This is a genomic window from Sphaerisporangium sp. TRM90804 (assembly GCF_029846175.1).
In the GTDB taxonomy this organism is placed as follows: domain Bacteria; phylum Actinomycetota; class Actinomycetes; order Streptosporangiales; family Streptosporangiaceae; genus Sphaerisporangium.
In genome coordinates, this window is the sequence record NZ_JARWAC010000001.1 from 346029 (window position 1) to 401481 (window position 55453).

A 55453-nucleotide genomic window follows, 5' to 3' on the forward strand; every position below is an offset into this window, starting at 1 on the left:
CCGACCCCTACCGGGCCGTTCCCGCGCACGCCGTGCGGCCCCCGCTGTACGACGAGGAGGAGCTGCTGGGCATCGTCCCGGAGGACCTCAAGATCCCGTTCGACCCGCGCGAGGTGATCGCCCGCATCGCCGACGGCAGCGAGTTCGACGAGTTCAAGCCCCTGTACGGCGGCAGCCTGGTCACCGGGTGGGCCACGCTGCACGGGTATCCCGTCGGCGTGCTGGCCAACGCGCGCGGGGTGCTGTTCAGCGAGGAGGCGCAGAAGGCGGCGCAGTTCATCCAGCTCGCCGGCCAGGCGCGCACGCCTCTGGTCTTCCTGCAGAACACCACCGGCTACATGGTCGGCAAGGAGTACGAGCAGGGCGGCATCATCAAACACGGCGCCATGATGATCAACGCGGTGTCCAACTCCACCGTGCCGCACCTGACCGTCGTCATGGGCGCCTCCTACGGCGCGGGGAACTACGGCATGTGCGGGCGGGCGTACGGGCCGCGCTTCCTGTTCACCTGGCCCAGCGCCAAATCGGCGGTCATGGGCCCCGCGCAGCTCGCGGGCGTGCTGTCCATCGTCGGGCGCGCCTCGGCGCAGGCCCGCGGCCAGGTGTACGACGAGGAGGGCGACGCCGCCATGCGGCAGCTGGTCGAGGCCCAGATCGAGTCCGAGTCGCTGCCGTTCTTCCTGTCCGGGCGGCTGTACGACGACGGGGTGATCGACCCGCGCGACACGCGCACCGTCCTCGGCCTGTGCCTGTCGGCGATCGGCAACGCCCCCGACCCCGGGCCGGGCGGCTACGGCGTCTTCCGGATGTGAGGCCGATGATCACGAGACTGCTGGTGGCCAACCGCGGCGAGATCGCGCGCCGCGTCTTGCGCACCTGCCGCGACCTCGGCGTGGAGACGGTGGCGGTCTACTCCGACGCCGACGCCTCCTCGCCGCACGCCGCCGAGGCCGACCACGCCGTGCGGCTGCCCGGCGACCGGCCGGCCGACACCTATCTGGACGCGGCCGCGATCGTGGCGGCGGCCCGCGCGGCGGGGGCGGACGCCGTCCACCCCGGGTACGGGTTCCTTTCGGAGAACGCGGCCTTCGCGCGCGCCGTCCTGGACGCCGGGCTCACGTGGGTCGGCCCGAGCCCCGCGGCCATCGCGGCGATGGGCTCCAAGGTGGAGGCCAAGCGGCTGATGGCCGCCGCCGGGGTCCCGGTGCTGGCCACGATCGCCTGGGACGCCGCAGGGCCGGCCGCGCCGGCGTCCCCGGACGGGCTCATGTTCCCGGTGCTGGTCAAGGCGTCGGCGGGCGGGGGCGGGCGCGGCATGCGCGTCGTGCGGGACGCCGCCGAGCTGGGGCCGGCCGTCGAGACGGCGCGCCGGGAGGCGCTGGCGGCGTTCGGCGACGGCACGGTGTTCGCCGAGCCGCTCCTGGAGGACGCCCGGCACGTCGAGGTGCAGGTGCTCGCCGACGCGCACGGCACGGTCTGGACGCTGGGCGAGCGCGAGTGCTCCATCCAGCGCCGCCACCAGAAGGTGCTGGAGGAGACGCCGTCCCCCGGCGTCACCGCCGCCACACGCGAGGCGCTGTGCCGGGCGGCGGTCCGGGCCGCGGCGGCGATCGGCTACGTGGGGGCCGGGACGGTGGAGTTCCTCGTCAAGGGCGACACGGTGGCGTTCCTTGAGATGAACACACGCCTCCAGGTGGAGCACCCGGTGACCGAGTGCGTGTTCGGGCTCGACCTCGTCCGCCTGCAGTTGGAGATCGCCGAGGGCGCGCGCCTGCCGGCCGAGCCGCCGGCGCCGTCGGGCCACGCCATCGAGGTGCGGCTGTACGCCGAGGACCCGGCCCTCGACTGGCGCCCGCAGAACGGCACCCTGCACCGGTTCGAGGTCCCCGGGGTGGACGACCGGTTCGGCGCCCCAGAGCCCGGAGCCCTCCGGGGCGGGTACGGGCTGCGGCTGGATTCCGGGGTGGAGTCGGGCTCGGAGATCGGGGTGCACTACGACCCGATGCTGGCCAAGGTGGTCGCGTGGGGGCCCGACCGCGCCGGGACGGCGCGGCGGCTGGCCTCCGCCCTGGCCCGCGCCCGCGTCCACGGCGTCACCACCAACCGCGACCTGCTGGTGGCCGTCCTGCGGCACCCGGAGTTCCTCGCCGGCGGCACCGACACCGGCTTCCTCGGCCGGCACGACCTGACCGCCGAGATGGGCGGCCCCGCCGCCGCGGTGTCGGCGCTGGCCGCCGCGGTCGCCGTCGCGGCGGCCAACCGGGAGGCCGCGACGGTGCTGGGCGGGCTGCCCAGCGGGTGGCGCAACGTGCCGTCCGAGCCGCGCCGCACAGCGTTCCAGGGGCCCGGGGGGCGCGTCGAGGTCGCCTACCGGTTCACCCGCGACGGGCTGGTCGCCGAGGGCTTCGACGGCGTCCGCCTGGTGTCCGGGGGCCCCGGCGAGGTCGTGCTGGAGGTGGACGGGGTGACCCGCCGGTTCGCCGTCGCCCGTTACGGCGACCTGCTGCACGTGGACTCGCCCCTGGGCTCGGTCGGGCTGGAGCTGCTCCCTCGGCTGCCGGAGCCGGTGGTCGCGGTCGCCCCCGGGTCCCTGCTGGCGCCCATGCCGGGTACCGTTCTGCGCGTCGACGTCACACCCGGGGCGGCCGTCGCCGCCGGGCAGCCGATCCTCACCCTGGAGGCGATGAAGATGGAGCATCAGATCTCCGCGCCGGCCGCGGGAGTCGTCTCCGCGCTCAACGTGGGCCCGGGCCGCCAGGTCGAGGCGGGGGCCGTCCTCGCCGTCATCGAGGAGCAGGGATGACCACGCTGGTTCACCGCGAGGTGGGCGGCGGGATCGCCACGATCACGCTGGACTCCCCCGCCAACCGGAACGCGCTGTCGGTGCGCCTGCTCGGCGACCTGGAGCGCGAGCTCGTCCACGCCATCGGCGACGACGGCGTCCGGGTGATCGTGCTGACCGGCACCGGGCCGGTGTTCTGCTCCGGCGCCGACCTCAAGGAGCAGGCCCCCGCGCGGCCCGCCCACGACGCCCCGGTGACCGCCTCCTTCCCGGAGATCATGTCGCTGATCTGGGAGAGCCCCAAGCCGGTGATCTGCCGGCTGAACGGCACCGCCCGGGCCGGCGGCCTGGGCCTGGTGGCCGCGTGCGACTTCGCCGTCGCGCCCGACTCGGCGACGTTCGCGTTCAGCGAGGTGCGGGTGGGCGTCGTCCCGGCGATGATCTCGGTGACCGTGCTGCGACGCCTCGACCAGCGCGCCGCCTCCGAGTATCTCCTCACCGGCGAGGTGTTCGGCGCCGCCCGCGCCGCCGAGATCGGCCTGCTGAACCGTGCGGTGCCGGCCGGGGAGCTCGACGCGGCCGTGGCGCACTACGCGCGGATGCTGCTGCTGGGCGGCCCGGAGGCTTTGGCGATCACCAAGCGGCTGGTGCGCACCGTGCCCGGCCTGCCGGTAGACGAGGGCATGCGGCAGATGGCGCGCCTGTCGGCCGAGCGCTTCACCTCGCCCGAGGGCCAGGAGGGCCTGCGCGCCTTCATGGAGAAGCGCCCCGCCGCCTGGGTCCCCGCGCCCGGGGAGGCCGCGCCGGAAGCCGTTCGCGGGGTCCCCGCGCCCGAGCCGGCGCCCGGGGACGCCGCAACCCGGCCGAAGCCCGGGGGCGGCGGCTCGTGACCGCGCCGACCGGTGACGCGCCGTTGCGCGTCGCCAACTGCAGCGGGTTCTACGGCGACCGGCTGTCGGCGGCCAGGGAGATGGTCGAGGGCGGGCCGATCGACGTGCTCACCGGCGACTGGCTGGCCGAGCTGACCATGCTGATCCTCGCGGGCGCCCGCGCCAAGGGCCGTCCCGGGTACGCCGGCACGTTCCTGACCCAGATGGAGCAGGTCCTGGGCACGTGCCTCGATCGCGGCGTCAAGATCGTGTCCAACGCGGGCGGGCTCGACCCCGCCGGGTGCGCGCGGGCCGTGTCCGAGCTGGCCGGCAGGCTCGGGCTCACGGCCCGGGTGGCGCACGTGAGCGGGGACGACCTCACCGGGCGCGACCTCGGCGGCGCGGTGAACCTGGACACCGGCGAGCGGCTGACGGCCGCGCCGCTGACCGCCAACGCCTACCTGGGCGGGCTGCCCATCGCCGTCGCGCTGGAGGCAGGCGCCGACGTGGTGGTGACCGGCAGGGTCACCGACGCCGCGCTGGTGACCGGGCCGGGCATGTGGCGGTTCGGCTGGCGTCCCGGGGACCCGGCCCACCTGGACGCCCTGGCCGGGTCGGTGGTCGCCGGGCACGTCATCGAGTGCGGCTGCCAGGCGACGGGCGGCAACTACGCGTTCTTCGGCGAGGTCCCCGACCTGCCGCACTGCGGGTTCCCGATCGCCGAGCTGCACGCCGACGGCTCCAGCGTGATCACCAAGCATCCGGGCACGGGCGGGCTGGTGTCCGTCGGCACGGTGACCGCGCAGCTGCTGTACGAGATCGGCTCGCCCCGGTACCTGGGGCCGGACGTCACCGCGCGCTTCGACACGATCCGGCTGGCCCAGCAGGGCCCCGACCGCGTCGCGATCACCGGCGTCAGGGGCGAGCCGCCGCCGGAGACCCTCAAGGTCGCCCTCAACCACCTCGGCGGCTACCGCAACACCATGACGCTCGTGCTGACCGGCCTGGACATCGAGGCCAAGGCCCGCCTCGCCGAGGAGGCCGTCTTCGCCCGCGTCCCCCGCGAGGCGTTCGACCAGGTCCACACCGAGCTGGTCGGCACCGGCCCCGGCGCCGCGCTGCTCCGCCTGACCGTCATGGACGCCGACCGCCGCAGGGCCGGGCGGGCCTTCTCCTCCGCCGTCGTCGAGACGGGCCTGGCCGCCTACCCCGGCTTCTACGCCCTGTCTCCCCCGGGTGACGCCTCCCCCTACGGCGTCTACTGGCCCACGACCGTCCCCGCGAGCGACGTCGAGCCCCAGGTCTGGCTGAACGACACCCTGCACTGGCAAGCCCCCACGCCGGCGCCCCGGCCCGCTGACCCTGCGGGAGCCGTCCAGCCCGCCACCCCGGACGCCTCCGTCCCGTCGGGGTCGCCCGGCCCGCCCACCACGCCGCCCGACACCGTCCCAGCCGGGACGGTCACGCCCGACGCCGCCCCGGACGGGACGGCCACGCCGCCGCCCGCCGACTGGGCGGTCACGCGGGAGGTCCCGCTGGGGCTGATCGCGGGAGCCAGATCGGGCGACAAGGGCGGCGACGCCAACCTCGGCGTCTGGGTCCGTACCGAGGAGCAGTACGCCTGGCTGGAACGGTTCCTCACCACCGACCGCCTCGCGGCCCTCCTCCCCGACACCGCCCCACTCACCGTCGAGCGCCACGCCCTGCCCAACCTGCGCGCCCTCAACTTCGTCGTGCACGCCCTCCTGGGCAGAGGCGTCGCCGCCAGCCCTCGCATGGACGCCCAGGCCAAGGCCCTCGGCGAGGAACTACGCGCCCGCCCCGTCCCCATCCCCGTCACCCTGCTCGCCGACGTGGCGGGAGCCTGAGCGTCGCGAGCGCGGACCGCCGCCGGGAACCCACCCGAGCAACCGGACGGGCGCGGGTTAAACGGGTGGACATTCCGGGTGGGCTTTAGCAGGCTCGCGCAGCATGACACGAACCGATGTGCCCGAGACCTGGGACGAGCGGGCCATGCTGGCGACGTTTCTCGACTACGCGCGGGCGACCGCTCACACCAAGTGTGAGGGGTTGTCGGACGAGGACGCCAGGAAGGCTCCGTTGCCGGGGTCTCCGCTGATGACCGTCAGCGGGCTGATCAACCATCTGCGGTGGGTGGAGTACTCGTGGTTCCAGGTGCAGTTCCTCGGCGAGGAGGATCTGGGACCGTGGACGGACGAGGATCCCGACCGCGAGATGCGGATCGCCGTCGACGTGCCGCTGGCCACGCTGCTGCGGGAGTACGAGGAGCAGTGCGCCCGGTACCGCGAGCTGGTGGCGGCGAACGACCTGGACACGCCGGCCAAGCGGACGATCAGGGACGGCCGGCACGTGACGATGCGCTGGATCGTCATGCACCTCATCGAGGAGACCGCCCGGCACAACGGCCACATCGACATCCTGCGCGAGATGGCCGACGGCGTGACAGGTAGCTGACCGCGCGCCCCGACGCGATGTCAGACGAGAATAATGCTCTACAATTGCGCGCAATTGCCGCCATAAGCAGTATTTCGGGGGAAGGACGGCCATGCGTTTGCGGTTCCTCGGCTCGACGTCCGAAGCAGGGGCGTGCCCATCGCTGTACGAGACCGACCGCGGCACGATCGTCGTGCAGGGGCTCGCGCTGACCGACCCCGACGCCCTGGCGGGCCTGCGGCACCTGCTCGACGGGGAGTCGGCGGTGGAGGTGCCGCGCGAGCTGCTCACCGAGATCGCCCGCAGGGTGCTTCCCACTTCCGACCTGGGGCGACACTTGGCTGATCACGATTAGGGAGATCCCTATGGCATGATCGCGCACTCCCGTCTACCCTCATGCGAGTCCGGGTGGCCCCAGCGGAGGTGTGCGTGAGCGGCTTTCAGCAGGGGCGAATCGACCTCGGCGCCCGGCTGCGGCAGCTCCGTGAGAACGCCCAGTTGTCCGGCAAGGATCTGGCCGCGCTCCTGGGCTGGCAGGCGTCCAAGGTGTCGCGCATCGAGAACGCCCGGCAGAGCGCGACCGAGGACGACGTCGTGGTGTGGTGCCAGGCGGTGTTCGCCGGCCCGGAGGTCGTGGACGAGCTTCTCTCCCGCGCGATCGCGCTGCTGGAGCGCCAGGACTCCTGGCGCCAGCGGCACAAGAGCGGGCTGGCCGCGCTCCAGGAGGACGTCCGCGACCTGGAGTCGCGCACCAAGCTGTTCCGCGTCTTCGAGCCGGGCGTGGTGATCGGCCTGCTGCAGACCGCCGAGTACGCCCGCCACATCTTCACCAAGGTGCGCCGCGTCTACGGCGCGGACGACGACGTCGACGCCGCCATCCAGGTGCGCATGCGCAGGCAGGAGATCCTCTACGACCAGGCCAGGCGGTTCCGCTTCCTGCTTCCCGAGGCGGTGCTGCGCTACCGGCTCGCGCCGGACGACGTGATGCGCGGCCAGCTCGACCGCCTTCTGGCGGTCACGACGCTGCCCAACGTGGAGTTCGGCGTGATCCCGTTCACGGCGCAGCTGCCGTCCGCGCTGCTCAACGGCTTCTGGATCTACAACGACAGCATGGTGGGCGTGGCCACCCGCACCAAGGACCTGGTGCTGCGCGACCCCGAGGACGTCGCGTTCTACGCGAGCGCGTTCGAGGACCTTTGTGACGTGGCGGTCTTCGGCGACCAGGCGCGCGAGGTAATCGTGCGCGTCCTGGTCGCCTTCGCGAAACAATCCGCACTTTAAGCCCACAATTGCTTGCCCCTTTCGCCGTGATCATGCAATCCTTTTGCTCTCATAAGCGAAGCTGGAGGTGGGCCTCATGGTGGACACGATGTCCTGCCTGGAGCGCTTCGCCTCCGCGGCCCGCACCCACATGGACCTTTCGGTGCAGGTCCTCGGCGGCACGCCGGCCTGCGTCCGGGCCCGCAACCGCTTCAGCGACACGCTGAAGGAAGTCGTCACCATCACCCCCGAAGGCGCCTTCATCACCTCGTGGGGCTACCGCCTGGGCACCGCCGACAACGTCGACAACGCCGCCGCCCGCCTGGCGTACCTGCTCGCCGCGATGCCCTCCTGAACGACCCCCGGCCGCCCGCGTCCGGCCACCACCCCGAGACGTTCGCGTCCGGCCACGCCCCCAGGACGCCCGACGCCGACGCGCCCGACCTCGATACGCCCGACGACGGGACACCGCCGCGGTCGCACGCGGCTAAAGTGAGCCGGTGCTCATGATGTGGATCGGCGAGTCACCGCTGTCACCGCTGCCGCCGACGGCGGGACGGACGCGCGCATGACCTCGTCGGAGCCGACGGCGATGCGGGCCGACGCCCGGCGCAACCGGGCGCGCATCCTGGAGGCCGCCGCCGCGGTCTTCGCCGAGCACGGGCCCTCGGCGTCCACCGAGGAGGTCGCCGCCCGGGCCGGGGTGGCGATCGGCACGGTGTTCCGCCACTTCCCCACCAAGGGCGACCTGCTGGCCGCCATCATGAAAGACCTGCTCGCGCGGCTGACGGCCGAGGCCGAGACGCTGGCGAAGGACGGCGACCCGGCGACGGCGCTGTTCGCGTTCTTCGAGCGGATGGTGCGGGAGGCCGCCGACAAGCGCACCGTCGCCGGCGCGCTGTCGGACGGCGGCGGCGAGTTCGGCGTCGCCGCGCCCGTCCAGGCGCTCGGCGAGCCGATCGGCGCGCTGCTGGCGGGCGCCCAGCGGGCGGGCGCCGTGCGCGAGGACGTGCGTCTGGACGAGGTGCTGGCCCTGCTCACCGGCCTGTGCCAGGGCGCCCTGCACGCCGGCTGGGACACCGGCCTGCGCGGGCGCACGCTGGCCATCGTCTTCGCCGGGCTGCGCCCGTAGGACGTCGCCGGACGTGGGCCTAGCCGGCCGCGGGAAAGGCGGAGCGGGGCAGGCCGACCTCGTGGGAGGCGGCGACGCGGGCGTGTTCCAGCAGGCGCGCGCGGGACAGCACCAACGGGTGCAGGGTGTAGCGGATGATCAGGCCGTCGAGCATGCCGTCGAGGCGTTCGGCGGCGCCGCGGGGGTCGTCGCAGGTGAACTCGCCGGTGTCCACCCCGGCCTGGATGGCCTGCTCGACCGCGCCGATCCACGCGGTCTCCAGCTCCAGCAGGATCTTCTGGACGACCGCCTCGCGCAGCCCGGCGGCGAAGGCGTCGATCCACAGGATCCAGCTCTGGTCGGTGCGCGACCTCGGGATGTAGTACCGCAGGACGCGGTCGAGGCGCTCGACGGCCGGGCCGGAGCCGCGCACCAGCTCGCCGAGGCGGGTGACCTCGTCGTCGATGGTGACGCGGAGCATCGCGGTGATCAGGTCGTCCTTGGTGGCGAAGTGATAGTGGATCAGCCCGCCGCTGACGTTGGTCGCCTTGGCGATGTCGGCGACCCTGGTGCTGGAGATGCCGCGTTCGAGCACCACGCGCCGGGCCGCGTCCAGCAGCTCCGCCCGGCGCTGGTCGGCCTGGTCGGCACGGCTTCCGCGAGCCCCCTCCGCACTGCGCACGGCGGGAATCCTACCGGAGCGCCGGTCTGGCCCCGCCGCCTCTTCTCCGTCACCCCTGCCCACGCCCCCGGGCCCTGCGAGCCGGTCGCCGCGGTCGCCGGAGACGGCCGGGGAGGGCGGCGTCACTTGCCGAGGGCGCCCTGGAGGTCCATGACGTGGTCCTGCGTCTGCTGGAGCAGCGGCCGCAGCGCCTCGGCGACGTCGGGCAGGCCCAGCTCGTTCGCCTGGGCGACCCGCTCGCGGTAGCGCTCCAGCTGGGTGGTCTCCAGGTCGAGGTCCAGCGCGAGCGCCTCCGCCCCGTCCGGCACGTTGGGGATCTCCGGAACCGTCACCGTCGGCACGCCGCCGAGGAAGGCGATCTGCTCGGCAAGCGTCGTCGCGTGTGTCAACTCCTGGCCCAGGTGCTCCTTCAGCTCCTCGATGATGTTCTGGTACTCCGGTCCCTTCACCGTCGCCACGTGCTGCGTGTACTGGACGATCGAGCGGTACTCGCTCTGGAGGTCCTCGTTGAGCAGTGTGACGAATCCCTGCTGGTCCACGCTTGATCATCCCTTTCTCAGGTCGGGATCCTCCCCTACCCCGTATCGCCACGACGATGCGACGCGCCCACGCGCCGGGGTGGGACGACCACCGCACCGGGCACCCGCTTGGCGTCGAAACGGTGCGGGCGACAGTCGCCGAGGGCGGGTCGCTAAAGGGGTGGATCCTGACAAGTCAGGACAGAGCGGTGAACGTGCCTGCCTTGACGCCGGCGACGAAGGAGCGCCATTCGGAAGGGCCGGAAAGCAGCTTGGGGCCATCCGGGACCTTGCTGTCCCGGACCGCGACAATGCCGGGCAGGTTGCTGGCGACCTCGACGCACTGGCCGCCAGTGCCGCCGGAGAACGACGACTTCCGCCACACAGCGCAACTCAGGTCCATTCCCGCCTCGCTTCTTCGATCACTTTGAGGGACACACGTTCAGGATAGGCCCAAAGACGTATCGCCTCATATCGGTTACGAATCGCCGTGACCATACGGTAGTCGGTGGTGAACTCGCCTTCAGCCGAAGATTCCGCGTGTATTGCACGCGGCTGACCGTCCTTGAGTTCGGCGATCATGAATGCGCCGAGCAAGCCGATAAGACAGTGCGGGTCGACGACCTGGACGGAGATGTTGGGCCGCTCCATGACCTCAAGCAAGTAGTCGAACTGCTCCCTCATCACCCCTGGCCCGCCGACCTGACGACGCAGCACACCCTCGTCGATGAGCGCCACGAGCAGGGGAGGATCATCCCGGTCGAGGATGCCCTGCCGCTGTGCACGGGCCTCGATGCGTGCCTCGATCTCCTCCGGAGCGATCTGGGGCTCCTGGTGGAAGATGTGCCGAGCGTAGGACGGGGTCTGGAGGAGGCCGGGGACCAGAAGAGGATCCCAGGACCACAGGACGCGGGCGGCCGGTTCGATCTCGTCGGCCCAGTCCATGAACCATGCCGGGCCGCTGGGGCGGGCGACGATGTGCTTGCGCAGGTCGGTGAAGAAGGTGCCCTCGCCCGAGCCGAAGAGTTTGTCCAGCCTCTCGGCGTCGGACACCGACGGGGTGCGGGTGGCGGCCTCCAGACGGCTCACCTGGGTCTGCGTGCAGCCCAGCCGTGCGGCCACGGCCGCCTGGGACAGTTGGGCGGCCTCCCGAAGGCGGCGCATCTCGGTGCCGAAACGCGCGCGGGGGGATTCCGGGCCCGGGAAAGGCTCGACGCTCAACGCGTTACTCCAAAAAAGAGGTGAAAGCGGACTTTCCGGTTTGAGGACAATGACGGGGGGTGGTCTATCTAAACCGGCCCCTGTCATCGCAGGTCATCTACTGGGGTGCCGATCGGGCCCTGAATTCGCTGGCCACGAGGGCAATCTAAGCACACGCCTTCTTTGTTCGGCAGGGCAAAGAAAGCACTTCATCGCTCGTGAATCAGCGAGGGGACGAGTTATGTGTGATTGGAACGGCGCTCTTTCGTGCCCCGGCGGCCCGTACAGAAGAGGCGCCTACAGCGGCCTGGTGGCGGCGATGGCCGGCGCGACGGGTGTGAACGCGTCGGGGGTGATCGCGTGAGAGCGGGCGAGCAGGTCATCCGGCACGGAGGCGAGATACCCGGCTCCGCCCCGTGGGTCGGGGACTTCCCCGGCGGGATCGCGTCCGTACCGGCCGCCCGGGCGTGGGCGCGGGGGCTGCTGGCCGCACGAGTCGCCCCACCGGTGCTGGACGACGTCCTGCTCATGTTGAGCGAGCTCGTCACCAACGCGGTGACGTACTCGGCCTCCGGGAGCACGGCCGACGGCCGGGTGACGGTGTGCGTGGCCGTCTCCCCCCGGCTGGTTCACGTGGAGGTGACCGACGCAGGATCGACCACGAGCGCACCCGCCGCGCGGGCGGTGGCGGCCGACAGCGAGGGCGGACGGGGGCTGTGGCTGGTCAACATGATCGCGACCGCCTGGGGATCCTGCCACGACGGTCACACGGGCAGAACGGTCTGGTTCCAGTCGGCGTTGTAGTTCGGCGGGCATCGGGCGCGACGGTGCTCATCTGGGGCGGGCCGGGTCCGTTGGGCTGGACTTTGTCTAGGGTGGGCTTGTGCCTGCCACGATCAATGCCACGAGAACACGCTCCGCGCTGCGCACGTCGGCGCGCATCTCCCTGGAGATGCTGCTCGTCCTGGTGATGAGCGCGGTGACGCTGTGGATCCTGGGCCAGATGTGGTCCATCGTCTGGCCGCTCGTCATCGCCCTGCTCCTGACCACACTGACCTGGCCTCTGGCCCGTTTCCTGCGCCGGCACGGCTGGCCCGCCGCCTTGGCCGCCACGGCGGTGACCGTCCTGTTCCTCCTGGTCGCGGCCGGCACCGTGGTGCTGATCGCCGTCCCGGTGGCGTCCCAGTCCGGCGAGCTGGCCGCCGGCGTGGTCAGCGGCATCCAGCAGCTGCGCGACTGGGCCGCCGGGCCGCCGCTGAACTTCGGCGCCGACCAGGTCAGCAGCGCACTCGACGACGGGGTCGCCCGCATCCAGTCCAGCGTCGGCAGCATCGTCAACGCCACCCTCACCGGCGTGGGCACCGTGATCAACGGCCTGGTCACCACCGTCCTGGCGCTCTTCCTCATGTTCTTCTTCCTCAAGGACGGCCCGCGGTTCCTGCCCTGGCTGACCCGCCAGCTCCCCGGCCGCCTCGCCACGGACGTGCAGATCGTGGGCGCACGTAGCTGGGACACCCTCGGCTCGTTCGTCCGCTCCCAGGCCTTCGTGGGCCTGCTCGACGCCGTCTTCATCGGCATCGGCCTGTGGATCGTGGGCGTGCCGCTGGTTCTCCCCCTGGCCGTCCTGACCTTCGTGTCGGCGTTCATCCCCATCATCGGAGCCCTGTTCGCCGGTTTCGTCGCGATCCTCATCACGCTGGTGTCCAACGGCCCGACGGACGCGCTGATCGTGCTCGCCATCATCATCGCCGTGCAGCAGCTTGAGGGAAACGTGTTCCAGCCCATGGTGCAGAGCCGCGGCCTCGGCCTGCACGCGGCGGTGATCCTGCTCGCGGTGACGCTCGGCGGCAGCCTGTCAGGCATCGTGGGCAGCCTGCTCGCCGTACCGATCGCCGCCTTGATCGCCGTGGTGTGGAACTACCTCCGCGAACAGCTCAGCGACCCACCCCAGGAGCCGGAGAACGGCCTGCCGGAACCCGACAAGCCCGACACCGAGGTGACCGTCGCCGCGCGGAAGCCGACCTGACGCCCAGCTCGGCGGGACCTTTCCGGAGCTGGACCGCGAGGCGGCTCGCCCGGGTGAGGGACGGTGAAGAGGGTCACGTGGCGGTGAGCACGGCCATGGCGGCGTTGTGGCCGGGGATGCCGCTGACGCCGCCGCCGCGGCGGGCGCCGGCGCCGCAGAGCAGGACGCGTTCGTGCGGGGTCTCCACGCCCCAGCGGCCGGTATCGGCGGGATCCTCGGCGAACGGCCACGTCAGGTCGCGGTGGAAGATGTGGCCGCCGGGCAGGCCGGCCTCGTTCTCCAGGTCGACGGGGGTCTTGACCTCCAGGCACAGGTCACCGGCGGGGGTGCGCATCAGGCAGTCCTCGATCGGCTCGGCGAGCACCGCGTCCAGCGACGCCATGGTGGCGGCCAGGGCCTCGCGACGCGCGGCCTCGGGGTCGGCGCGGAACAGGCGGGCGGGCATGTGCAGGCCGAACAGGGTCATGGTGTGCGCTCCCGAGCGGCGCAGCTCGTCGCCGAGGATCGTCGGGTCGGTGAGCGAGTGGCAGTACACCTCGGACGGCGGCAGCTCGGGGATCCGGCTGGCCGCCGCCTGCTCGTAGGCGCGGGCGAGCTGGTCGCGGCCCTCGTTGACGTGGAAGGTGCCGCTGAACGCCTCTGCCGGGTCGACGGCCGCGTCCTTGAGCCGGGGCAGCCGGGACAGCACCATGTTGACCTTGAGCTGGGCGCCCTCGGGGGTCTCGCCGCGCTCGCCGAGCAGGCGGTCCAGCACGGCGGGCGGGGTGGTGACCAGCACCCGTCCGGCGGTGACGGTGTGCTCGGCGCCGCCGGCGTCGCGGAACGCGACCTCGCCGCCGGGGTCGACCGACAACGCCTCCATGCCCGCCCGGATCTCGGCCCCGGCGCGCAGGGCGGCGTCGGCGAGCGCGCCGCTGACCGCGCCCATGCCGCCCACCGGGACCTTCCAGTCCCCCGTGCCGTCGCCGACGACGTGGTAGAGCAGGCAGCGGTTGGCGAGCAGGTCCTTGGCGGGGTCGGCGAAGGTGCCGATGAGGGCGTCGGTGAGCACCACGCCGCGGACGGTGTCGTCGGCGAAGCGCTCGTCCACCACCTCGCCGATCGGGCGTTCGAACAGGTCGCGCCAGGCCTCGGCGTCGGCCACCACCTCCTCGCGCAGCGAGGCGCGGTCGCGCAGCGGCTCCAGCAGCGACGGCGCCACACGTTCGGCGACCCGCGCCGTCATCGCGTAGAACCGGCGCCAGGCGGCGTGGTCGGCGTCCCCGCCGGTCACGGTCGCGAAGGAGGCGGCCGTGCGCGCCGGGTCGCCGTCGTCGACCAGCAGGCCCGTGCCGCCGGCCGGGGTGTAGGAGGCGAAGCGGCGGCGCACCAGGCGCAGGTCCAGCCCGAGGTCGGTGACGACCTTGGCGGGCAGCAGGCTGACCAGGTAGGAGTAGCGCGACAGGCGCGCGTCCACGCCGGGGAACGCCTGGGCCGACACCGAGAGGCCGCCGAGGTGTGGCAGCCGTTCGAGCACCAGCACCCAGCGCCCGGCCCGCGCCAGGTAGGCGGCGGCGACCAGGCCGTTGTGCCCGGCACCCACGATCACGACGTCGTAATGGGAACGGCGCATGACAAAGCCTCCTAACCCGGACAGTACGGTGAGACCGCACACCAGGGGAACAAACTTCCTGGAGCGTACAGAGGGAAGGGACACGGAGCGAGCATGCAGACGACCGGCGCCGGCGGCGGGAGCATCCAGACATCGACGGAGGTCGCCGAGGCCCTCGCCAACGGGACGCCGGTGGTCGCGCTGGAGTCCACGATCATCTCCCACGGCCTGCCGCAGCCGCGCAACCTCGCGGTGGCCGTCGAGCTGGAGGGGCTGGTCCGCGAGGCGGGCGCAGTGCCGGCGACGATCGCCGTGCTCGACGGGGTGCCCCGCGTCGGGCTGGACAAGGGGATGCTGGAACGCGTCGCCACCGAGCCGGGCCTGCGCAAGCTGGGCTTCCGCGACCTGCCCGCCGCCGCCGCCCTCGGGGCGAGCGGGGCCACCACCGTCTCGGCCACCGCCTTCCTTGCGGCGCGCGCGGGCATCCGGGTGTTCGCCACCGGCGGCCTGGGCGGGGTGCACCGCGGGTGGGTGGACGACCAGGACGAGTCGGCCGACCTGGACACGCTCGCCCGCACCAGGATCACCATCGTGTGCGCGGGGGTGAAGTCCATCCTGGACGTGCCCGCCACGCTCCAGCGGCTGGAGACCCGGGGGGTCACCGTCGCCGGGTACCGCACCGGCACCTTCCCCGGCTTCTACCTGCACTCCTCGGGCCTGCCGGTCGACTGGCGGCTGGAGGAGCCCGCCGAGGCCGCCGCCGTCATGCGCGCCCAGGACGCGCTCGGCGGCCCGGAGACCGCGCTGATCGTCGCCAACCCCGTCCCGCCCGGCGAGCAGCTCGACCCCGACCTGCACGACCGCGTCCTGGCCGAGGCCCTGGCCGCCGCCCAGCGGCAGGGCGTCACCGGCCAGGCGATCACCCCCTTCCTGCTCGACTACCTGGTGCGCGGCACCGAGGGCGCCTCCCTGGAGGCCAACCTCGCCGCCGTCCGCGGCAACACCCGCCTGGCCGCCCGCATCGCCACCGCCTGGTCCCCCGCGCACACCGGCCCCGATGCCTGACGCCCTCTCCCACCGCGGCACCGCCACCACCGGCTACGGCGAACTCCCGCCGACACCCGCCCGCCCGGGAGCACCGAAGGCGCGGAGCCACTCGAACAGGCCCAAGGCACCCGCCCGGCACGGCGCCCCGAAAACGCCGAGGAGGGCAGGGCGGGCGCCCGGCACGGCCGTCCCCGCCGCCGGCCACCCCGCCACCCCCTCTTTCGGCGCCGGTACGGCCGGTGCCCGGGGCGGCGAAGGCGGCGCCGTGTACGGCTGGCCGGGCGGGTCGCCGTCGTGGGCGGTGGGCTAGTGGGCGGGCTGCTGGTGGTCGGGGACGTCGTCACCGACGTGGTGGCGCGGCACGGAGCGCCGGTCGCGGCGGGGACGGACACCGAGGCCGACATCGTCGTGCGGCCGGGCGGGTCGGGCGCCAACACCGCCGCCTGGGCCGCGCACCTGGGCACCGACACGCGGCTGCTGGCCCGGGCGGGCTTCGACACCGGCGCCTGGCACGTCACCGAGCTGACGCGGGCGGGCGTCCGGCCGCACGTGCGCGTGGACGACGACCACCCGACCGCCGTCGTGATCGCGATGGTGGACCCCAGCGGGGAGCGGACCTTCCTCACCAACCGGGGCGCCGGCGGGCGCATCGGCCCGGACGACTGGGACGACACCCTGCTCGACGGCGTGACCCGACTGCACGTCTCGGGGTACACGCTGTTCGCCCCGCCCGGGCTGGAGCTGGTCAGGGTGGCGATCGCCGCCGCGCTGAGCAGGGGCGTGAGCGTGAGCGTGGACCCGGCGTCCACGGGGTTCCTGCGCGGGTTCGGCGTCGAGCGGTTCCTCGCCGAGACCTCGGCGGCGGCGGTCGTCGTCCCCAACCGCGACGAGGCGCTGCTGCTCACCGGCGAGGGCGACGCGGAGGCGGCCGCCGCCGCGCTGAGCGACCGCTACCCGCTGGCGGCGGTGAAGCTCGGCGACGGCGGCGCGCTGCTGGCGCACGGCGGCCGGGTGCTGCACCGGGCACCTGCCGTCACGGCCGTGAGCGTCGACTCGACGGGCGCGGGCGACGCCTTCGCGGCCGGGTTCCTGACCGGCCTGATTTCAGGAAGTTCCACGGCATCGGCCCTGGAAGCGGGCTGTTCGGCGGGCGCCGAGGCCGTCACCCGCCTCGGCGGGCGCCCGATCTTTTCGGCTAGGAGCTATGTTCTCCCTTGATGACGCCAATTGATAGCGTGAAGCGTAAGCTGCACCACTAGCAACATGCGTCACACTCGGGAGGATGCGGTCAGCCGATGGACGCCGATTCGATGATCTGCCTGAGTGACGTGGTTCCGGTCCTGCGCTGGAGCCGTCCCCAGCAGATCGCTGAGGTGCTCGCCGACCCCCGGCTGCCGTCCGGCTGGTGGGCCTCGGTCGCGCTCAGCCGCGCCCTCGGCACGACCGGGGTCGAGTGGCTGTGCGACCGCCTCTCCCGGCTGGCCGTCAGCCGATGGGACCATCTGACGCTGACCGACGTGCTCCCCGCCCTGCAGCTCCACCGGGCCGATCCCGCGCTGGCCGGCTGGCCCGAGCCCGCGCGGTCGGCGGTGTCGGGAATGGGCGGGTGGCAGCGCCTGCGCAGGCTCACGGCGGCCGACCTCCGGGGGCCGGCGGGCACCACGCCGCCCGAGGTCATCGTCACCGCCGTCTTCCGCGAGATCCTCGGCCGCATCCCGGCCATCGCGCCGCAGGTCCCGGGCCCGCAGCCTCCCGCGGTCGCGGGCCGCGCCCCGGGCGGGCAGCAGCCGGCCGGCGCCGCTGCCTCGGCACCGGGCGGCGGGCCGCACGTCCCCGGCGCCGCGCCGCCGCCTCCGGCCGTCGCCGCCCGGCTTCCCGCACTCGCGGGGCCGCAGGCGCCCGCCCCGCCGGTCCCCGCACAGCCTTCCGGGCCGCTCCCCGCGCGGCCGTCCGCGGCCACGCCGACCGGGGCCTTCCCGGCGCAGCCCTCCGCGGGCACGCACACCGGCCCGTACCAGGCCCAGCCGGTCGCGGGCTCGCACACCGGCCCGTACCCGGCGCAGCCCTCCGCATTCCCGCGACAGGGGGGGCCGCACAGCGGGCCGTACCCGGCGCAGCCCGGAACCGGTGAACGGCAGCCGCACGCCGCCAAGCACACCGGCCCCTATCCCCGCCCCACCGCCGTCCCGGCCCTGCCCGCCGCCGCGCCGCCCCCCGCCGCGCCTCCCCCGCCGGTCTCCGACAACCCGCTCGTGCGGCTGGTCGACGCGGTCTTCCGCGAGTGGACCCCCATGGAGCGGGCGGTGGCCATCGAGCGGCTGTTCGCGGCCGAGCCGGTCAGCCTGCGCACCCTCGCCCACGAGCTGCACGTCGACCGCGACGTGCTGTCGGCGGCCCAGCGGGCGGCCGAGGAGCGCGTGCTCAACTGGCTGCGCTCGCCGGAGTCCACCGCCGTCACCGGGCACCTGTTCCGGCTCACCGAGTGGCTCGGCGTGGCCGCCACCGAGGAGCAGCTCATCGGCGCCGACGACGCGCACCCCATCCAGGTGCCCTCCCTGGGCACGCCGCTGTGGCGGGTGCTGGTAGCGCTGATGCACGACCGCCGCCTGCAGGACGGCTGGCTGGTCGTGGGCGACCTGTCGCGCCTGCGCGAGCGCACCGCGCAGCTGCTGGGCGGCCGGGCCACCGGCGAGGACGCCGTGGAGCTGCTGGCCCAGGTCGGCATCCGCGCGCACTCGGCGCAGGCGTGGATCGACGCCCTCCCCAAGCCCATGGGCATGCCTCCGGAGCCGTCCCGCTCGACGGACACCAACGGCTTCACCCCGCTGCCCCGCCGTACGCCCGGCGCCAACGGCCACCAGGTGCGCGGCGGCCTGCCGGTGCCGTCGGTCGCCGACAACCTGCCGGACGCCCAGACGGCCCTCGCCGCGCTGACGGCCCTGTCGGGGCCGCCCCGTCCGCACCTGGTGCCCGAGCCGCGCGCCGCCGGCCACCGGCCGCCGCTGCCGGGCCCGGCGTCCGACCCGCGCCGCTGGCAGCGCATCGACGTGACCAGCGAGCACCTGCGCGGCGAGCCCGTGCCGGTGCCCGAGGGGTACGCCACGCAGCTCGGCATGCGCCCCGGGACGCTGCTGTCGGTCACCGGCCCCGGCGAGAACGCCGTGGTGCTGGTCTGGCGCGACCGCCAGCCGGTCTTCGACTCCCTGCAGCCGGTGCTGATGCGCCTGAACGCCCGCCCGGGCGACTCGGTCTACGTCACCGTGGACGGCTACCGCCTGGACGCCCAGCTCACGTCGTGAAACCCCGGCCCTGAGACCCGGCCGGCGCCTCATCAGGCACCTGCGCCGGGGGACGGCTCACGCCGTGCGGAGCGCGCCGGGCCCTGGGCGAGGCCCCGGCTCGGCGGCCCTCAGCGCCCGTCGTGGCGGGCCCTCAGGTCTCGTCCTGGCTCTTGAGCACCTTGCGGTAGTACGTGCCCGACGACTCGTAGGCCAGGGCCTGGTAGAACTCCGGCGCGCGCCGGGTGGCCAGGGCGACGTACCCGGCGTCGCGCGAGCGGGCCCACGTCTCGAACTCCTCCAGCAGCGACCGGCCCAGGCCGCGCCGGCGGAACCCGTGCTGCGTCATGGCCTCCTCGACCCACGCCACGTGCCCGTTCGCGAACAGCGTGAGGTGCACGTACCCCAGCAGGTAGCCCCGCACGACCCCGTCCACGACGGCGACCAGCACCAGCGCGTCCGGGTTCCCCAGCAGGGTGGGGAACGCCGCGTCGAAGTCGGCCCGGCGCGGCCGGAACGACAGCGCGAACTCGCGGGCCAGCCCGAAGATCTCCTCGGCGTCCGTCTTCTCTGCCCTGCGCACCAGGAGATCATCAGTTGTCATGAAAGGGACTCTAGGGAGTAGACCCCCCGTGCGTCCATTCGGGCCCCCATCAGGCCGGGAACCGGCCGCGAGCGGGCCGACTCAGGCGGGCAGGCCGAGCTGGCGGGCTATCAGCATGCGCTGCACCTCGCTGGTGCCCTCGCCGATCTCCAGGATCTTCGCGTCGCGGTAGAAGCGGCCGACCGGGTACTCGTTCATGAAGCCGTAGCCGCCGAAGATCTGGGTGGCGTCGCGGGCGTTGTCCATCGCCGCGTTGGAGGCGACCAGCTTGGCTATCGCGGCCTCCTTCTTGACGGGCTCCCCCGCGAGCATCTTCTCGGCCGCGTGGTAGTACGCCAGGCGGGCGGTGTGGGTGCGCGCCTCCATGTCGGCGATCTTGAACTGGATGGCCTGGTAGCGGCCGATGGCCTGGCCGAACGCGTGCCGCTCCCCGACGTACTTCAGGCACTCGTCCACGCAGCCCTGGGCCAGGCCCACCGACAGGGCGGCGATGGCGACGCGGCCCTCGTCGAGGGTCTGCAGGAACTGGGCGTACCCCCGGCCGCGCTCGCCCAGCAGGGCGGACTCCGGGACGCGGCAGTCGCTGAACGACAGCTCGCGGGTGTCCGAGGCCGACCAGCCGACCTTCGAGTACTTCTTGGAGACGGTGAAGCCGGGGGTCCCGGCGGGGACGATGACCGTGCTGATCTCGGGCGCGGTGCCGCCGTCGCGGCTCTGGCGGCGGCCAGTGATGGCCGCGACGGCGACGAAGCCGGTGATGTCGGTGCCCGAGTTGGTGATGAACGCCTTGGAGCCGTTGACGACCCACTCGCCGCCGTCGAGCGTCGCGGTGGTGCGCATGCCGCCGGGCACGTCGGAGCCGCCGCCGGGCTCGGTCAGGCCGAACGCGCCGAGCGTCTGGCCCGAGGCCAGGCGGGGCAGCCAGCGCTCCTTCTGCTCGGCCGAGCCGTACCGGTACAGCGGCATCGCGCCGAGGGAGACCGCCGCCTCCAGGGTGATCGCCACCGAGGAGTCGACGCGGGCCAGCTCCTCCAGGGCCAGGCAGAGCGCGAAGTAGTCGCCGCCCATGCCGCCGTGCTCCTCGGGGATCGGCAGGCCGAACAGGCCCATCCGTCCCATCCTCGCGACGATGTCGTAGGGGAACTCGCAGCGCTCGTAGTAGTCGCCGATGACGGGAGCGACCACGTCCCTGGCGAACTCCTCGACGCTCTTGCGCAGGGCCTCGTAGTCGTCCTCAAGCCGGTGCATCGTCTGACTCCTCCTTCTGTGCCATCGCCTGGACCACGCGGGACGGGCTCGGACGGCCCAGCTCTCCGGCGAGCCACACGCTGGTGGCGACCAGCGCCTCCAAGTCGATCCCGGTGCGCACGCCGAGGCCCGACAACATCCAGACCAGGTCCTCGGTGGCGAGGTTGCCGGTGGCGCTCTCGGCGTACGGGCAGCCGCCGATGCCGCCGGCCGAGGCGTCCACCACGGTGACGCCCGCCCGCAGCGCGGCCAGGGTGTTGACCAGAGCCTGGCCGTAGGTGTCGTGGAAGTGCACCGCGAGCCGCTCGGGCCCGACGCCGGCGCCCGCGAAGGCGGCGAGCAGGGCGGAGACGTGCCCGGGCGTGCCGACGCCGATGGTGTCGCCGAGCGACAGCTCCGAGCAGCCGAGGTCGAGCAGCCGCGCGCCGTTCCGCACGACCTGCTCGATCGGCACCGGCCCCTCCCACGGGTCTCCGAAGCACATCGACAGGTACGCGCGCACCCGCAGCCCGGCCGCGCGGGCCCGCTCGACGACCGGGGCGAACATGGCGATCGACTCGTCCACGCCGCGGTTGAGGTTGCGCCGGGCGAAGGTCTCGGTGGCGCTGCCGAAGATCGCGATGTCGGTGACGCCGTGCTCCAGGGCCCGGTCCAGGCCGCGCTCGTTGGGGACGAGCACGGGGTAGCGGACACCCGGCGCGGGCGTGAGGCGGCCGAGCAGCTCCCCGGCGTCGGCGAGCTGCGGCACCCAGGAGGGGTGGACGAAGCTGGTCGCCTCGATCGTGGTCAGGCCGGCCTCGGCGAGGCGGGTGAGGAAGCGCGCCTTCACCTCCACCGGGACGACGACCGCCTCGTTCTGCAGCCCGTCGCGGGGGCCGACCTCGTAGACGGTCACCCGCTCGGGCAGCCCGTCCGCGGACACTCGCATGGGGGCGCGCATCACGCCTCCTCTCGCTCGGCGGGCTCGTCGCCGTCCCCGGCCGCGGGGTCGTCGCGGACGACGGCCAGCACCGCGTCCATGTCGACCGGCTGACCGGCGCGCACCGGCAGCTCGGCCACGACGCCGGCCGCGGGGGCGGTGACGGTGTGCTCCATCTTCATCGCCTCGACGACCAGCAGCGGCTGGCCCTCGGCGACACGGTCGCCCGCGGCCACCTTGACCAGCAGCACGGTGCCCGGCATCGGGCTGCGGACCACGCCGTCGCCGGCGCGGCCCGCGCCCGGGCGGTCGTCCGGGTCGCCGGCGACGTGCGGGGTGATCGCCCACGAGCGGCCGTCGCGGCCCAGCCACACCGTCTCGCCGTCCCTGGCGCAGGCGAAGCGGGAGGTCACCCCGTCGAGGGTGACCCGCGCCTCGCCTTCCGGTCCGCGGCCGAGCAGCGCCGTGACGGGCGGGCCGCCGTCGACGGCGACCTCGGCGCCCGAGCGGGGCAGGCCGCGGACCGCGACCTCGGCGGTCTCGCCGCGCGCGGCCAGCAGCCACCGCGTCCAGGCGGGCTCGCCGAGCCGCCAGCCGTCGGGAACGTCCCAGGGGTCGTCGCCGGCGGCGGCGGCCAGGCCGTCCTGCAGCACCAGGCCCGCCGCCGCCCGGACGCCGACCGGCAGCGCCTCGGCGCCGTAGGCGGCCTCCAGCAGCGCGTCGAGGCGGCGCTCGATCAGGCCGGTGCCGAGGGCGCCCGCGGCCACGGCGGGGTCGGCGAGCAGGGCGCGCAGGAAGGCGATGTTCGTGGTGACGCCCAGGACGGTGGTGTCGCGCAGCGCCGCGTCCAGCCGCCGCAGCGCGCCGGCCCGGTCGGGGGCCCACGCGATCACCTTGGAGAGCATGGGGTCGTAGTCGCTGCCGACGACCGCGCCCTCCTGGAGCGCGGAGTCGACCCGGACGCCGTCGTGCCCCTCGGGCTCGCGCAGCGCGATCACCCGGCCGCCGGTGGGCAGGAAGTCCCGGCGCGGGTCCTCGGCGTAGACGCGGGCCTCTACGGCGTGGCCGCGCGTGACGATCTCGTCCTGGGTCACCGGCAGCGGCTCGCCCGCCGCGACCCGGAGCTGGAGCTCCACCAGGTCGAGCCCGGTGACCAGCTCGGTGACCGGGTGCTCCACCTGGAGGCGGGTGTTCATCTCGATGAAGTAGCCGGGGTGGCCGGGCTGGTCGCCGGGGACGATGAACTCGACGGTGCCCGCCCCGACGTACCCGACCGACCGGGCGGCCTTGATCGCGGCGTCCGCCATGCGGCGCCGCGTCGGCTCGTCCAGCAGCGGGGAGGGCGCCTCCTCGACGACCTTCTGGTGGCGGCGCTGGAGGCTGCACTCGCGCTCGCCCAGGTGGACGACGGCGCCGTGCGCGTCGGCCATCACCTGGATCTCGATGTGCCGGGGGTCGCCGACGAGCTTCTCGACCAGCAGCGTGCCGTCCCCGAACGCGGCGGCGGCGGTGCGGCGGGCCGACTCCAGGGCCGCGGGCAGCTCCTCGGGCGAGCGCACCACCAGCATGCCCTTGCCGCCGCCGCCGGCCGACGGCTTGACCAGCACGGGGAAGCCGATCGAGCGGGCCGTCTCGGCCAGGTCGTCGCCGGGCTCGGCCCCACCGGGGACGACGGGCACGCCGGCGTCGGCCACCGTCGCCTTGGCGCGGATCTTGTCGCCCATGGCCTCGACGGCCTCGGGCGGCGGGCCGACGAACACCACGCCGGCCGCGGCGCAGCGGCGCGCGAACGCGGTGTTCTCCGCCAGGAACCCGTAGCCGGGGTGCACCGCCTGGGCGCCGGTGGCGGTGGTCGCGGCGACCACCTGGTCGATGTCGAGGTAACCGCCGGGCAGGCGCACGGCGAGGTCGGCCTCGCGGGCGTGCCGGGCCCCGGCGTCGGCGTCGCTGTACACGGCGACGGACCGGATGCCGAGGCGGCGCAGGGTCCTGATCACGCGGAGCGCGATCTCACCCCGGTTGGCGACGAGAACGGTGTCGAACATGGTCACATCCGGAAGACGCCGTAGCCGATGGGGTCGAGCGGGGCGTTGGCCGCCGCCGAGAGGGCCAGCCCGAGGACGGTGCGGGTGTCGAGGGGGTCGATCACGCCGTCGTCCCACAGCCTGGCCGTGGAGTAGTACGGGTTTCCCTGCTCCTCGTAGCGCTCGCGGATGGCCCGCTTGAACTCCTCCTCGTCGCCGGCGCCCGCGGGACGCACGGTGGCGAGCACGTTGGCGGCCTGCTCGCCGCCCATGACCGAGACGCGGGCGTTGGGCCACATCCACAGGAAGCGCGGGGAGTAGGCGCGGCCGGCCATGGCGTAGTTGCCCGCGCCGAAGGACCCGCCGATGACCACCGTGAACTTGGGCACCCGCGCGCAGGAGACGGCGGTAACCATCTTGGCGCCGTGCTTGGCGATGCCGCCGGCCTCGTAGGCGCGGCCGACCATGAAGCCGCTGATGTTCTGCAGGAAGACCAGCGGGATCCTCCGCTGGTCGCACAGCTCGATGAAGTGGGCGCCCTTGAGCGCCGACTCGGCGAACAGGATGCCGTTGTTGGCGACGATCCCCACCGGGTGCCCGTGCAGGTGGGCGAACCCGGTGACCAGCGTGGGGCCGTACTCGGCCTTGAACTCCAGGAACCGGCTGCCGTCCACCAGGCGGCCGATGACCTCGCGCACGTCGTAGGGCGTGCGGGTGTCGGCGGGCACGATGCCGTACAGGTCGCGCGGGTCGTGCAGCGGCTCCTCCGGCCGCGCCCGCTCCCACGGGCTCGGCGCGCGGGGGGCCAGGGTCGCGACGATGCCGCGGACGATGGACAGCGCGTGGGCGTCGTCCTCGGCGAGGTGGTCGGTGACCCCGCTGACGCGGGCGTGCAGCTCGCCGCCGCCCAGCTCCTCGGCGGTGACCTCCTCGCCGGTGGCGGCCTTCACCAGGGGCGGGCCGCCGAGGAAGATCGTGCCCTGGTCGCGCACGATCACGGCCTCGTCGCTCATGGCCGGCACGTAGGCGCCTCCGGCGGTGCACGAGCCGAGCACCGCGGCGATCTGCGGGACGCCGCGCCGCGACATGGTGGCCTGGTTGTAGAAGATGCGCCCGAAGTGCTCCCGGTCGGGGAAGACCTCGTCCTGCAGGGGGAGGAAGGCGCCCCCGGAGTCGACCAGGTAGACGCACGGCAGGTGGTTGTGGAGGGCGACCTCCTGGGCGCGCAGGTGCTTCTTGACCGTCATGGGGTAGTAGGTGCCGCCCTTGACGGTCGCGTCGTTGGCGACGACCACGCACTCCCGGCCGGCGACCCGGCCGACCCCGGTGATGATCCCGGCCGCGGGGGCGTCGTCGCCGTACAGGCCGGTGGCGGCCAGCGGGGACAGCTCCAGGAAGCGCGAGCCGGGGTCGAGCAGGGTGGCGACGCGGTCGCGCGGCAGCAGCTTGCCGCGTTCGACGTGGCGCGCGCGGGCGCGCTCGGAGCCGCCGAGGGCCGCCGCCGCCAGCCGCTCGCGCAGCTCGGCGGACAGGCGCTCGTTGGCCTCGGCGTTGACCTTGAACCGCTCGCCGTCGGCGCCGGCGGTCGTCCGCAGCACTGGGACCATCGTGCGCACCTTTCGTTAACGCGCGCTAACTCCGACCTGGATGTTAGTCACCGTTAACTGATTCGTCTAATATTGCCGGTCATGACCGTTGTGCGGAGTCCTACCCGCGTTCCGAGCCCCCGCCGCAGGGAGATCCTGGACGCGGCGGCGCGGCTGTTCGCGGCCCGGGGCTTCCACGGGGTCTCCATCGAGGAGATCGGCGGCGCGGTGGGCATCTCGGGGCCCGCGCTCTACCGGCACTTCAGCGGCAAGGAGTCGCTGCTCACCGAGATGCTGTTGGACGTCAGCGACCGCCTGCTCACCGCGGCGATCGAACGGGTCACCGCGGCCTCCGACGGCGCGGAGGCGCTGGACGCGCTGGTCGCGGGGCAGATCGACTTCGCGCTCGACCACCCGGCGCTGATCACCGTGCACGACCGGGAGCTGGGGAACGTTCCCACGGCCGACCGGCGGCGGATCCGGCGGCTGCAGCGGCTGTACGTCGAGGAGTGGGTCACCGTGCTGAGCGAGCTGTACCCGGCGGCGCCGCCGCCGAGGCTGCGCGCCGCCACCCACGCCGTCTTCGGGCTGCTCAACTCCACCCCGCACAGCGCCGGGGAGCTGCCGCGGGACGCGATGGCCGCCCTGCTGCACCACATGGCCCGCGCCTCGCTGGCCGCCCTCGTTAACGATCGTTAACCGGCGCCGCCCGCCCGTGCCGACCGGCCCGCGGCGTTCCCCGATCTACCGGAAGCGGGTTGATCAGGCGGACTATCTCGATATATCGTTGAGGTATCTCGATAGTAACGAGCGACTTCGCCACCCCGGGGCCAGGGGTGGCCGGGACGCCGCCGGAGGACATGATGGAGCTGGGCGTGCCGCGGGCCCGGCGCGCCGGTCCGCCGTCCCGGCAGGCGGCGGGGAGGAGACGAAGTGACGACGAACGACAAGCCCGCCGTCGCCGTACGGGGTCTGAGGAAGACCTACGGCGAGGTGGAGGCCGTCAAGGGCATCGACTTCGAGGTGCGCCCGGGCGAGGTGTTCGGGTTCCTCGGGCCCAACGGCGCGGGAAAGACCACCACGATCGGCATGCTGTGCACGCTGGTGCGCCCCACCGGCGGGGCCGCCGAGGTCGCCGGGCACGACGTCGTGCGCGAGCGCGACGAGGTCCGGCGCAACATCGGCCTGGTGTTCCAAGACCCGACCCTCGACGGCTACCTGTCGGCCGAGCAGAACCTGCGCTTCCACGCCGAGCTGTACGGCGTGCCCAGGGACGTGGTCGCCGGGCGCATCCGGCAGGTCATGGAGATGGTCGCCCTCTGGGACCGCAAAGACGCCAAGGTGCTCACCTTCTCCGGCGGCATGAAGCGCCGCCTGGAGATCGCCAGGGGCCTGCTGCACTCCCCGCGGGTGCTGTTCCTCGACGAGCCCACGGTCGGCCTCGACCCCCAGACGCGCTCGGCGATCTGGGGCTACATCAACCGGCTGCGGCGCACCGAGGACATCACCATCTTCATGACCACCCACTACATGGAGGAGGCGGAGTACTGCGACCGCATCGCGATCATCGATCACGGCGAGATCGTGGTCGTCGACTCCCCCGAGGCCCTCAAGGCCAGCGTCGGCAAGGACCGCGTGCGCATCGAGACCGGGGACGACCAGGCGGCCATCGCGGCGCTCGGCGAGCGCTTCGGCATCGTCGACGCAGCCGTACGCGGGGGCGTGGTGACGTTCGCCGTCGACGCGGGAGAAGCCTTCGTCCCGCGCTTGTTCGCCGAGCTCGGCGTGCCGATCCGCTCGGTCAGCGTGTCCCGGCCGTCCCTCGACGACGTGTTCATGAACTACACCGGCTCCACCATCCGCGACGCCGAGGCCGAGGGCGGCCCGTCGGCGTGGATGCGCGCCATGGCGAGGAGGTGACGATGACGACGGACGTCACCACGCCCGGGGTGGCCCGGGTGCGGGTGCCCGGGCGCAGCCTCCGGCACGACCTGCGGGCGATCAAGATCGTGCTGCACCGCGAGATGCTGCGGTTCGTCAACGACCGCACCCGCCTGCTGTCCACGATGGTCCAGCCGGTGCTGTGGCTGTTCGTGATGGGCACCGGCCTGGGCGCGCTGTTCGCCGGCCCGGGGCAGGGCGTCGACTTCCGCACGTTCATGTACCCCGGCGTGATCGCCATGACGGTGATCACCACCGCCATGTTCTCCGCCGGCTCGATCGTGTGGGACCGCGAGTTCGGGTTCCTGCGCGAGATGCTCGTCGCCCCGGTCAGCCGCTCGTCCATCGTGATCGGCAAGTGCCTGGGCGGCGGCATCGTCGCCACCGCGCAGGGCGTGGTCATCCTGGCCCTGGCCGGGCTGGTCGACGTGCCCTACTCCCCCACGCTGTTCCTCACCCTGCTGGGGCAGATGTTCCTGGCGTCGTTCACCATCACCGCGTTCGGCGTGAGCCTGGCGGCGCGCATGCGCAACATGCAGACCTTCTTCGGGGTCATGCAGATGGCCGTCATGCCGATGATCTTCCTGTCCGGAGCGCTGTTCCCGCTGGCCGGGCTGCCCGGGTGGCTGGCACTGCTCACCCGGATCAACCCGCTCACCTACGCCGTCGACCCGATGCGGCACGCCGTCTTCTCCCACCTGGACGTCGCCCCGCACATCGCCCAGCGGCTCAACCCCGGCGTCCACTGGTTCGGCTGGCACGTTCCGGTCGGGGTGGAGCTCCTCATCGTCGCCCTCATGGGAGCGGCCCTGCTGGGCGTCGCGATCGCCCAGTTCCGCCGTCCCGACTAGCCTCCCGCCACGGCCGCGCACAACCTCTCCTACGGAGAGTAAAAGTGTCTGCGCAAGCGCCGGGACGCGGCGCGGTTCGTGGCGACATAATCGGCCTTGTGGCCCGCGACACAGTTGAGACGCACTTCATCGAGTCGGTTGCCGCACTCTCGCCCGGCACCCGCAGCGACCCCGGCCTGCCCATACGCCCGGGCACCACTCTGACGGGCGCCCGATGCCGCGACCTGTTCGAGATCCAGCTCGCCAGCCGGCTGCTCGACATCGCCGCCCGCTGGCTGCGCGAGCAGGGCGAGGGCTTCTACACGATCGGCTCGGCCGGGCACGAGGGCAACGCCGCGGTGGCCGCCGCGGTCCGCGCGACCGACCCGGCGCTGCTGCACTACCGCTCCGGGGCGTTCTACCTGGCGCGGTCGGTCCAGGCCGGGCGGCTCGCCGAGGAGGGGCTGCGCGACGTGCTGCTCGGCCTGGCCGCCGCCGCCGAGGAGCCCATCGCGGGCGGGCGCCACAAGGTCTTCGGCCACCCCGACCTCGCGATCATCCCCTCCACCTCCACGGTCGCCAGCCACCTGCCCCGGGCGGTCGGCGTCGCCTTCGCCATCGAGCGGGCCCGCAAGCTCGGCGTGCCCGGCTCGCCCTTCCCCGCCGGCTCGATCGTGGTGTGCGGCTTCGGCGACGCCTCGGCCAACCACGCCAGCGCGCTGACCGCGTTCAACACCGCGGCCTACTGCGCCTACCAGGGGCTGCCGGTGCCGATCCTGTTCGTCTGCGAGGACAACGGCATCGGCATCAGCGTGCGCACCCCGCCCGGGTGGGTCGAGGCGTCCGCCCACCCGCTGATCCCGCGCTTCCGCGCCGACGGCTGCGACCTGCCCGAGGCGTACGACGTCGCCCGCGAGGCGGCCGAGCACGTGCGCGCCCGCAGGTCGCCCGCGTTCCTGCACCTGCGCACCGTCCGGCTGATGGGGCACGCGGGGTCCGACGTCGAGTCGGCGTACCGCACGCCGCGCGAGATCGCCGCCGACCTCGAACGCGACCCCCTGCTCGCCACGGCCGGGCTGCTCGTCCGGGCCGGGTTGGCCGACCCCGACGAGCTGCTGGCCCGCTACGAGACGATCCGCGAGCACGTGCTGAAGCTGGCGCTGGAGTCGACCCGGCGGCCCCGGCTGAGCTCGGCCCGCCAGGTCATGGCGCCGCTGGCCCCCCGCCGCCCCGCCCACGTCGCGGCCCAGGCCGCCGCCCGGGCCGCCGACCGCGCCGCGCTCTTCGGCGACCAGTCGCCTCCCGACCGCGAGGGCCCGCTCACCCTCTCCCAGGCGATCAACCGCACGCTCACCGACATCATGGGCGCGCACCCCGAGGTGATCCTGTTCGGGGAGGACGTCGCCCGCAAGGGCGGGGTGTACGGCGTCACGCGCGGCCTGCTGAGACGCTTCGGGGCCGGGCGGGTGTTCGACACCCTGCTCGACGAGCAGGCGCTGCTCGGGCTCGCCCTGGGGTCCGCCGGCGCGGGGCTGCTGCCCGTCGCGGAGATCCAGTACCTCGCCTACCTGCACAACGCGCTCGACCAGATCCGCGGCGAGGCCGCCACCCTGCGGTTCTTCTCCCAGGGCGCCTACCGCAACCCGATGGTCGTGCGCGTGGCCGCCTACGCCTACCAGAAGGGCTTCGGCGGCCACTTCCACAACGACAACTCCGTGGCCGCGCTGCGCGACATCCCCGGCCTGGTCGTGGCCTCCCCCGCCCGGCCCGACGACGCCGCCGCGATGCTGCGCACCTGCGTCGCCGCCGCCAAGGCCGACGGCGACGTCTGCGTGTACCTGGAGCCGATCGCGCTCTACGGCACCCGCGACCTGATGGACGAAGGCGACAACGGCTGGCTCACGCCGTACGTCCCGCCGTCGCGGTGGGCCGAGACACACGTGCCCATCGGCAAGGGCCGCGCGTACGGCGACGGCCGCGACCTCACCATCGTCACGTTCGGCAACGGCCTGCGCATGAGCCTGCGGGCGGCGATCCGGCTGACCGCCGAGGGGTACGGCTGCCGCGTGCTCGACCTGCGCTGGCTGTCGCCGCTGCCCGTGGACGACCTGCTGCGCGCCGCCGACCTCACCGGCAGGGTGCTGGTGGCCGACGAGACCCGCGGCTCGGGCGGGGTGTCGGAGGGCGTCGTCACCGCGCTCGCCGACGGCGGCTTCGCGGGGCGGGTCGCCCGCGTCACCTCCAGGGACAGCTTCGTGCCGCTGGGCGACGCCGCCGCGCACGTGCTGCTCTCGGAGGCCGACATCGAGGAGGCGGCCCGCAAGATGCTGGCCTGAGCCGTCCGCGCGCCCGGCGGCTGGACGCTAGACGCGGCGGCCGGTGACGGCCAGGGTGCGCGTCTGCGGGTCGGCGTCCTGCGGCACGGGCACGGGCGGGCCGAAGATGTCGCTGCCCGCGTACGGGGCCAGGCTGTCGTACGCCGCCGCCATCAGCCCGGCGTCCACCCGTTCGTCCACGCCGAGCGCCCGTGCGAGGTCCCAGGCGTGGACGGCGAGGTCGGCGGCCATCTCCATGCAGTAGCGGCGGGCCGGCGTCCGGCCGTACGACAGCGTGACCTCGCGGTCGAGCGCGCCCGGAGCGGCGAAGGCGGCGTGCGCGGCCGTGGCGGCCTCCGTCCAGCTCGCGACGGGGTCCTCTCCGAGCCGGTCGCCGTCGAACCGGTCACCCACCTCCTCCACCGTGGCGCCCTCGAGCAGCGACGGGACCCAGAGCTGCTCGACCAGCAGGTGGTTCACCAGGGCGCGCACGTCCCAGTCGGCGCACGGCGTCGGCGCCTTCCACTGCTCGGCGCCGACCATGGCCACGCGCAGGCCGAACTCGTCCATCGCGATGGCGTGCAGTTCGAGTGTTCGATCCTCCATACCGCCCCACCTACCCGCGAACGCCGGATCGTCCCCTCCGGGAGGTCACAGCCAGTCGCGCCGCTTGAAGACCAGGTACAGCGTGCCGCAGACCATGGCCATGAGCGCCACGGCGAACGGGTAGCCGAACACCCACGACAGCTCGGGCATGTGCGTGAAGTTCATGCCGTAGATGGTGCCGACGAGGGTGGGCGCGAACAGGATGGCCGCCCAGGAGGAGATCTTCTTGACCTCCTCGCTCTGCGCGTAGCTGGCCTGGGTGACGTTCTTCATCTCCTCGTTCTGCGCCTGGCTCACCAGCGTGGAGTTGACGATGAGGATGTCCTGCAGCATCTGGCGCAGGTTGTCCACCCGCTCGACCACCGTGATCGCGTGGTCGGCGACGTCGCGCAGGTAGCGCTGCAGCTCGCCGTCCACGCCGTACTTGGGCGAGCCGGCGATCAGGCCGTTGAGCATGTCCAGCAGCGGCCGGGTGGCCCGCTGGAACTCGATGACCTCGCGCGAGAGCGCGTAGATGCGGCGCGGCGCCGCCGGGTCGCCGCCGAAGACCTGGACCTCGATCTCGTCGATGTCCTTCTGCAGGCCCGCGACGACGGGCGCGTAGCCGTCGACCACCGCGTCCAGGATGGCGTACAGGACGGCCTGCGGGCCCTGGCGCAGCAGGTGCGGGTCGCCCTCCATCCTGCGGCGGACCTTGCCGAGGTCGGGGGCCTCGCTGTGGCGCACGGTCAGCACGAAGTCCTGTCCCAGGAACACGTGGAGCTCGCCGAACTCCACCTTCTCCGGCGAGTCGAGATACTGCGCGGCCCGCAGCACCAGGAACAGCGTCTCGCCGTACCGGTCGGCCTTGGGGCGCTGGTGCGCGACGATGGCGTCCTCGACGGCGAGCTCGTGCAGGCCGAACTCCTCGGCGACGTTGAGCATCTCCGCCTCGGCCGGGCGGTACAGGCCGATCCACGCCATCCGGCCCGGCTGCGAGCGCAGGCTCGCCACCGCCTCGGGCAGCGACGGCGGGCTGTCGACGCGCCGGCCGTCCACATAGACGGCGTTGTCGATCACGCTGCGCTGCTGCGCCGGGACGTCGGCCGTCTTCGACCGGGGGTCCATGGACTGCTCGGGCGCGACCTCGTCGTGGCCGTGGCCGGCGCGTCCCGGTGACCGCATCAGATCTTTCAGCCCACGCGTTCGACGCTCTGGCACGGCACCCCTCCCGAGACACTGCGGACGGCCGCGGACCCGCGCCCGGCGGGGCCCACCCGTGTCAGACCCTAGCCTGATATGGGAGAAATGCTGCGTAGGTACTGGTCGAGCCTGCGGCGGGCCTGCTCGCGCACGCGGCGGCGAAGCGCCGGCGTCTTGGCGAACAGCAGGCCGATCGGCCGGCCGTACGCCATCGTGGACCACCGGCGGAAGTCGAACTCGTCGTGGTGGCGGACGATCAGGCCGTCCTCGAACCGGAACAGGACGTCGGCGTTGCTGACCACCCGCCTGCCCGTCGGCGGGTAGACGTAGCGCATCGTGCGGTGGGCGGTGGCCGAGTGGTCGTCGGCCGTGATGTCGCGGGCCGTCACCTCCACGCCGCCGCCGTCGAGCAGCATGCGCCACATGGCCATGACCCGGTCGCGCCCCTCCACCTCGGTGAGGACGGCGTCGCCGAAGCTCACGTCCGGGTGGTAGCACCGGCCCATGACCTCGGTGTCCGCCTGCGCGAAGGCATCGTAGAACCGCCGGATCAGCCGCAGGTGATCGGCACGGCGCGGCGTGCGGTAGTTCGACATATTCCCAGCTTAGAGGCCCAGAAGCCGCCTTCCGTTATCCCAGCAGACCGCCCGCAGCCAATCGTCGCGGAGGTCCAGCCGGGTCAGGGCGTGCAGTTGGTGGGCGTAGGGGTACGGGATGGTCGGAAAGTCCGAGCCGAGCACGATCTTGCCTGCTAGACCGAGGTCGCGCAAGCGCGGGCGATGACGCGCGGGGAACGGCGCCGTCCGCTCGGCGAAGTCGGTGAAGGCCATGGTCGTGTCGAGGCGGACGTTGGCGTACCGTTCGGCCAGGTCCAGGAACTCCTCGTACTCGGGCATGCCGAGGTGGGCGACGACCACCGCGAGCCCCGGATGCCGCGCGAGGACGTCCCCGATGGGCCCCGGGCCGGTGCACCGGCCCGGCACCGGCATCGACGAGGCGTGCACCACCACCGGCACGCCCGCCTCGGCCAGCAGCCCCCACACCGGTTCGAGGTCCTCGTGCCGGGGGTCGAAGGCGCCCACCTGGAGGTGCACCTTGAACACGCGCGCGCCCCGCTCCAGGGCCGCCCGCACGTCGTCCAGCACGCCGGGCTCGGGGAAGAACGTCGCCGACGGCACGCAGCCGGGGGTGGCGTCCGCGAAGTCGAGCGTCCAGTCGTTGAGGCTGCGCGCCATGCCCGGCCGGTGCGCGTAGGCCAGCGCGGTGAACCACCGCACCCCCATCGCCCGCAACCGCGCCACCCGCTCCTCCCGGGGCAGCCGGTAGCGGATCTCCCACCCCTGCCCCACCAACGGCCCGCCGTTGTCGAAGTGGTGCCACACCCGGCGCTCCATCCGCTCGGGCAGGAAGTGCACATGCACGTCCACCACCCCCGGCACCCCCAGCGCCCGGCACCACCCGGCCACCGCCCCGTCCTCCACTGGCCCCCCGCCCTCGCCACCAGGCCCCATCACGCCTCCCACCACCCGAGCCCCGCCCACACCCACCCTCAGCCGCCCCCGGACCGCCACCACGCACGACCACCGCCCCGCCCGCCACCGCCCCGGCCCGTATCGCCAAACCCCATCACGCCACCACCACCCGCCCCCGCCCACACCCCCACAACCACCCTCAGCCGCCCCCGAACCGCCACCACGCACGACCACGCGGCCCTGCCGCCGCGCACACCCCACGCGGCCCGCCACCCTCATCCCTGAAGGCCACCGCGCCAACCAGTTCCACCGTCCCGCAAAGCCCCGGCCCTGTCATGTCACCGTCCCCCACGGCCACCCCCGACGGCCACCGCCTCGGGCGGCCTGGACACCCGCCGGCCGCTTTTCGAACGATGTTCTGGGGCGGGTGGAACACCGCACCCCGCCGGCCGTGCGAGGCTATGTCCCGCGCGTCATCACCCCACGTACGCGTACTTCGACGGGAGGTGCCCCCTGGAGACGCTCCGGGATCTCTGGACACGACTGACGGCCGTCCAGCCGGAACCGCCGCTGTGGATCACGATGCTGGCCGCGCTCGCCGCGCTGCTCGTCGTCGCCTACCCCACCTCGTGGCACCTGGCCCGAGGGCTGATCACGGTCGCGCACGAGGGCGGGCACGCGCTGGTGGCGCTGCTCACCCGGCGCAAGCTCCAGGGCATCCGCCTGCACTCCGACACCTCCGGCGTCACGCTCACCCGTGGCAGGCCCACCGGCCCCGGGATGATCTTCACGGCCGCCGCCGGGTACGTCGCCCCCTCGCTGATCGGTCTCGGCGCCGCCTGGCTGACCGCCGCCGGGTACATCACCATCCTGCTGTGGACGGTGCTCCTCCTGCTCGCGGGCATGCTGCTGATGATCCGCAACATGTTCGGCGTCGTGTCGCTGCTGGCGATCGGCGGCGCCGTGTTCGCCCTGTCCTGGTACGCGCCCCAGGAGATACAGGCCGCGGGCGCGCACGCCGCGGCCTGGTTCCTCCTGCTCGGCGGCATCCGCCCCATCCTGGAACTGCGCGGCAAGCGGCGTCGCGGCAGGGCTCCGGACTCCGACGCCGACCAGCTCGCCCGCCTCACCCACCTGCCCGGAAGCTTCTACGTGGCGTTCTTCCTCCTGGTGTCCGCCACCGCCCTCGTCGCCGGCGCCTACCTGCTCGCCCCCATCGACCTGCCGCCCCTTTCCCTGCCCGGCTGAGGCAGGGCGAGCCCGGCACCGTAAGCCGGACGGCACGCCGCCGGCGCCGTTCACCGTCCTGCACCGCGGCGTGGATCGGGATGGAGCCGATCTCGTCCTGGACGGCGAACTCAGCCCCAGGACCACCTGCCTGTCACCGGCGGCGCCGCAGGACACGTCACCCCCCTTGCTGGGCACGGTGGAGGCCGGGCCGCTCACGGTCGAGACCGTCGCCGCTCACGGTGGAGGCGCTGTAATCCACCCCGGCGCGCAGCTCGCCCACCAGCCCCACCCGCTCCGCGGACCGGCAACAGAGGCCCCGGCGGGCAGTGCCCCCCGGCCGCGCCCGGGGGGCACTGCGCAAGCGCGACGGCGGGGTCCACCATCGTCACCGGCGCGCCCGGGCGCGTGGCATCAGCCCAAGGGGGCCGTGAAGTCGGGGACCGTCACGGACAGGGTGGAGCCGAAGCGGTTCTTCACCACCTTGAGCTGGGCGGGGATGCGGGCGCGCAGCTCGCCGACGTGGCTGACGATGCCGACGGCCCGGCCGCCGTCCCGCAGCTCGTCCAGGATGTCCAGGACGCCGTCCAGCGTGTCCTCGTCGAGGGTGCCGAAACCCTCGTCGATGAAGAGCGTGCCGAGCTCGACCCCGCCGGCCTCGGCGGTCACCACGTCGGCGAGCGCGAGGGCCAGGGCGAGGGACGTCATGAACGCCTCGCCGCCGGAGAGCGTGGCGGGGTCGCGGTCCATCCCGGTCCAGCCGTCGAGCACCCGCAACCCGAGGCCGCCGCCGGAGCGCTTGCGGTCGGCCGCGGACTTGCGTTTGTCGTACAGCAGCAGGTAGCGGCCTCCGGACATGTGGTCGAGCCGGTGGTTGGCGGCGTCGACCACCTGGCGCAGCCGCTCGCCGAGCACGTACGACGACAGGCGCATGTGCGCGGTGTTGTCCCCGGAGGTGCCGCCGGCCAGCTCGGCGAGGCGCCTGGCCAGGTGGTGGCGCTCCTCGGCCGGCCGCCAGCGCTCCAGGGTGTCGTCCAGGTCTTCGGCCAGCGCGGCGAGCTGCCCCTGCCGGGCGGCGGCCTGGTCGCGGGCGGAGGAACGCGCGCCGTGCTCGCGCTCGGCGGCCTCGTGCGCCTGTTCCAGCGCGGCGAGATCGGGCGGGGGGACGGCGGCGACGGCGGCCAGGGCGGGATCGGCCAGCAGCTTGGCCACGGCGGCCCGCTCGGCGTCCAGTTCCCGCAGCCGCGCGGCCATGGCCTCACGGTCGGCGACCGGCCGCGCGGCCGCCCGGGCGTCCGCCACGCCGGGGAAGCCGGCGTCGGTGGCCGCGGACTCCGCACGGGCCAGCGCCGCCGCCCGCTCGGCGGCCGCGGCGTGGGCGGCCCGCCCCGACTCGGCGGCGTCCCGAAGCAGCTCCGCCTCGTCGGTGAGCCGTTCCAGGCGTGCCGCCAGCGTGGCGTCCTCGCCCCTGGCGGCGTCGAGCACGGCGGCGAGCCGCTCGGCGTCCTCCGACAGCCCCTGGGCCCTCGCGCGCTCGGAGGCGATCTCCACGCCGACCCGCGTGGAGATCTCCGTCAGCTCGGCCATCTCGGTCTCGACCCGCGCCGTCGCCTCGGCGAACTCGGTCTCCCGGCCCGCCAGCTCCCGCACCTCGGCCAGAACCTCCTCAGCCTCCCCCCAAGCCGCCTCGGCCCACTCGACGGTGGGCTCCGAACCCGACCACCCCGCCGGACCGACCTCGCCCCCACCACCACCGGCACCCCGCTCCGCGGAAGCCACCCCAGCCTCGGCATCGCCCCCCGAGGCCGACAGCGCCGCCAGACCGTCCTGAGTCGCGCCTCCACCGGCACCCGCCTCTTCCCAGCCGGTCACGGTGTCGTCGGCAGATCCCTTCGGGAAGGCGGGGCCTTGCTCGACTCGGGTGCGGGTCTCCCCGGCGCCTCCGGCCGGGATGGGCCCCGTGCCCTCGGCCAGACCCTCTGTGCCGGGCCCGGTGGGGCCGGTGTTGTGGTCGGTGATGCCGGTGACCGGGCCTGTGACGTCGGCGCCTGGACCCGCGGTGTCCGCCTCTGCGCCCGCGCCGGCCGCCTCGGCGCGGGTCTCGGCCGCCAGGGAGGCGTACTCGCTCCAGTGGCCGCGGCGGGCCGCCTCGCGGGCCTCCTCGTGGGCGTCGTCGGCGTCGGCGACGCGGGTGGCGGCCTCTACGGCGTCGGCCAGGAGGGCGGTCTCGCGCGTGAGGCGGTCGCGACGGACGGCCACGCTGGTGTCGGTGCCGCGGGCGGCGTCGAGGGTGGCGGTGAGGCGCTCCAGATCGGCCCGCAGCCCGGCCCGCTCGGTGTCCTGGCGGGCGATCGTGAGGGCCAGTTCGCGGGCGTCCGCGGTGGCGGCCTCGACCTCGTTCTGGACGCGCCGGGCCTCCTCCGCGAGGGCGGGCTCCTCGGCCGCGACCTCCCGCAGGCGGGCCAGCTCCGCGACGGCGGCGTCGTGCACGGCGGCCGCCGCCTCGACGGTCAGACCTCCGGCCCGGGACGTGGCCTCCCGCAGCCCGGACGTCAGGATGGCGACCCGGCCCTCGGCGGCCTGGCGAGCGTCCTGTGCGGCGTCGTACCGGGCCTGCACCTCATGCTCGTCGTCGACGGTGGGCGCGGGCTCCTCGGGGGTGGCGGGCGCCGGGTGCTCGGCGGAGCCGCACACCGCGCACGGCTCGCCCGGCGCGAGCCGGCGGGCCAGCTCGGCCGCCATGCCGTCGATGCGGGCCTGCCTGAGCGCGTGCAGACGATCACGCAACTCCTGCGCCTCGTCGGTGGCCAGCCGCCGCCGCTCCTCGGCGGCGTCCAGCTCCGCCAGCAGATCGTCACGGCGCCGCGCCTCGGCGAGAACTCCCTCCGCGGCGTGGCAGGCGGCCTCGGCCGACCGCACCCCCCCGGCCGCCGCCCTGGCCTCGGACAGGCGGGCGTCGAGATCACGAAGGCGGGCGGGCAGCTCGGCTGCGGCGTCCGCGAGGGCCGCCTCGCGCTCGGCCAGCCGCGCCAGGCTCTCTTCGGCCGCGGCCAGCCCGGCGCCGACCTCCGAGAACCGCGCCTCATCGTCCCGGCGCAGCTCCAGCCCGGCGAGCTCGTCCCCATGAGCCCGCTCCACCGCCACCAGCCGAACCCGCACGTCATACGCCGCCGCCCCGAGCCCGCGCCCGGCCTCCCCCGGCCCCTCCCCGACCGCGGGCAGCGAAAGGACAATGCCGTCAGAAGCGAACTCATCGCCACCGCCCGAGGCGTCAGAGCCGGGAGCCTGCGAGGCGGCCCGCGCCGGCCGCTGGTCATCCGCGAGGTCGCCGGCCGTGGGCGGAAGGTGGGAGAAGCTCTGAGAAGCGGGGGCGCCCGGACCGTCCGGAGCGCCGGCCCCGGGGGGCTGAGAGGCGGCCTGCCCCATGCCCCGCACTTCTCGGAGATCGCCGACCGCCGACGGCGGGAGGTCAGCACCCTGCGAAGCGAGATCGCCCCCACCGCCCGAGGCGTCAGCGCCGGAAGCCTGCGAGGCGGCCCGCCCCGTCCCCCGGTTCTGCGTGAGGTCGCCGGTCGTGGGGAGAAGGTGGGAGACGCCCAGGGCCTGGGCGACGTGGGCGAGGCCGCCGGGGGTGTCGGGGGCGGGTGTGCGCCACACGGCGGTCAGGAGGGGGGCCGGGAGGGCCGTCAGGGCGTGCCTCAGGTGCTCCGCGGCGGTGGCGAGGGTGGCGGCGAGCAGGTCGCGGTGGCGGACGGCGTCGAGATCGCTGCGGGCGGTCGCGACGGCGGTTCGCGCGGCGGGGAGACGGGACGCGGCCAGGCGCGCCTGGCCGAGCCGTTCGGCGGTCTCCCTGCGCAGGGCGGGCAGGACGGCCAGCCGCTGAGCGGCCTCGGCTCCCTCGGCCGCCAGGGCGGTGAGCCGCCGGCCCACCTCGGCGTGCTGCTCGCGGACGAGCGCGAGGCGCGCCTCCTCGGGCTGGAGCTGCGCGAGGCGCGCGATCTCGTCGCGGCGGCCGCGTTCGAGCTCCGCGAGAGCGTCGGGGCCGTGCCGGCCGTCGCCCGCCGAGCGGAGGGAGGCGGGCAGCAGGGGAAGGGCGCGGGCGATCGCGTCGACGGCCAGCCCTTCGGCCTTGGCTGCGGCCTCCGCGCGCTGCTCGGCCTGGTGGGCCAGGGGCAGGACACGGTCGGCGCGCGCGGCCTCCGCGAGGATGGTCTCCAGGTCGGACCGCTCGTCGGCGCGCCTGTCGAGCTCGTCGCGCCGCGCCTCGGCCTCCGCCCGGGCCCGCTGGAGCTTCGCCAGCTCGCGCCCGCTCTCGAGCCCGGCCCGCGCGGACGCCAGCGCGCCCTCGGCGACCGCGCAGGCCCGGCCACGCTGGGCGAGAACCTCCCCGGCGTACGACACGAGCGTTCGCGCCCACGCCCGCGGATCATCCTGCGGGTCGAGCCCGGCGAGCGGATGGACCCGAAGGCCGGCCGTGGCGGCCGAATCAGGCCGCGCACCGGCCCCGGCCGGAGAACCGGGCTCGGCCGGAGAACCGGGCTCGATGTCGGCCTTGACGACCGAATCGTGCTCGCCGGCGGCTCCCGCGACCGAATCAGGCTGCGAGCCGGGGTCGGTGAACAGGTCAGACTGCGAACCGTGGCCGGTGAGGGGGGCGGGCTGTGCGGCGAGCCCCGCGGGCGTGACGGGCTGCGGGGGGTGGTCGGCGCTGGGTTCGAGGAGGGACGGGCCGGCCGCGCCGCGCATGTGGTCGACGACGGAGTCGACTCGCTGGCGGAGTTCCTGGCGCTCCTGGCCGGTGCGGGTGCGGTGGTCGGCGAGCCAGTGCTCGACCTCGCTGAACACCTTGACGGAGAAGAGCTTCTCCAGCAGCTTGCGGCGATCTTCGCCGTCGGCGCGCAGGAAGCGGGCGAAGTCGCCCTGGGGAAGCATCGCCACCTGGCAGAACTGGTCGGCGTTCATGCCCAGGAGGCCGCCGATGAGCTCCCCCGCCTCGTCGGCGCGGGTGGACAGGAACCGCGACTCCCCCGAGGGGAGCAGCTCCTCAAGGACGGTCTTCGCCTTCTCCTCGACGAAACCCTCGCCGCGCAGCTTGGGGCGGTGCCAGACCGGCGAGCGGGCGATGCGCAGACGACGGCCCCGCAGGGTCGCCTCCAGGACGACCGAGGGCCCGCGGTCGGCGGGCGCGTGGTCGCAGCGCAGACGGCGGGCGCTGTTGCGCTGACCCGGGACCTGGCCGTACAGGGCGTAGCACACGGCGTCGAGCACGGTGGTCTTCCCCGCGCCGGTGGGCCCGTGGACGAGGAACAGGCCCGCCTCGCCCAGCGCGTCGAAGTCGACCTCCTCGCTGCCCGGGAAGGAGCCGAAGGCCGTCAACCGCAGACGGTGCAGCCTCATCGCACTCCCCTCCCGAAAGCCGCACATAGCGGCCACCCCTCCAGGACCGCCCGTCCCAGACGCGCCACCGGCGCGGCGCGCCGAAGGCGCCTCCCGGGGGACGCGCCTTCCACGGACGTCAGCACAGTGCCACGCCGGACTCCCTGTCCAAGGGCCACCACCCCCACGGGCGTAACCGGCGCGGGGTGTCGAAGGCTCCTTTGGGGAGCCGTGCGTTGGGGGCGGGTCTCGGGGGTGGTGGGTCGCGGGCGCCTTGTCGGGGCGGGGCGGTCGGGGACTCGGGGCATTCAGACCAGGGTCTCCTTGAGGCGGCACGCCTCGACGGCCTCGCGCAGCAGGCGGGTCTCGGCGTCGTCGGCGGGCTCGCCGCGGACCTCGCGGACGAAGTCGAGCGCGACCTCGATCTCGGGGCGGCCCGCGAGCCGGGGTGCCCGGGCCTGCGCCGGGACGCCGCCCTCGGGCTCGAACGCCAGGCTGAGGGTGTGCGGGAACCTCTGGCGCAGTTGCTCCATGGCCCCCTTCGGCCGGACGGCGTCGGTGAGCGTGACCTGCAGCCAGTGGTCTTCGTAGCGGGCCCACCGGGGCGAGGCCAGCAGGTCGGCGAGAGGACCGCTGACGCGCCCGACCGGGCGCGGCACCGGCGCGGGCACGAACGCGGCGCTCTCGAAGCCGCCCGCGCCGATCTCGGCGATCCAGGAGCCCTTCACGTGCCCGGCCTCGGAGAAGGAGTAGGCGAGCGGAGAGCCGGAGTAGCGCACCGAGGGCGCCATCTCCTGGCGGCCGTGCAGGTGGCCGAGCGCGACGTAGTCGACGCCGGCGAACGCCGAGGCCGGGACATGGGCGACGCCGCCCACGCTGATGTCGCGCTCGCTGTCGCTGGCCTCGCCGCCGGTCACGAAGGCGTGGGCGAGCACCACCGACCGGGCGCCGCCGCGCCCGGCGAGATCGGCCCGCACGAGCGCCATGGCGTGCTCGATCGCCGCGGTGTGGCTGCGCTCGGACAGCTCCCACGACGTGCGCACGACCTCGGGCTCCAGGTAGGGGATGCCGTAGAAGGCGACGTCGTCGATCACGACCGGCTGCCCGACACGGGCGGGGTCGGTGCGCAGGTGCACCCCGGCGGCGTCGATGAGGCCCGAGCCGAACCCGAGCCGGCGCGCGGAGTCGTGGTTGCCGCTGATGAGCACGACGCGGACGCCTTCGGCGACGAGACGGCCCAGCGCCTCGTTGCACAGCGACACGGCGTCGACCGAGGGGAGCGCGCGATCGTAGACGTCACCGGCGACGACGACCACGTCGACCCGCTCGGAACGCACGGTCTCGACGAGGTGGTCGACGTAGTCGGCCTGGGCCTGGAGCAGGCTCTCGCGGTGGAAGGCCCGGCCCAGATGCCAGTCACTGGTGTGCAGCACACGCATGTCGCAGGAAGCTAACAGGTCCCACCGACAAAAGCGGTACCTCGCGCCCCATCGTTCCTCCCGCGTGACTTAACCTGATGATCGGACGTCATATTGAGGTGGAATGCCCTCTGCGCATGGAGCGCGTCCATTCTCCAGGAGGTGGCGGTGAACGGGCGGGGCCGGCTGAGCGTGGCGACCGGGCTGATGCTGATGACCCTGGCGACCGTGGGCTCCCTGCTGTCGCCCCCCGCTTTCGACCCGCCCCGGCTCAGCCACGACCAGAGTTTCGAGCACCTGCCGCCTCAGCCCGCCGCCGAGATGCGGCCGGTGCGCCACGACGCCCCCATCGTCAGCCAGGAGATCACCGTCGCGGTACAGGGCGAGAGGCTGCCCGCGACGGTCAGGGCGCCCCGCACCCCCGGGCGCCACCCGGCGATGGTGTTCGTGCAGGGCTCGGGCAACGGCTCACGCGGCGAGTTCACCACGCAGGCCACGTGGCTGGCCAGGGCGGGGGTGGTGACGCTCACCTACGACAAGCGCACGGTCGGCTACGACTTCCGCCACCGCGACTTCGGCCTGCTCGCCGACGACGCGCTGCGCATGATCGAGACCCTGCAGCGGCGCTCCGACGTCGACCCGGTGCGCACCGGGCTGTGGGGGGTGAGCGAGGGGAGCTGGGTCATCCCGATCGCGGCCGCCCGCAGCCTCGACGTCGGCTACGCGGTGCTGGTCTCCTCCCCCAACGTCACGCCGATGCGCCAGGTGGCGTGGGCGCTGAACGAGCAGCTCGAACGCCTGCACGCCCCCACCGGGGTGCGCGAGCTGCTGACCAAGGCCATGGGCGGGGTGGGCTTCGACTTCCTGCGCTACGACAGCGCCCCCGCGCTGCGTCAGGTCAGACAGCCCGTGCTGGCGCTGTACGGCACCACCGACCCGTCCATCCCGTTCGTGGAGAGCACACAGATGCTCACCTCCGCCCTGGACGCCGCGGGCAACTCCGACTACACGATCAGGTTCCTCGACGGCGCCGACCACGCCATGCGCGTCAACGGCGGCGCGTTCGCCCGCGGTTACCTCGACTCGCTGGCCAACTGGATCCTCGGCCTGCCGGGCACCGCGCGACCGCCGTCGGGCGCGCAGATCGCGGGCGCCACGCCGGTGCAGCGGTACGAGACCGCCGACGTTCCGGCCGCCCCCTGGTACACCGGGACGGCGATCCTCGGCCTCGCACTCACCATCACCACGGTCGCGTACGTGGCGGCGCCGGTCACCGAGCGGATGCTGCGGCTGCGCGGGCGCGACCTCGGCGCCCCGGCGGCGCAGCTCTGGCCGGCCATCCGCCGCCGCCTGTCACGCATGCTGCTGACCGGTGTCGGCCTGCTCGCCGCCGTGATGGCGTTCATCATGCTCATCGTGCTGTTCTCGGTGAACCAGGCCGGCGCGTGGCCGGCGGTGCTGGCGGGCTGGCTGGTGGTCCGGGTCCTCGCCATCCTCATACTGGTGCAGGAGATCACCGCCTCCGTGGCGGTCTACCACGCCATCCGGGACGGCTGGGAGCCCACGCGCCCGCAGCGGGTGGCCGTCGCGGGGGTCCTGGGCACCACCGGGCTGCTCCTCGTCACGGGCGCCTACTACGGCCTGTTCGGCATCCCCTGGTGATGCCGCGGCGGCTTCGCCGATTCCGGGTTGGACATATCTCTCGAAGTCGTAGCCTGTTCGGTATTCGTTCACGTGCCGGCCGTCTGGCGGGAATAGGGTTCCCCCTCGGCCAAGGGAAGAATGGGACGGCATTGCGGGACGGGAACAAGCCACGGGGGGCGGCCGCGGTCATCGGCTGGACCGCTTTGTCAGCCATCGCACCAGGCGCAGCGCATCTACGGGCGGGACGCCGCAGGACGGGTCTGGCGATCCTGGCGGCCTACCTCGTGGTCGTCGCGGCGCTGCTCGTCGTCGCGCTCACCGCGGACGCCGGCATGGCCGGCCGTCTGCTCGACCCGTCGTGGCTGCGCGCCATCACCGCCGCGGCGGGGCTCGCGGCCGTCGCGTGGTTCGCGCTGCTGGTGCGCTCGTACGTGATCATGCGGCCGGGACGGCTGTCGCAGCGTGGCCAGATCGTCTCGGGCGTGCTCGCCGGGACGCTGGCGGTCGCGGTGACGATGCCGTTCGCCGTGGTCGCCCAGTACGTCATGGTGTCGCAGGACACCCTCGACAGCGTCTTCGACACGCCCTCCGTCACGGCGGCGGCCGGCCAGAACCAGGGGCCGAAGTCCACCGACCCGTGGGAGGGCAAGAAGCGCGTCAACGTCCTGCTCCTAGGCGGCGACTGGCAGCCCGACCGGGTCGGCGTGCGCACCGACAGCATCAACCTCGCCAGCGTGGACGTGCGCACGGGCAACACGGTGCTGCTCAGCCTGCCGCGCAACCTGGAGAACGTGCGCTTCCCCCCCGAGAGCCCGCTGCGCCGCCACTTCCCCAACGGGTTCCGCCTGCCGGCCAACCCCGACGGCTCCCGCGAGGACCTGCTCTTCTCGGTCTGGGAGTACGCCGAGACCCATCCGGAGCTGTTCGGCGGGCGCAAGGGCATGGGGCCGGAGACGCTGAAGCAGACGATCGGGTACACGCTCGGCGTCAAGGTCGACTGGTACGCCCTGGTCAACATGTGGGGGCTCGCCAGGATCATCGACGCCCTGGGGGGGCTGACGCTGACCGTCCCGACCGACGTCGTGTTCGGCAAGTACAACGAAGGGCTGGTCAAGGCCGGCACCCGCAAGCTGCGCGGCGCGGACGCCATGTGGTTCGCCCGCTCGCGCACCAACAGCGACGACTACACCCGCATGGGCCGCCAGCGGTGCGTGCTCGACGCGCTGCTCCAGCAGGCCGACCCGGCCACCGTGCTGCTGCGGTTCAACCAGCTCATCAAGGCGTCCAAGGGCATGTTCCGCACCGACATCCCCCGGCCGATGCTTGAGCACCTCGTGCCGCTGGCCCTGAAGGTGCAGAACGCCCAGGTCACCAGCGTGCAGTTCGTGCCGCCGGTGATCAACACCGGCTACCCCGACTGGGCGAAGATCCGCAGGCTGGCGGTGCGGGCGATCCGCGACTCGGCCGCGTCACCGGCCAAGGGAACCGGCCAGGCGGGCGGCCCGACCGCGTCCCCCGGAACGGGCGCCACGCCCGCCCCGCGCGCCTCGGCCGGCGCGACGCCGAAGGCCTCCGCGACCGGGGAGCGCGGGCGCACGCCGTCGCAGGCCACCCCGACCCCCGGGGCGGCCAAACGGCTGGGAGACGGCTGCTCCTGACCCGCCGGGCGGCGACGGCCCGGCACCCCATCGGCATATCACGTTTTGATAACGGTGCCGCATCGGTCACATGAAGTAGCCGGTCGACTACGGTAATTCTTCTCCTGTGTCTGCCCCCCGCGACGCGGCCGCGCCGAGAGCGACCCTCGCCGACGCGTCCGGCGCGTCCTCATCCGCGCTCCGGGTGGCCTTTTCCGCGCGTCGCTCCGGCCGCCCTCGTCCGGCGGGCCCTTCCCGAGCCCTCCGGCGACCACGACGGCACCTCCGGCGACGCCGACCATCCCGACAAGGAGAGCGCAGTGTCCAACGCGGAAGCCGGTTCGGGCATCACCGTCACGGGGATCGACGACAGGTACGGCGCGCTGTGCCAGGGGTTCAACCAGCGATGGACGGCCCGCCCCGACTACATCAAGATCGTACGTTCGACCGCCGACGTCATCGGCGCCCTGGAAGAGGCGCTGAACAGCGGCCGCACGCGCGTGGCCGTCCGCTCGGGCGGCCACTGCTACGAGAACTTCGCCGCCGCGCCCGACGTGCGGGTGATCATCGACATGGGCCGGATGGACCGCGTCCACCACGACCCCGCCATGGGGGCGTACTGCGTGGAGGCCGGCTCCACCAACTGGCACATCTCCACCCAGCTCTACCGCGAGACCGGCCGCACCCTGCCCGCGGGGTCGTGCTACTCGGTGGGGGCCGGCGGCCACATCAGCGGCGGCGGGTACGGGCTGCTCTCCCGCCGGCACGGCCTCACCGTCGACTACCTGCACGCCGTGGAGGTCGTGGTCGTCCGCCGCGACCCGCACGGCGACTACCGGGCCGAGGCCGTCGTCGCCCGCAGGGACGCCGGCGGCGACCTGCACGACCTGTGGTGGGCGCACACCGGCGGCGGGGGCGGCAACTTCGGCGTCGTCACCCGCTACTGGTTCAAAGACCTGCCGCGGCCGCCCATCAACGTCTGGCTGAGCGCGGTCGCCTGGGAGTGGGAGGGCATGACCTACGACCGCTTCGCCCGGCTCGTCGGCAACTTCGGGGAGTTCTGCGCCGAGCACGGCGCCCCGGGCAGCCAGTACGCCGGCCTGTTCGCCATCCTGAAGCTCACCCACCGGGCGGCCGGCAAGATCGGCCTGATCACGCAGGTGGAGGCCAGCAACCCGGCGGCCGGGCGCGACCGGCTCGACGCCTTCCTGGCGCGGGTCGAGGAGGGCGTCGGCCTGCCCAGGGCCACCCTCGACGTGGGCACCGGCGAGCATCCCGAGATGCCCGGCATGCACGACGAGCCGCGCCTGATGCCCTGGGTCCAGGCCACCCAGACGCTCAACGGCTCCGGCGACAACCGGCGCGGCAAGCACAAATCGGCGTACCTGCGCAAACCCTTCCCCGGCTCCCACATCCAGGCGATGTGGAACTTCCTGTCGGGCACCCCCGACTCCGGCGACTACGACACCACCGCCTACGCCAACCCCGAGGCGCTGGTGCAGGTGGACACCTACGGCTGCCGGATCAACGCCGTCAGCCCGCACGAGACGGCCGTGGCGCAGCGCGACTCCGTCATGAAGCTGCAGTACCAGACGTACTGGACCGACCCGGCCGAGGACGCCGTGCACGAGCGCTGGATCCGCGAGCTGTACAGCAGGGCGTACGCCGAGACCGGCGGCGTGCCCGTCCCGGCCGCCCCCAACGACCCCGGCGCCGTGACCGACGGCTGCTACGTCAACTACCCCGACCGCGACCTGGGCGAGGAGGAGTGGAACCGCTCCGGCGTGCCGTGGTACCGCCTGTACTACGGCGACAACTACGACCGGCTGCTGCGCGCCAAACAGCGGTGGGACCCGCACGACGTCTTCCGCCACGCCCAGTCGATCAGGTAGCGGGGGCGGCCCCGCGCCGTCACTCCCCCGCCGTCACCCGGCGCGACGGACCGGTGAGGCGGAAGGAGCCGTGGGCCAGGCGGCGCACACGCTCCTCGTCGACGAGGTGCCCGAGGCCGGGCTGGGTCAGCGGAACGGCCACCACGCCGCCCGACGCGCCGACCGGCGGCGTGACGATCTGGGCGTTGCGCGGAGGCTCGTTGACGTCGCTGGGCAGCGTGCAGCCCGGCAGGCTGGCCACCGCGACGGTCGCCGCGCGGGCCAGGCCGGTGCCCCGCCCGCCGGCCGCGGTGATGTCCCACCCCGCGCCGGCCGCCCGGTCGTGCGCGCGGCGCACGGCGCGCAGCGACCCGAACCGGGACGGGCGCAGCAGCAGCGCGTTGCCGGCGCGTTCGGCGACGGCCCGCTCGACGGCGTCCACCGAGTGCACCTCCACCGCGACGGCGGCCGAAACCCGTTCACGCAGCCGCGCGTGCAGCTCCAGGTCGGGCGAGTTGCCAGGGCCGCCGAAGGGGCGCTCGATCGCGGTGACGCCGTAGCCGTCCAGCGCCTCAAGAGCGGAGGTCTCGGTGTAGGCGCCGCGGCCGTCGACGGCCAGGGCGAGCGCGGGGTACGCCGAGCGCACCGCCCGCACGGGCTCGACGTCCCAGCCGGGGTGGATGTCCAGGGTGACGTGGGCGTACCCCGCGCAGACGTGCCGGTTGACCCGGGCCACCATGGCCTCGAGCGACCGCTCGGCCGCCAGCCGCACGGTCGCGATCAGGGAGGTGCGGGTGCCGCCCAGCGCGTGCGCGAGGGGCACCCCCTGCATGCGGCCCCACAGGTCCCAGCAGGCGAGGTCGACGGCCGCGCCGCCGGGAACGTCGCCTAGATCATCGGGGTGGTTCCAGTCGACGCCGAGAAGGGCGGGGCCGAGGGATTCCTCCAGCGTCGCCCAGGTTTTCGCACTCGGATCGTGCTCGGCGGCGCCGCCCTCGGGGACGTCGCCGCGGTCGGGCGACTGGACGGCCTCGCCCCATCCGGTCATGCCGCCGTAGTCGGTCAGTTTGATCAGAATGGTCTCCGGGCGCCGGCCGTAGGGCAGCACGAGCCGGAAGACTTCAAGCTCGCGGACGCGTGGCATTGAACCCCCTCGACGGAACACCTGCCCTTCCATGGTGCCCGTTGCGCCGAACCACTCCAAACCCGGCCGGTCAGCGCAGGGCTCGGCCGGCCGCGAGCACGCCGAGGAACGCCTGCCCGACGATCAGAGCGAAGCACGGGACGAAACCCCACGCGGCGGTCTGGTAGGCGGCGAACACCGCACCGGCCGCCGCGATGGCCACCACCGAGAAGACCTGCTCGCCGATCTGCAGGGACGAGCTGTTCTTGCCCTCCTCGCCCGGTCTCGACAGCTTCAGGGTCAGCACGGACAGAGTCGGGTAGACCAGGCCGATGCCGAACCCGGCGACCATCCAGGCGACCAGCCCGACGGGGACGGGCACGGCGTCGACCACGAGCAGGCCCGTGCCGGCGATGCCCGCGGTCAGCAGGAACGCCCCGCCGCGCAGCAGCAGGCGCTGGTCGTACGGCCTGCGGCTCTGGATCCAGGACGCCAGCGACCAGCTCAGCGCGGACGCGGTGAGGAACAGGCCGGCCATCGTCGGGCTGAGCCCGCGCTCGCGGATGAGCATCAGCGGGACGAACACGTCGGCGGCGAAGGACGCCCCGCCCACCAGCCCGCGCACGAGCACGACCGCCGGCAGGCCCCGCGCCGCCAGCAGGGTGCCGGAGGGCAGCAGGCGGGGCAGCGCGAAGGCGAGGACGACCAGCCCGACCACGAGCAGCGGAAGCCCGATGCCTCCTCCGCTGCCGCCGTACTGCATCAGCGCGGCTCCGGCGGCCACCACCACGCCCCACGTCAGCAAAGCGCCGAACCCCTGCCCCCCGCCCACCGCGGAACCGCCGTCCCCCACCGCGCCGGCCGACGCCCCGTCGTGCGCCCCGACACCGCCCTGCGCCGTCACACCCGGTGCCGCCGAACCAGCCGATTCCACAGGACCAGCCGATGCCACCGGACCAGCCGATGCCACCGGACCGCCCGATGCCGCGGCACCGCCCGGTGCCGTCGCGACGTGGGCCGGCACCGGGCCGCCAGGTGCCGCCACGCCGTTCGGCACCCCGCCGGGCGCCGCCACACCACCTGGTGCCGTGGAGCCGTCTGGTACCGCGGGGCCCTCGATCGTCGTCGTGCCACCGTACGTCTCCGGCGCGTCGCCGCCCCTGCGCGGCGCGACGGCGCCCGCCGGGGCCGCCGGGGCCGCGCCGCCGGTCCCCGGTACGGGGGCGGCGGGCGTGGTGGTGCGGGCGGTGAGGCCGCGCCATAGCAGGAGCGCGGCCGGGGCGACGAGCAGAGGGGTGCCGAGGAAGATCCAGCGCCATCCGATGTGCTCGACGACCGTGCCGGTGACGGCGGGGCCCACGATCGAGGGCAGGACCCACGCCGTCGCCAGCAGCGAGAACACCTTGGGATGGGTCTCCGGCGGGTACACCTGGGCGACCAGGACGTACAGCGCCACCGAGAACAGGCCGCCGCCGATGCCCTGGACGAACCTTCCGGCGATCAGCACGTGCATCGTCGGCGCGAACCCGGCGATGAGCAGGCCCACGGCGAACGCCCCGGCCCCGGTCCACAGCGGCGCCACCGGCCCCCGGGCGTCGCCCCACCGGCCGCCGGCCACCGTGGCGATCACCCCGGCGGCCATCGACGCGCTGAACGCCAGGCCGTACAGCGGCAGCCCGCCGAGAGCGCGGGCCGCCGCCGGCATGGCGGTCGCGACGGCGAGGTACTCGAACGCCACGAGGGCGACGAGGGCGACGATGCCCGCGCTCAGCGCCCGGTAGGGGCGGCTGAACACGCCCGGCGGAGCGGCCGCGACGGAGGTCTGGGTCATTGCTGAAGACACCTGGTCGAAGATAGGGCGTGGCGCCGGCCCGTCGCATCGGGCCCGGCCTGGGTATTTGGTCCTACGACGCCCGGATGCCGAGCGTGCGTTCGGCCCACTGGCCGATGTCGCGGCGTTCCACCGCCGCGGCCATCAGGGCGGGAAAGGCGTCGGGGGTGCAGGCGAAGGCCGGCACCCCCAGGGCGGCCAGGGCCTCGGCGTTGTCCCGGTCGTAGTGGGGCTGGCCCTCGTCGGAGAGGGCGAGCAGGACGATGACCTGCACGCCGGCGGCCGTCATGGCGGCCACCCTGCGCAGCATCTCCTCGCGGACCCCGCCCTCGTAAAGGTCGCTGATCAGGATGAAGATGGAGTCGGCCGGGCGGGTGATCAGCCCCTGGCAGTAGGCGATGGCCCGGTTGATGTCGGTGCCGCCGCCGAGCTGGGTGCCGAACAGCAGCTCCACCGGGTCGTGGAGCTGGTCGGTGAGGTCGACGACGCTGGTGTCGAAGACCACCAGGCTGGTGCGCAGCGACCGCATCGAGGCCAGCACGGCCCCGAACACGCTGGAGTACACCACGGAGGCCGCCATGGAGCCGCTCTGGTCGATGCAGAGCGTCACCTCGCGCACCACGGCCCGCTCCCTGCGGGCGTAGCCCACCAGCCGGGACGGGACGACGGTGTTGCGTTCGGGCAGGTAGTTCTTCAGGTTTGCCCGGATCGTGCGATCCCAGTCGATGTCGGACACCCGCCGCGGGCGGTGGGTGCGGGCCGACCGGTCGAGGGCGCCCGCGACGGCGGTCCTGGTGCGCTGGGCGAGCCGGCGTTCCAGGTCTTCCACGACCTTCCGCACCACCTCGCGCGCGGACCGCCGCGCCGTCTCGGGCATCACCTTGTTGAGCGACAGCAGGGTGCCGACGAGGTGGACGTCTGGCTCGACGGCCTCCAGCATCTCGGGTTCGAGCAGCAGGCGGGTGAGGTTGAGCCGCTCGATGGCGTCCTTCTGCATGACCTGCACGACCGTGGAGGGGAAGTACGACCGGATGTCCCCGAGCCACCGCGCCACCCGGGGCGCCGACGCGCCCAGGCCCGCGCTCCGCGAGGAGTCGCCCCCGTTCCCGCCGCCGCGCCCGCTGTCGTAGAGCGCGGCCAGCGCCGCGTCCATGCGCATGTCCTCGTCGCTCAGCCCGCCCCCCACGCCCCCGGACCCGCCGGCCCCACCGCCCGACCCCTCCGCGTCACCACCCAGCACCAACCGCCACCGCCGCGCACGCTCCTCCATCACCCCTCCACCTCCACAACAGAACGCCTCACGATCCCCCTCAGCCCGCCCCCGGCCCCGGCACCCGAGCCGAAGCACAAGCCGCCCAGCATCAACCACCACCGCCGCACACGCTGCTCCATCACCGCCGCCCCTCCGCAACCACGGCAGAACACCGCACGATCCCCCCGCAGCCCGCCCTCCACGCCGCCGGCTCCACCAGCCCCACCGCCCGACCCCGCGGCCCCGCCGCCCAGCACCAACGGCGACCGGGGCTCACGCTCCTCCCCGACCAGCACAGGACGCCCCACGATCTCCCCCTCAGCCCTCGCCACCGACTCCACCACCCCCACCAACCGACCCCCCGCCCCCGCCGCCCAGCACCGACCGCGACCGGGGCTCACGCTCCTCCCCGACCAGCACAGGACGCCCCACGATCTCCCCCTCAGCCCTCGCCACCGACCCCGCGCCCCCGCCGCCCAGCACCGACCGCGACCGGGGCTCACGCTCCTCCCCGACCAGCACAGGACGCCTCAGGTGCCGGCCCTTGCCGGTCATCGGGTGTCGCCGAGGATGGTCAGTACGGTGGCGACGGCCGGGGCGGCGCGGGCGGCGTCGGGCTCGGGGACGCTGGGCCGGCCGGACTCGGCCGAGGTGACACGCGCGCCGATGGCGCGGCGCTCCGGGGCGGGGAACGCGCCGAAGGTGCGGCGCAGCAGCGGCAGCACGTCGATGAACGCCTCGGGGCCCAGGCCCGTGAGCCAGGTGTCGATCAGGCCGAGCAGGGCGGCGTCGTGGACCAGCAGCAGGCCGCTGCCGGACAGGAACCCCTCGACCCAGGCCGCCGCCCGCACGGCCGGAGTGCCCGCCGACATCGACCGCGACATGCGGCGAGCGGCCTCCTCGGCGGGGATGGCGCCCGCGTCGAGCAGGATGCGGGCGAGCCTGCCGCCGATGAGGCCGTGCAGGTCGCGCCGCTCGGCCACACCGCGCAATGCCGCGAGCCAGGCGTCCCTTCCGGACTCCAGCAGCCCCACAGCGGTGTGCACGGCGTCGACGTGGCCGAGCAGGTCGCGGGCGGAGTCGTCGTCGAGGCCGGTGGCGGCCACCGGCAGGCCCGCGCAGATGCGGCTCAGCAGCGAGTCGACGATGACCGACAGGCCGCCCGCCGGGGTGCCGCGGACGTCGCCGTACCGCTGGGCGCGCACCAGCGCGGGCAGCGCCGCCATGAGGTGCGTGACGTCGCTGTCGAGGGCCGCCCGGGTGGAGATCGACGACAGAACGTACGGCAGCGCCTCGGGAAGGTCGGCCAGCAGGCACCGCTCGGCCACGCCGGTCAGCTCGGCCAGCGTCGCCGGCCGGGCGGCGGACGGCGCGGGCCCGGCGTGCCGGGTGGTCCGCGCGGAGCCGAGGTCGACCAGCTCGCGCACGCGGGAGGTGGCGGCGGCCGGCACGGTGGTGCCGTACGCGCTCGCCTCGATGAGCTCGATGTCGAACTCCGGGCGCCAGGCGAGCGTCCAGGACTCGCGGAAGGTGCCCTTGCCCCGGGCCTCCCGCGGCGTGCCCCAGGCGACGCCCAGCAGGCCGAGGCGGTGCAGCAGGCGGCTGCGCTCGAGGTCGAGCGGTTTGCGCAGGTCGAGGTCGAGATCGCGCTCAAGCGCCTCGGCGGGCATCTTCAGGCGGCGCCGGCGTTCGCGCAGGTCGCGTTGCAGGGGCATCATCGGGGTGCTGTCGGGGACGCTTCCGAGCCGCTCCCCCACCACCATGCGCCGCTGGATCAGCTCCACCGGCAGCTCGTCGCCCTCGCACAGCACGGCGCGGACCGCCTCGGTGACCTCGCTCAGCCCCGCCAGCGGGCGCCCGCGCACCACCGCCAGGCTGTGCGCCAGCCGTACGGCCTCGATGACGTGGGCGGAGGACACCGGCAGGTCCTCCTCGCGCAGCACGGCGGCGGCACCCGCGAGCCACCGCTCGATCGGGCGGTCGGGGGCGGCGAACAGGTGGTCGTACCAGCCGGGCGAGGTGACGCCCGCGCCGTAGCCGCTCCAGGAGGCCAGCCGCCCGTACGTCCACGGCACCCAGGTCATCTCGACCTTGACCCGGGCGAGCCCCTTCAGCAGGCGCTCGTCGGAGGCGGCCGGGCCGATGGCGCGCAGGGCCGGGACGTGCCAGGCCCCGCACACCACGGCGACGCGCCGGTAGCCCTCCTTCAGGGCGCCGCGCACGGTCTTGCGCATGTACGCCTCGCGGCGTGCCTCACGCCCTCGGGGCGTGTAGCCCTCGCGGGCGGCCTCCATCGCCTCGGCGATCACCTCGAACGGCGCGTCGCCGCGGTGCTCGACGGCGTCCTCCCACCAGCGCTCGGGATCGTCGTACCCCGCCGCCCGGGCCAGCTCGCCGATCGGGTCGGCGTGAGAGGCGGGCACCTCCTCGGCCTCCAGGCGATCCCCCGCAGCACGACGATCCCGCGCGGGATCGTCGTCACCGACCGGGCCACCGCCCGCGACAGGATGGCCCTGCCCGGCGGTGCCCTCGCCCATGACAGGGCGCCCCTGCGAGCCAGGCCCGTCATCTCCGTCAGGACGGGCCTGCGCCACCATCCCGTCGCCTGCGATCGGACGGTCTTGCCCGGCGGTGCCCTCGCCCGTGACAGGGCGCCCCTGGGGACCGGGACCATCACCCCCGCCGGGGCGGGCCTGCACTACCGCCCCGTCGCCTGCGACGGGGCGGTCCCGCCCAGCGGGGCCCTCGCCCGCGACAAGGAGGCCCTGGGGGCCAAGGCCATCACCCCCGTCAGGGCGGGCCTGCACTACCGCCCCATCGCTTCCGACGGTGCGGTCCTGCTCGGGCGGGCTTCCGCTCGCGGCGGGACGGTCCTGCTCGGCCGGGCTTCCGTTCGCGACGGGGCGGGCCTGCTCGGCCGGGCCGTCGCCGGGGACGGGGCGACCCTGCGGGACGGGGCCGTCGTGCGCGGGCGGGCCGGTGTCCGGGGTGCGGTCGGCGGCGCGTTCGGCGAGGCTGTGGGCGGCCGGCAGGTCGCAGAAGCGGGCGGGGATGCCGGCGGCCGCGGCGTACCTGATGGCCTGCCACTCGGGGGAGAACGCCGCGAACGGCCAGAAGGCGGCTCGTGACGGCTCGCCCGGCACGTGCGCCAGCAGCGCGACGGGCGGCTCCAGATCGGGGTCGGCCGCCAGCGCGATCAGGTGGTCGGCTTCGGGAGGGCCCTCGATGAGCACGATGTCGGGGCGCAGGCGGGTGAGCTCGGCGACCAGGGCGCGCGCCGAGCCGGGCCCGTGGTGGCGCACGCCGAGCACCGTCGTGGTGGCCTCAGGAGACATCGCGGCAGGCTCGGTAGAAGTCACGCCACTCGGGACGCTCGCGGACGACGGTCTCCAGGTACTCCTGCCAGATCACCCGGTCGGACACCGGATCCTGGACGACCGCGCCGAGGATGCCCGACGCGACGTCGCCCGCGCGCAGCACGCCGTCGCCGAAGTGCGCGGCCAGCGCGATGCCGCTGGTCACCACGGAGATCGCCTCCGCTGTGCTGAGCGTGCCGCTCGGCGACTTCACCGTGGTGCGGCCGTCGGCGGTCGTGCCGGAACGCAGCTCGCGGAAGATCGTGACGACCCGGCGGATCTCCTCCATGGCCGTCGGCGTCTCGGGCAGCTCCAGGGAGCGGCCGAGCTGGGCGACACGCCGCGAGACGATGTCGACCTCCTCTTCGGCGCTCGCCGGCACGGGCAGGACGACGGTGTTGAAGCGGCGCCTGAGCGCGCTGGACAGCTCGTTGACCCCGCGGTCGCGGTCGTTGGCGGTGGCGATCACGTTGAACCCGCGTGTCGCCTGGACCTCGGCGTTGAGCTCGGGGATCGGCAGGGTCTTCTCCGACAGGACGGTGATGAGCGCGTCCTGCACGTCGGAGGGCATGCGGGTGAGCTCCTCGACGCGGGCCAGGCGGCCCTCGGCCATGGCGCGCATGACCGGGCTCGGCGTCATGGCCTCGCGCGAGGGGCCCTCGGCGAGCAGGCGGGCGTAGTTCCAGCCGTAGCGGATCGCCTCCTCGGCGGTGCCCGCGGTGCCCTGCACGAGCAGCGTGGAGTCGCCGCTGATCGCCGCCGCCAGGTGCTCCGACAGCCAGGTCTTGGCGGTGCCCGGCACGCCGAGCAGCAGCAGCGCCCGGTCGGTGGCCAGCGTGGCCACCGCGACCTCGACGATGCGCCGGGGCCCGATGTACTTGGGGGTGATCTGGTCGCCGTCCCCCAGCAGGTAGGTGGTCACGGCCCACGGCGACAGCCGCCACCCCGGCGGCCTGGGCCGGTCGTCGGACTTGGCCAGTACGGCCAGCTCGTCAGCGAACTGGTCTTCCGCGTGCGGACGCAGAACGCTCATATCACGCTTCAACTCGCTCTCGCGTAGAGGTGTGGTGCAAGAAGGATCAGAAGGACGAGGACGGTGGGGACGGCGCCCGGTCGCGCCGGGAGGCCGCCCGTTCTCGCCGGGAGGAGACACCGGGCCGGCGACCGGGCAGG

General features: G+C 73.9%; 43 protein-coding genes (1 of these 43 running past the window's edge). 22 read left to right on the plus strand and 21 right to left on the minus strand.

Going from position 1 to position 55453, the window contains the following annotated elements; genetic code table 11:
- The 9 genes from PYR91_RS01500 to PYR91_RS01540 form a co-directional block, all read left to right on the plus strand.
- Positions 1 to 812: the 3' portion of a carboxyl transferase domain-containing protein gene (locus tag PYR91_RS01500; protein ID WP_279777097.1), read on the plus strand. Its footprint begins 733 nt before the window's first position; the window shows 812 of its 1545 coding nt (coding positions 734–1545); the start codon falls outside the window, past its left edge; its stop codon occupies positions 810 to 812.
- A 5-nt stretch (positions 813 to 817) separates the two neighbouring features.
- Positions 818 to 2803 (plus strand): biotin carboxylase N-terminal domain-containing protein, encoded by a 1986-nt coding sequence (locus PYR91_RS01505; RefSeq protein ID WP_279777038.1) that lies wholly within the window; start codon positions 818 to 820, stop codon positions 2801 to 2803.
- On the plus strand, positions 2800 to 3672 hold the full coding sequence (locus PYR91_RS01510) for an enoyl-CoA hydratase-related protein (protein WP_279777039.1): 873 nt from the start codon (positions 2800 to 2802) through the stop codon (positions 3670 to 3672). Before PYR91_RS01505 ends, PYR91_RS01510 begins: the two co-directional genes overlap by 4 nt.
- Positions 3669 to 5519 carry an acyclic terpene utilization AtuA family protein gene (locus tag PYR91_RS01515; protein WP_279777040.1) on the plus strand — a complete coding sequence of 617 codons (1851 nt, stop codon included), beginning with the start codon at positions 3669 to 3671 and terminating at the stop codon, positions 5517 to 5519. Before PYR91_RS01510 ends, PYR91_RS01515 begins: the two co-directional genes overlap by 4 nt.
- A gap of 103 nt (positions 5520 to 5622) precedes the next feature.
- The gene (locus PYR91_RS01520) at positions 5623 to 6126 is read left to right on the plus strand and encodes a DinB family protein (RefSeq protein ID WP_279777041.1); all 504 of its coding nucleotides are present in this window, start codon (positions 5623 to 5625) and stop codon (positions 6124 to 6126) included.
- Positions 6127 to 6217: 91 nt separating this feature from the next.
- Positions 6218 to 6460 (plus strand): hypothetical protein, encoded by a 243-nt coding sequence (locus PYR91_RS01525; protein ID WP_279777042.1) that lies wholly within the window; start codon positions 6218 to 6220, stop codon positions 6458 to 6460.
- Positions 6461 to 6534: 74 nt separating this feature from the next.
- Positions 6535 to 7386 carry a helix-turn-helix transcriptional regulator gene (locus tag PYR91_RS01530; protein ID WP_279777043.1) on the plus strand — a complete coding sequence of 284 codons (852 nt, stop codon included), beginning with the start codon at positions 6535 to 6537 and terminating at the stop codon, positions 7384 to 7386.
- A gap of 76 nt (positions 7387 to 7462) precedes the next feature.
- Positions 7463 to 7720 (plus strand): hypothetical protein, encoded by a 258-nt coding sequence (locus PYR91_RS01535; RefSeq protein ID WP_279777044.1) that lies wholly within the window; start codon positions 7463 to 7465, stop codon positions 7718 to 7720.
- A gap of 213 nt (positions 7721 to 7933) precedes the next feature.
- A complete protein-coding gene (locus PYR91_RS01540) occupies positions 7934 to 8497 on the plus strand; it encodes a helix-turn-helix domain containing protein (RefSeq protein ID WP_279777045.1) in 564 nt (187 codons plus the stop codon).
- A gap of 19 nt (positions 8498 to 8516) precedes the next feature.
- On the opposite strand, the gene PYR91_RS01545 is transcribed toward PYR91_RS01540, so the two are convergent.
- The 4 genes from PYR91_RS01545 to PYR91_RS01560 all read right to left on the minus strand — a co-directional run bounded on the left by PYR91_RS01545 (position 8517) and on the right by PYR91_RS01560 (position 10897).
- A complete protein-coding gene (locus PYR91_RS01545; protein ID WP_279777046.1) occupies positions 8517 to 9158 on the minus strand; it encodes a TetR/AcrR family transcriptional regulator in 642 nt (213 codons plus the stop codon).
- Between the two features lie 122 nt (positions 9159 to 9280).
- A complete protein-coding gene (locus tag PYR91_RS01550; RefSeq protein WP_279777047.1) occupies positions 9281 to 9697 on the minus strand; it encodes a ferritin-like domain-containing protein in 417 nt (138 codons plus the stop codon).
- 175 nt (positions 9698 to 9872) lie between these two features.
- Entirely contained in the window at positions 9873 to 10079 is a 207-nt protein-coding gene (locus PYR91_RS01555; protein WP_279777048.1) for a DUF397 domain-containing protein, read from the minus strand.
- Positions 10070 to 10897, minus strand: coding sequence for a helix-turn-helix transcriptional regulator (locus PYR91_RS01560; RefSeq protein WP_279777049.1), 828 nt, complete (start codon positions 10895 to 10897; stop codon positions 10070 to 10072). Before PYR91_RS01560 ends, PYR91_RS01555 begins: the two co-directional genes overlap by 10 nt.
- Positions 10898 to 11236: 339 nt before the next feature.
- Between PYR91_RS01560 and PYR91_RS01565 the strand changes: the two genes are divergently transcribed.
- Together PYR91_RS01565 and PYR91_RS01570 are read left to right on the plus strand one after the other, a co-directional pair.
- Positions 11237 to 11680: an ATP-binding protein gene (locus tag PYR91_RS01565; RefSeq protein WP_279777050.1), complete on the plus strand. Its 444-nt coding sequence runs from the start codon at positions 11237 to 11239 to the stop codon at positions 11678 to 11680.
- A gap of 79 nt (positions 11681 to 11759) precedes the next feature.
- Positions 11760 to 12902, plus strand: a complete 1143-nt coding sequence (locus PYR91_RS01570) for an AI-2E family transporter (protein WP_279777051.1) — start codon at positions 11760 to 11762, stop codon at positions 12900 to 12902.
- A 73-nt stretch (positions 12903 to 12975) separates the two neighbouring features.
- Here PYR91_RS01570 and PYR91_RS01575 read toward each other — a convergent pair whose 3' ends face one another.
- A complete protein-coding gene (locus PYR91_RS01575) occupies positions 12976 to 14514 on the minus strand; it encodes an NAD(P)/FAD-dependent oxidoreductase (RefSeq protein WP_279777052.1) in 1539 nt (512 codons plus the stop codon).
- Between the two features lie 93 nt (positions 14515 to 14607).
- Here PYR91_RS01575 and PYR91_RS01580 point away from each other — a divergent pair, with 93 nt between their 5' ends.
- The 3 genes from PYR91_RS01580 (at position 14608) to PYR91_RS01590 (ending at position 18839) form a co-directional block, all read left to right on the plus strand.
- The gene (locus tag PYR91_RS01580; RefSeq protein WP_279777053.1) at positions 14608 to 15558 is read left to right on the plus strand and encodes a pseudouridine-5'-phosphate glycosidase; all 951 of its coding nucleotides are present in this window, start codon (positions 14608 to 14610) and stop codon (positions 15556 to 15558) included.
- Positions 15559 to 15834: 276 nt separating this feature from the next.
- Positions 15835 to 16758 (plus strand): sugar kinase, encoded by a 924-nt coding sequence (locus PYR91_RS01585; RefSeq protein WP_279777054.1) that lies wholly within the window; start codon positions 15835 to 15837, stop codon positions 16756 to 16758.
- 77 nt (positions 16759 to 16835) lie between these two features.
- Positions 16836 to 18839, plus strand: a complete 2004-nt coding sequence (locus PYR91_RS01590; protein WP_279777055.1) for a hypothetical protein — start codon at positions 16836 to 16838, stop codon at positions 18837 to 18839.
- A 133-nt stretch (positions 18840 to 18972) separates the two neighbouring features.
- Here PYR91_RS01590 and PYR91_RS01595 read toward each other — a convergent pair whose 3' ends face one another.
- The 5 genes from PYR91_RS01595 to PYR91_RS01615 form a co-directional block, all read right to left on the minus strand.
- Positions 18973 to 19422 (minus strand): GNAT family N-acetyltransferase, encoded by a 450-nt coding sequence (locus tag PYR91_RS01595; protein WP_279777056.1) that lies wholly within the window; start codon positions 19420 to 19422, stop codon positions 18973 to 18975.
- Positions 19423 to 19503: 81 nt separating this feature from the next.
- Positions 19504 to 20670, minus strand: a complete 1167-nt coding sequence (locus PYR91_RS01600) for an acyl-CoA dehydrogenase family protein (RefSeq protein WP_279777057.1) — start codon at positions 20668 to 20670, stop codon at positions 19504 to 19506.
- Positions 20657 to 21610, minus strand: a complete 954-nt coding sequence (locus PYR91_RS01605) for a hydroxymethylglutaryl-CoA lyase (protein WP_279777058.1) — start codon at positions 21608 to 21610, stop codon at positions 20657 to 20659. Before PYR91_RS01605 ends, PYR91_RS01600 begins: the two co-directional genes overlap by 14 nt.
- Complete coding sequence (locus tag PYR91_RS01610) at positions 21610 to 23634, minus strand: biotin carboxylase N-terminal domain-containing protein (protein WP_279777059.1); 2025 nt, start codon at positions 23632 to 23634, stop codon at positions 21610 to 21612. The genes PYR91_RS01605 and PYR91_RS01610 overlap by 1 nt, the downstream gene beginning before the upstream one ends.
- Positions 23635 to 23636: 2 nt before the next feature.
- A complete protein-coding gene (locus PYR91_RS01615; protein ID WP_279777060.1) occupies positions 23637 to 25220 on the minus strand; it encodes a carboxyl transferase domain-containing protein in 1584 nt (527 codons plus the stop codon).
- Between the two features lie 81 nt (positions 25221 to 25301).
- Here PYR91_RS01615 and PYR91_RS01620 point away from each other — a divergent pair, with 81 nt between their 5' ends.
- From PYR91_RS01620 to PYR91_RS01635, 4 genes are all read left to right on the plus strand, one after another.
- Positions 25302 to 25898, plus strand: coding sequence for a TetR/AcrR family transcriptional regulator (locus PYR91_RS01620; RefSeq protein ID WP_279777061.1), 597 nt, complete (start codon positions 25302 to 25304; stop codon positions 25896 to 25898).
- A gap of 234 nt (positions 25899 to 26132) precedes the next feature.
- Positions 26133 to 27119 (plus strand): ATP-binding cassette domain-containing protein, encoded by a 987-nt coding sequence (locus PYR91_RS01625; RefSeq protein WP_279777062.1) that lies wholly within the window; start codon positions 26133 to 26135, stop codon positions 27117 to 27119.
- A gap of 2 nt (positions 27120 to 27121) precedes the next feature.
- A complete protein-coding gene (locus tag PYR91_RS01630; RefSeq protein WP_279777063.1) occupies positions 27122 to 27991 on the plus strand; it encodes an ABC transporter permease in 870 nt (289 codons plus the stop codon).
- A 98-nt stretch (positions 27992 to 28089) separates the two neighbouring features.
- Positions 28090 to 30306: a thiamine pyrophosphate-dependent enzyme gene (locus PYR91_RS01635; protein WP_279777064.1), complete on the plus strand. Its 2217-nt coding sequence runs from the start codon at positions 28090 to 28092 to the stop codon at positions 30304 to 30306.
- A 27-nt stretch (positions 30307 to 30333) separates the two neighbouring features.
- Here PYR91_RS01635 and PYR91_RS01640 read toward each other — a convergent pair whose 3' ends face one another.
- From PYR91_RS01640 to PYR91_RS01655, 4 genes are all read right to left on the minus strand, one after another.
- On the minus strand, positions 30334 to 30891 hold the full coding sequence (locus tag PYR91_RS01640; RefSeq protein WP_279777065.1) for a TIGR03086 family metal-binding protein: 558 nt from the start codon (positions 30889 to 30891) through the stop codon (positions 30334 to 30336).
- Between the two features lie 45 nt (positions 30892 to 30936).
- Positions 30937 to 32055 carry a magnesium and cobalt transport protein CorA gene (locus tag PYR91_RS01645; protein WP_279777066.1) on the minus strand — a complete coding sequence of 373 codons (1119 nt, stop codon included), beginning with the start codon at positions 32053 to 32055 and terminating at the stop codon, positions 30937 to 30939.
- A 104-nt stretch (positions 32056 to 32159) separates the two neighbouring features.
- Positions 32160 to 32669 carry a nuclear transport factor 2 family protein gene (locus tag PYR91_RS01650; protein WP_279777067.1) on the minus strand — a complete coding sequence of 170 codons (510 nt, stop codon included), beginning with the start codon at positions 32667 to 32669 and terminating at the stop codon, positions 32160 to 32162.
- 9 nt (positions 32670 to 32678) lie between these two features.
- On the minus strand, positions 32679 to 33539 hold the full coding sequence (locus tag PYR91_RS01655) for an amidohydrolase family protein (RefSeq protein ID WP_279777068.1): 861 nt from the start codon (positions 33537 to 33539) through the stop codon (positions 32679 to 32681).
- Positions 33540 to 34127: 588 nt separating this feature from the next.
- On the opposite strand from PYR91_RS01655, the gene PYR91_RS01660 reads away from it, so the two are divergent.
- A complete protein-coding gene (locus PYR91_RS01660; protein ID WP_279777069.1) occupies positions 34128 to 34793 on the plus strand; it encodes a M50 family metallopeptidase in 666 nt (221 codons plus the stop codon).
- Between the two features lie 393 nt (positions 34794 to 35186).
- Here PYR91_RS01660 and PYR91_RS01665 read toward each other — a convergent pair whose 3' ends face one another.
- Both PYR91_RS01665 and PYR91_RS01670 read right to left on the minus strand, forming a co-directional pair.
- Positions 35187 to 40169: an AAA family ATPase gene (locus tag PYR91_RS01665; RefSeq protein ID WP_279777070.1), complete on the minus strand. Its 4983-nt coding sequence runs from the start codon at positions 40167 to 40169 to the stop codon at positions 35187 to 35189.
- 287 nt (positions 40170 to 40456) lie between these two features.
- The gene (locus PYR91_RS01670; RefSeq protein ID WP_279777071.1) at positions 40457 to 41587 is read right to left on the minus strand and encodes an exonuclease SbcCD subunit D; all 1131 of its coding nucleotides are present in this window, start codon (positions 41585 to 41587) and stop codon (positions 40457 to 40459) included.
- A gap of 147 nt (positions 41588 to 41734) precedes the next feature.
- Here PYR91_RS01670 and PYR91_RS01675 point away from each other — a divergent pair, with 147 nt between their 5' ends.
- The 3 genes from PYR91_RS01675 (at position 41735) to PYR91_RS01685 (ending at position 46739) form a co-directional block, all read left to right on the plus strand.
- Complete coding sequence (locus PYR91_RS01675) at positions 41735 to 43228, plus strand: prolyl oligopeptidase family serine peptidase (protein ID WP_279777072.1); 1494 nt, start codon at positions 41735 to 41737, stop codon at positions 43226 to 43228.
- Between the two features lie 185 nt (positions 43229 to 43413).
- Positions 43414 to 44868, plus strand: coding sequence for an LCP family protein (locus PYR91_RS01680; RefSeq protein ID WP_279777073.1), 1455 nt, complete (start codon positions 43414 to 43416; stop codon positions 44866 to 44868).
- A 299-nt stretch (positions 44869 to 45167) separates the two neighbouring features.
- Positions 45168 to 46739 carry an FAD-binding protein gene (locus PYR91_RS01685; protein WP_279777074.1) on the plus strand — a complete coding sequence of 524 codons (1572 nt, stop codon included), beginning with the start codon at positions 45168 to 45170 and terminating at the stop codon, positions 46737 to 46739.
- A 19-nt stretch (positions 46740 to 46758) separates the two neighbouring features.
- Here PYR91_RS01685 and PYR91_RS01690 read toward each other — a convergent pair whose 3' ends face one another.
- The 5 genes from PYR91_RS01690 to PYR91_RS01710 form a co-directional block, all read right to left on the minus strand.
- Positions 46759 to 47862, minus strand: a complete 1104-nt coding sequence (locus PYR91_RS01690) for an enolase C-terminal domain-like protein (RefSeq protein ID WP_279777075.1) — start codon at positions 47860 to 47862, stop codon at positions 46759 to 46761.
- A 70-nt stretch (positions 47863 to 47932) separates the two neighbouring features.
- Positions 47933 to 49672, minus strand: a complete 1740-nt coding sequence (locus PYR91_RS01695; RefSeq protein WP_279777076.1) for an MFS transporter — start codon at positions 49670 to 49672, stop codon at positions 47933 to 47935.
- A 73-nt stretch (positions 49673 to 49745) separates the two neighbouring features.
- Complete coding sequence (locus PYR91_RS01700) at positions 49746 to 50942, minus strand: VWA domain-containing protein (protein ID WP_279777077.1); 1197 nt, start codon at positions 50940 to 50942, stop codon at positions 49746 to 49748.
- A 533-nt stretch (positions 50943 to 51475) separates the two neighbouring features.
- Positions 51476 to 54259, minus strand: coding sequence for a DUF5682 family protein (locus PYR91_RS01705; RefSeq protein ID WP_279777078.1), 2784 nt, complete (start codon positions 54257 to 54259; stop codon positions 51476 to 51478).
- Positions 54249 to 55313, minus strand: coding sequence for an AAA family ATPase (locus tag PYR91_RS01710; protein WP_279777079.1), 1065 nt, complete (start codon positions 55311 to 55313; stop codon positions 54249 to 54251). Before PYR91_RS01710 ends, PYR91_RS01705 begins: the two co-directional genes overlap by 11 nt.
- Between the last annotated feature and the right edge of the window lie 140 nt (positions 55314 to 55453).

What these genes read in the sequence shown, in the direction of transcription:
- PYR91_RS01555 (WP_279777048.1), bottom strand. Translation starts at nt 10,079, where the DNA reads ATGGACCTGAGTTGCGCTGTGTGGCGGAAGTCGTCGTTCTCCGGCGGC.
- PYR91_RS01645 (WP_279777066.1), bottom strand. Translation starts at nt 32,055, where the DNA reads ATGCGGTCACCGGGACGCGCCGGCCACGGCCACGACGAGGTCGCGCCC.
- PYR91_RS01505 (WP_279777038.1), top strand. Translation starts at nt 818, where the DNA reads ATGATCACGAGACTGCTGGTGGCCAACCGCGGCGAGATCGCGCGCCGC.
- PYR91_RS01590 (WP_279777055.1), top strand. Translation starts at nt 16,836, where the DNA reads ATGGACGCCGATTCGATGATCTGCCTGAGTGACGTGGTTCCGGTCCTG.
- PYR91_RS01605 (WP_279777058.1), bottom strand. Translation starts at nt 21,610, where the DNA reads ATGCGCGCCCCCATGCGAGTGTCCGCGGACGGGCTGCCCGAGCGGGTG.
- PYR91_RS01700 (WP_279777077.1), bottom strand. Translation starts at nt 50,942, where the DNA reads ATGGAGGAGCGTGCGCGGCGGTGGCGGTTGGTGCTGGGTGGTGACGCG.
- PYR91_RS01705 (WP_279777078.1), bottom strand. Translation starts at nt 54,259, where the DNA reads ATGTCTCCTGAGGCCACCACGACGGTGCTCGGCGTGCGCCACCACGGG.
- PYR91_RS01665 (WP_279777070.1), bottom strand. Translation starts at nt 40,169, where the DNA reads ATGAGGCTGCACCGTCTGCGGTTGACGGCCTTCGGCTCCTTCCCGGGC.
- PYR91_RS01640 (WP_279777065.1), bottom strand. Translation starts at nt 30,891, where the DNA reads ATGGAGGATCGAACACTCGAACTGCACGCCATCGCGATGGACGAGTTC.
- PYR91_RS01695 (WP_279777076.1), bottom strand. Translation starts at nt 49,672, where the DNA reads ATGACCCAGACCTCCGTCGCGGCCGCTCCGCCGGGCGTGTTCAGCCGC.
- PYR91_RS01575 (WP_279777052.1), bottom strand. Translation starts at nt 14,514, where the DNA reads ATGCGCCGTTCCCATTACGACGTCGTGATCGTGGGTGCCGGGCACAAC.
- PYR91_RS01535 (WP_279777044.1), top strand. Translation starts at nt 7,463, where the DNA reads ATGGTGGACACGATGTCCTGCCTGGAGCGCTTCGCCTCCGCGGCCCGC.
- PYR91_RS01690 (WP_279777075.1), bottom strand. Translation starts at nt 47,862, where the DNA reads ATGCCACGCGTCCGCGAGCTTGAAGTCTTCCGGCTCGTGCTGCCCTAC.
- PYR91_RS01630 (WP_279777063.1), top strand. Translation starts at nt 27,122, where the DNA reads ATGACGACGGACGTCACCACGCCCGGGGTGGCCCGGGTGCGGGTGCCC.
- PYR91_RS01710 (WP_279777079.1), bottom strand. Translation starts at nt 55,313, where the DNA reads ATGAGCGTTCTGCGTCCGCACGCGGAAGACCAGTTCGCTGACGAGCTG.
- PYR91_RS01510 (WP_279777039.1), top strand. Translation starts at nt 2,800, where the DNA reads ATGACCACGCTGGTTCACCGCGAGGTGGGCGGCGGGATCGCCACGATC.
- PYR91_RS01615 (WP_279777060.1), bottom strand. Translation starts at nt 25,220, where the DNA reads ATGGTCCCAGTGCTGCGGACGACCGCCGGCGCCGACGGCGAGCGGTTC.
- PYR91_RS01620 (WP_279777061.1), top strand. Translation starts at nt 25,302, where the DNA reads ATGACCGTTGTGCGGAGTCCTACCCGCGTTCCGAGCCCCCGCCGCAGG.
- PYR91_RS01580 (WP_279777053.1), top strand. Translation starts at nt 14,608, where the DNA reads ATGCAGACGACCGGCGCCGGCGGCGGGAGCATCCAGACATCGACGGAG.
- PYR91_RS01660 (WP_279777069.1), top strand. Translation starts at nt 34,128, where the DNA reads ATGCTGGCCGCGCTCGCCGCGCTGCTCGTCGTCGCCTACCCCACCTCG.
- PYR91_RS01525 (WP_279777042.1), top strand. Translation starts at nt 6,218, where the DNA reads ATGCGTTTGCGGTTCCTCGGCTCGACGTCCGAAGCAGGGGCGTGCCCA.
- PYR91_RS01610 (WP_279777059.1), bottom strand. Translation starts at nt 23,634, where the DNA reads ATGTTCGACACCGTTCTCGTCGCCAACCGGGGTGAGATCGCGCTCCGC.
- PYR91_RS01595 (WP_279777056.1), bottom strand. Translation starts at nt 19,422, where the DNA reads ATGACAACTGATGATCTCCTGGTGCGCAGGGCAGAGAAGACGGACGCC.
- PYR91_RS01540 (WP_279777045.1), top strand. Translation starts at nt 7,934, where the DNA reads ATGACCTCGTCGGAGCCGACGGCGATGCGGGCCGACGCCCGGCGCAAC.
- PYR91_RS01670 (WP_279777071.1), bottom strand. Translation starts at nt 41,587, where the DNA reads ATGCGTGTGCTGCACACCAGTGACTGGCATCTGGGCCGGGCCTTCCAC.
- PYR91_RS01650 (WP_279777067.1), bottom strand. Translation starts at nt 32,669, where the DNA reads ATGTCGAACTACCGCACGCCGCGCCGTGCCGATCACCTGCGGCTGATC.
- PYR91_RS01520 (WP_279777041.1), top strand. Translation starts at nt 5,623, where the DNA reads ATGACACGAACCGATGTGCCCGAGACCTGGGACGAGCGGGCCATGCTG.
- PYR91_RS01600 (WP_279777057.1), bottom strand. Translation starts at nt 20,670, where the DNA reads ATGCACCGGCTTGAGGACGACTACGAGGCCCTGCGCAAGAGCGTCGAG.